The following is a 42,688-nucleotide window of genomic DNA, read 5'->3' as shown; positions in this document are numbered from 1 at the left end:
TCGTTCGGCTTTGGTTCGCCGGCACCTTCGTAGCGATGGAACTTAGTCTGATGCATGCCGCTCTATCGCAACCGCGTTGACTGAGGCCCGCATGTCAGCCGTTTATGGGTTCACGACCTAGAGTTGCCGCTAACCGCTCAGCCGTCCCTGCCCAAAAACTTGACGCTAAAGCTGTCAGCAATGTCCTTGGCCGCTGCAGTCTGCGCAGTTCGATACGCTTCGTCATCTGGTTCTCCCGATACAAACTGAGGCGCTGCGGTGTTGATAATCTCGTAGCTGCCGAGACGCTCCACCTTTAAGAGAGGCGCCTCCCATGCCGCCACGGTGACCGAGCTGTAACCCGTACCATCGTGATCTGCCGTGGTGATGCGATAACGTCGCCCGACTTCAAACATGATGCTCTCCCTTATAAAGGGTGTAGACCCGCAGTTCCTAATAGCACAAGGGCGTACGCGTCGACCCAATCAGCAACCAGCGACGCGGACTCCGGCCCATCGGGACGTCAGCACCTCATCCAACCCCTTGACCTATGTTCCCTTTTCGTTCCAGCTAGGCCGGGTCACGAATCGCTGGAATATGAGCATGATGCAGCACGACCCCCGCCTGCGCGAAGCAGCGCGCGCTATCTACGAGGCCTGCTACCCCTCAGACGAATGGGCGCAGTTCGCGTTCGATGAAGCGGAGCGATACGGGACCGTGCATTACCGTCAGGCGGTCGATGGGGCCTTGGCGGCACGTGCCTGCCTGGCCGCCGCTGGCGAACAACTCGCGCTTCCCGTCACGTGACATCCCAGCCTGCGATGCGCCTGCATGACGTGCCGTTCGACCTCATCGCGCGCGAGGTGCCCTTCTTTCTGTGCCGAACCCCGGCCGGTTTCCCCTCGCCTGCTCAGGACGACATGGAAGAACCGATCGATCTGGGGGCGTGGCTCGTCGAGCATCCGGCCGCCAGTTACATCATGCGGGTCGAAGGCGGATCTATGGCGGGCGCCGGGATTACCGATGGCGACCTGATCGTGGTCAACCGTGCCAAGCGAGCCCGCGCCGGTTCCATCGTCGTCGCGCTGGTCCATGGCGACCGCACGCTGAAGCGCCTCAAGCAGATGGACGGCCGCTATTGGCTCGTCCCAGAGGCTGATGGCTTCTCACACATACTCGTCGACGAGTATGTCGAGATTTGGGGCGTCGTGGTGGGCGTAGCGCGCAAGGTCGTATGACCTCGCCAATCGCCCTGATCGACTGCAACAACTATTACGTGAGCTGCGAGCGCGCATTTGACGCCGGCCTGGTGGGCGTGCCGGTCATCGTGCTGTCCAATAACGACGGTTGCGCCATTGCGCGCTCTGCCGAAGCGAAGGCGTTGGGCATCAAGATGGGTGATCCGGCCCATCACCTGCGTGACCTGATCCGACGCCACGGCATTCAGGTCCGCTCGTCCAACTACACGCTTTATGGCGACATGCAGCGCCGCGTCCTGGCTGCCTGCCAGGCGTTCGTCCGGGACTTCGAAATATACTCGATCGACGAGATATTCCTCGACCTTGCCGGGTTCGATGACCGCGACCTTGTCGACCATGCCCATCGCCTCCGCGCTCAGGTCCTGCGCTGGACGACAATTCCCACCTGTGTCGGCATTGCCGATACCAAGACGCTGGCCAAGCTGGCGAACGCCGCTGCGAAGAAGCAGCCGCGCTTCGGCGGTGTCGCTGACCTTCGCGACGAACGTCTCCGCAAGGACGTGATGCGGGCTTTCCCCGTCGGTGACGTATGGGGTGTCGGCAAGGCCACGGCGCTAAAGCTGGCAGCGCTGGGCGTAACCACCGCCGCCGGGCTTCGGGATATGCCCATGAAGCAGGCTCGGGGCGTAGGTACGGTAGTCCTAGAGCGACTGGTCGCTGAGCTGCGCGGCATCCCCGCTGACGCTGTTGAGGCGGTCGAGCCGCAGCGGAAGGGCATGGCCGTCACGCGGTCCTTCGGGACGCCTGTGACTGACTTCGATGGCCTGATGGGCGCGCTATCCCAATATGCGCTGCAGGCTGGAGAGAAGCTGCGCAACCATGGCCTCGTCGCAGGGCGACTGACGGCGTTCTTCCATACCAACAAGCACAAGCCCGACCGGCCACAGTATGCCGGGTCCCGCGCGGTGACGCTGCATCCGATGACGAGCGATAGCCTGGAATTGATCGCTGCCGCTCGACGTTGTGCCGAGCGAGCCTGGCGGGATGGATACGCCTATACGAAGGCCGGGATCTTGCTCGACGACCTGATGGCGGCGACTGATCGCCCTCGAACGCTATTCGAGGCAGATACGGAAAAGCGCGACCGTCTCATGGCTGCGCTGGACGAGGTGAACGGACGCTTCGGGACATTCACGGCAGTCACGGCCGGACAGGGATTTAAACGGCAATGGCGTCTGCGATCAGAGATGCGGTCGCCTGCGTGGACGACGCGGATTGATGAGGTGCCGACGGTTCGGGCGTGATGCACGGACGCTGTAACAAAACGTGTCGCACGGACCCTGCCCCAGACTGCGCCGTTTCCCCAGCCTCTAACCTACAATTCCTTGTACCGATCTGGGAGTGGTCGCATGAGACGCAGCACAGGTTTCCTCGGTGTGGGTATAATTGGTGCCACGGTACTGGGCGGCTCGATTGCGGGCGGGTACTTGGACCAGCGGTTCAAGCCGCAGACCGCCGCCAAGTCGTCGTTCGGACAGGGCGCGTCGCCCGCACAGGAAATGGAACGCCGGAGAGGCAGGGCTGCAACCGTTGCGATAGCCGAGGCAGCCGTTCGCTAGGTGAACGGGCAATTGGTTGCAGAACGCCATGTTTCGGACAGCGGGCGTCATTCGCGACATGGCTCGACCATTGAGCTGTTGAACGGCTATCCAGCGCCCAGCCGCATAATAGCGAGACGTAAATACGGCCACGCCCCGCGACCCCGTCCCGCTCTTCTGATCAAGATGACAGATGCTGAGCCAGGATTAATCCGCCGATGACGATCAGGACAAAGCCGCCTAGGATGCCAGCGTACCGACCAAGGTAAGGACCAATATGCTTGCCCAGCATGACGCCGATGGTCGCCATCAACGTCGTCGTCCCGCCAATAACCATGCAGGCAGCCCAAATGTTGACGTCCATAAGGGCCAGGGTCACACCGACGGCCGCCGCGTCGACGCTCGTTGCGATCGCCGTTGCAGCGAGCCGGAGCATGCTGGGCTTGGTATCGCTGTCAATTGGGCGCGCATCGCCTTCACTCGTCCAGGCTTCCCGGATCGTATAGGCGCCAACCGCGAACAGTAGCGTGAACGCGACCCAATGGTCGTAATCGGCAATCCAGTCATTCAGCGCAAAGCCAAGCAGCCAGCCGAGTGCAGGCGTCAGAGCCTCGAAAAACCCGAACACAATGCCGACTTTAACCGCATCACGAAGGCGGGATCGTCCTCCGGTCGCCCCTTTGCCCAACGCCGCCGCGAAAGCATCGACAGACAGGCTTGCGCCCAAAGCGCCAAGCGTCAAAATTCCGGGCATCACGTCATTACTCAGGGCCAGCAAACCAAACGATGCATGCACCCGTGGCCACAAAGCGGAGTGCTGCATCATTGGTCTCGCCGGGCAGGACGAACCTGCTGCTACCGCCACGAGCCGATGGCTCAAGGATGTTGACGGCAACCCCGCTACTGCGGGTAGCTACTCCCCAAGGACGCAGGCCCAATATCTGGTAACGCCTATCGTCTCTAGACGATAAATACGATCAATTCTATCCGATTGATCGAGAGCAAATACTGGCCACATGCTCGGCGGCCTGGTCCTAACGTTCCCTCGTTGGAAACACGGGCCCACGCACTTTCATTCGATCCGCACGGTACGGGCGCTGGAGCGTCACCGCTTGTTCTGCCGGTGCGCGCAGCCATGTCGTCACATCCTCAGGACGTAAGACGGTGATCATCGCCTTTGGGTGAATGGGCTCGACCAGTTCGTTCGCGTCGCAGGTAACCATCGCGAACGACCGGCCCTCAGCCGTCTGCTGCCAGAACCCCGCGACAGCGAAAGTCGGCTGATCGGTCACGCTGAACCACATCTCGCCTTTGAGCGGCGGCTTTCCGTCCCCCAAGTCGTGGCGGTCGGGGGTGAACTCGCAAAACTCCGTGAGCGGAATGATGCAGCGGTTCGCGGGATCAGCGGCCAGGCGTCGCCATTGCGGCAGTTCTAGGTTGCGCACGTTAGTCATTGGGTACGGCGCTTTCCCGCCCAGCACATCCCAGGACATGACGTCCCAGGCGCGCTCGCCATCCTGTTCGCGGATCACGTAGCTGCGCGCCTTGGGACGCAATTCCTGCGGGTGGAAGCGGTTATCGCGCGGCCGCTCGTCAAACAGCTTGGCAGCCGACTGAAATATCGTCTGCGGCTCGCCATCAAATCGGGCTCGGTTACACATGTGCTCGACTGCCCCTGGGTTGCCGTAAGCCGCTTCAACGCTCTGCTAAGGGGCTGTTTCCCTTGGGTTTAGGCTAGCTTGAAGCCCGGCGGCATCAGCGCCGCCGGGCTTCAAGCTGTTCAAAATTCCGACCAATCCTCGGAAAATGCTGCGCCGCCTCCGGAGACAAGACGCATTGCAGGTTTCGGAGCCAGCCGAGTCCGTGAGCCAGTAGATTGGGTCGCACGAATCCCCGACGCGTCAACCCGGAAGCGTGCGACATGCCCTGCCAACTCGTCCGCCTTGTCCGTCAGCTCACGAGCCGCAGCGGTCGTTTCTTCAACCATAGCAGCGTTGCGCTGGGTCACGCCGTCCATCTCCTCGACTGCAACATTGACCTGACCCAAGCCACTAGCCTGCTGCTCCGCCGAGTTAGCCAGGCTGTTGATCAGTGTCGTGATCTCTTGGACTCGACCGATGATCTGATCGAGCGAGCGCCCTGTTTCCGCCACTAGCTCAACACCCGTCCCGATCTGCTGATTGCTGGCCACGATTCGCGACTTTACGTCCTTGGCCGCATCCGCCGAACGCTGCGCCAGCGCCCGGACTTCAGAGGCGACGACAGCAAAGCCCTTGCCCGCGTCGCCAGCACGTGCCGCCTCGACCCCGGCGTTCAGCGCCAAAAGATTGGTCTGGAACGCGATGCCATCGATCACGCTGATTATCTCCGAGATCTCATGGCTGGACCGCTCGATACCGCTCATGGCTGCAACTGCATCGCGCACGACCTGCCCACCATTTTGCGCAGCGCTGCTGGCGTCTGCTGCCACCGTATCGGCACGTTTCGCGTCAGATGCCGAACGCCCTACCATGTCCGTGATCTGCTGCATTGAGGCAGCCGTCTCTTCCAAGCTAGCGGCCTGCTGCTCAGTACGCTGGGACAAGTCCTCGGACGCTGAGCGGATCTCTCCCGAGGCTGCACGAAGGCCTTCGGAAACACCGCTCACCGCGATCATCGCCTGCTCGACCTGGGTCATAGCATTGTTGAAGTCGGTAGCCAGCGAAGCAAAGGGCTCGTCGAGTGTGACGCTGATCCGAGCGGTCAAATCACCGGCCGCCAATGACTGCATGCCTGCACCAATCGTGGAGACTATCAGTGCCGCTTGCTCGTCTTTCTGCCTATCGGCCTGAGCGAGTTGATCGCGTAGGGCGATGGCCGCACGCATCATTTCCCCAACCTCATCCCGAGCGTCGTTCGCAGGAATGGAGACGGTGCGCTCTCCTGCCGCCAGTTTGCCGAGCATGCCGCTCATCGCGCCCACAGGACGTGCGACAAGGCGAACCAGAAGAATCAGCATGGCAATGGCCAGCAGCGCAACCGCCAGCACCGTCCCAATCATGATCCTGTGACTGGTGACGTAGTTGGCCTCGGCCTCTTCAACCAGTGCATCAATCGCGCGGGATTGTTTGATACGCAGCGTATCAGCCGCCTTGTTGACGGTTACGAAATAGGGCCGCGCGATCCGGAAAAGCTCGATCGCCTTCGGTGAGCCGACCGCTGCCGCCTGCAATGTTTCCTTGGCGTGGGACTGATACTCAGCCCAGTCGCGGACGAAGGCATCAAGCGCGGATCGTGTCTCATCGTTAGCCAGACGTGGACGAAGCCAGCGCGTCCGCTCCGCTATCTGATCCCGAAGTTCGTTCAGCCGCCGTTGCGCAACCGCACGATCTTCTGGCGTAACAGACAAAAGATGCTGCCCAACCGTCGCACGATACGTCGCGGTACTGGCGTTGATAACGGCGATCGCCTCCAACTGGGAACGCTGCTCGCCGCCCAGATTGACCGCAACGTCCCGCATATCGCCCAAGCGAACGACGGCCAGTGCCGCTAGTCCCATGAGCGCGATCAGCAGGATGGAAAAGCATGCGATAAGCTTTCCCGAAATGCGGAGATTTTGCACGGAGGCAGTCCCTTCGATCCATTGGCGCCCCCCAGCGCAGGGCGGGCCAACTGCCTGCCTTCGAGTTAACTTTATGATATTGACTATAGTTAAGAACGGTTAGGTAGGCTGGTGCATACTGACGCGGGAGCAAATCAGCCTATGCCACGGCAGATGGGTGCACACGTCTTTTCGCCAGCCCGACGCTGATGCGTAAGGTCGGGGCAATCTATCACCCCGACCCATGCAATCATTTCGCGGGCTGCGGCGCAACCGGCACGGTCGCATTGACCGCCAGCGGAGGCGGCGCGGTGGCGGCAATCGAAAGCGGCACGTCTTCGTCGACGAAGCTCTTCACGATCGACCCGGCCGGGACCTTGGCACTGGTGCCGGTCATCAGGAAGCCCGCCACCGGAACCAGGGCGATCGCCCCCACAACGCCAGCCGTCCCGGTCACGCCCTTGTCGTCGAACGCACCCGACATGCGGATCTGGCGACCGTTGACGGTCACGAACAGGACGCGGCCCGCAAGGTGACCCGACTTGCCCCACATGCCCTTGTTACGGACGTCGGTGATCTCACCCATTGCGGGGCTGCCAGCCGGAATGACGGTGACGCCGTTCACGACGACCGGCTCGGCCGTTTCAAGGTGAAAGCGCTGCCCGACGCGTAGCTGCTTGCCCTTGGTGGTCAACTCTTCAGAAAGGCGAAGAGGAACCTCGGTTCCGACGCGCAGGACGGCGGCGCTGGCAACAGGAGCGGCGATAGGCGTTGGCTGAGCAACTTGCGCGTGCGTAGCGACAGAAGCGAGCGCAATGGCGCCCGCCAGGCAATACTTTAACATTAGGCATCCCCCCGTTTCTGATTCGCGGCTCGCGAAGCATTACGGGGATTAGGATTTAGGACCGACGTTTAGTCAACTGTCCAATGCCGCCACTATGACCGGAATGGCACGCCTGACGTAACCGGCAATTGCGATGATCACCGGCAAGCCCATGATCAGCGCAAGGGCGCAGATCTGAATCCAGTCCAGAACGCTGCGCCACTTGCTGATCGGCGGGTTACTTGTTCGGCTTCGCACCAGGCGTTCCGCACTTAGCGAACCGCCCATTCGCGGCCTTGCAGCGCGTGGCCTTCGGTGCGGCCGCCTCAGGGCACTTCACGAATTTCCCCTTCGCGTCACGGCAGGGCGCAGCGATTGATGGGGTGGCGATAGCCACAAGCGAAAAAGCGGATGCGATGACGGCAAGCAAGCGCATTGGTCTTCTCCTGCCCGTGAGTCGGGCGGCCGGATGCTATTACCTACGCCGATCGCGTGCCAGAGGTTGAAGATGCCTACTGGTGCTGTGGCAGGAAACGCCTACTTGCGGAAGTCCGGGAGCGCGATCTGAGTTTGCATCCGGTGAAGGCGCTAATCAGAAAAGTGTTCGAGCCTCGCCTCGCAAAGGAGCGGCTTTATCGCTTCCAGCGTGTTTACGTCTCGGTGCCAGAGAATGTAGGTGTAATCCCACTCTTCCGTGAGCACACAATCCAGTGCGGGGATGACGAACTGGAGGAACTGGCTCGCGTCCTTTTGCATGGCTTTCTGATGGTCGCTTAAGAACGGCTCCAGGCGCGTAGGAAATTTAATCGTTTCATCTGAATGATCGACTACCCCCATCCGGAAGGCTTCGAAGGTGGCCAACAGCATTCGGTTGAACCTCAGCCAGTCCTCTTCTCTGACCTCATCCAACAGGTGAAGCCGCTCTTTACCCAGCCACCCCGGCCACAGCGAAATGAACTCCTTCTTAAAATCTGGTCGTACCTCGCCGTGCTCGAAGAACACCTCGTAAATGGCTTTCCCGGACATCGCCTGTTTTTCAGTCATGACCGACCGCTATTCGCAACGAGGAAAGGCCGCAATGTCCGCTCTCGCCCACAAACGGACGTTCACGCGGCGGGCTGAATGCGCCTTACGCTGATGGTTGCGGCCTCGCCTATGAAGCAAACCTGCGGTTCAAGGCCGGAAAACGATAGGGCGAACATGTCGAGATAACCCCGGTAATTTCGACCCTCCCAGCACCACCCAAGCTCCAATCCAACAACGTCCGACAATTCGGCGACAGCGAGCCAACCGCTATCCAGTTCTGGCGCTGCCTCAAGATGCACCGCGATCTCGTCAGTGTCCGGATCAACCCGCAGGATTAGGGCACGGCTCCCGAGCACCACCGCTATGTCTTGCCAATTAGCCGCTTCCTCGCGCTGGCCGAGCACGGCGGTTACCACATCCCCGTGCACCTCACCATAATCGAATTGTAGCATCGTGCGGTCGGCCATGGCCCACTCTTACCTTGCCGGAGGGATGTCTGCCAACAACCCCAAGCAGACAAGCGGCTGCTGCCCAATTGCCGACATCCGGGCCGCATGGCAGATTGCCCCTCATGTCCCTTGCGTTCGCTCTGCTCGCCTCTGCCGCTCAAGTCGCGACCGGCTCCTCGACAGACACGATGGACTTCTCTCATAGCTATGTCGTGTGGATCGCCACGGATCGTGGACGATGCACGTTTTTCATGACCGATGTCGGAGAGGACGCCGACCAGCTTACCGAGACGTTGCGGCAAAACTACAACGCATCGGCTGGGATTGAGATACTGAAGGATAGTCACACGCCCCACCGATGTGTCGCTAAGGTGCAGAAAGCGGTCAAGCGAGCTGGCTTCTCTATGTTTCGTGTGCGCCGGGGCACGGACGCGGATCGCTCGCCGGGCATCCCGTAAGGTCTGCTATCTACAAAAGCGGACGGTCCGCTAACGCCCGAGAGCAGACATTTCGCTGCGCCCACGAGGAGATAAAGATGAGACGATGCATCCTCACGTTTTTCGCAGTAATAATAGTTTCTTCTATCGCGGCATTTGCTGCGGGTTATAATATAGCGACCGTAACATACGACAGAGCAATTGTCGCTAATACGTGCATGGCTAGATATTCAGAAGAAGATGGGCGGATAGTCTGGATGTACATCGGGGATGAATTATGTTCTCCAAAGCGGAGGGCAGCCGCCAATCTCCTGCGTTGGGACTGACGAATGGCGGCTCACGCCCCACTTGCGGACGCCACGTGCCGGTTTTAGCTTAATCCTGCTGATGATGCCGGGTCAGCAATGCTCCCACCGCTTCGGCCATGAAGCTAACTTTTAACGGCTCCCCTTCGGCTGCGGATGCGAGCACGTCGAGGTATAAGGCCAGTTGGTCACTCGTGACGGCAAGTGCCCCGGTGTGAATGATCTCCGACGGGCCGTCCCTCTCAAGCGCTATGTAGAGCGCCTCCTCGAGCTGTCCCAAATTTTCAAAGCTGCCGAACCCCACGAGTAGCTGGTCGCCGATTGTGGCCATCAGCGCTTCCCACGCGAGACCGCCGGCTATGTTCACCGTCGCCAAGTGAGCCTCCATCATAGCCGATCTCGATAGACGCGGATGGCACTCGCATAAAGTGTCCGTTATCGCCCACTTGCGGCCTTTGATTACGCTTATATGCTCGTCTCGATGAAGCAATCCGCCGTCTCCTATCGTGTGAAGGATAAGCTGATTATCGGCTATCTCGTTCGAACATCGATGGGTCTCGGCCTGGAAGTCGATCCTCGCCCCTTGATGATGACTACGCCAAATGATGATGTGGCGATGGCGATCGGAGAAGCATTAAAGGCGTCGGAGAAAGTGATCGCTCACCCTACCCGAGACCAATGGAAAGGCCTTTTTCAGCCCTTTATCAGGGCGGCGGGCGTCCGCAGCTTCAAGGCGTTCATGACAGATGCAATTCGGGTCGGCATCGACCGTTATGACGCTCAGCTTAAACTTAAACCTCATCGCAACCTTGGACCAAAGATGGGCTTCGAGCCGATACCGAGCGATGTGATCGTTCTACCCGCTGGAGACCTTGTCGGTGCAGTGAGCGAGATCAAAGCGCTGCTCGACGGTAACGGCAGGTAACCACCCATCGCGGACGGTCCGCTCTCGCCCACTTGCGGATCCTATGGGCCACACTTGGCCGCCGCATCGGCTCGGCTGTATACGACCGAGGTTCCATCCGCAGCGATAATCTCAAAGCGACCGCTATAATCGCTGGGGGCTCGCATACGCGAAGCCGTTCCATTAGGGAGTAGTTCCCAGAAATAACCGATGCCGCGATCAGGCAAAAACTCATAGCCGCCCGCGCTGATCGGATGTAATCCCAATGCTGGATTGACCGCCAAATGGTAACCGGCCTTGTATGGCTCTGCGATGTAAGTGAAAGAACCCTGACGATTATTTCCGACATATATGGCATCAAAGCGGATGTGTAGTGTGGGTGCACCCGCCGCTGTATAACAACCGATCACCTGCTGACGAGGTATTGGCTCGGCCTTTAAGAAGAGTGCGCCAAGCAACAACAATGTGGCAATTGGCACTCCGAGGATTCCCCAGCCGATTACCATGTCCCGCGCTTTCGCGCCTTCAAAGAAGCCTTGGCGACGGAGGTCCATAAGGACGCTGCGTAGAGCATCGACCGCGCATCAGTGCAAGCCGCACGTCAGCTATCCACCAATAGCAGACAGGCCGCTCACGCCCAGTTGCGGACATTCAAGATGGCCAAGGGATAACCAAAAAAGAGGGCGAGCCGCCGCTCAGGACGTCCATGCATCCCCATCCAGTTACAAACTGAAAGTGAGTTACCGGCCCGAAGACTTCCTTCCAGGCTTCAGATTGCGAGCGGCTAAAGCGAGCGCCTTCAATCCGGTATGCGAAGTGGTTAGGAATCAAGCCTTCGTTCGGCGTGTCCTCTTCTTCTGTGCTCACCGCCATCTCGTCAGACAGGCGCACGATACAGGGGCGGTCGAACGAAACGCGCAGAGCGCGGGCGTCATCATCCGGCAAGATGAAGACCGCATTTATGCCGTTCGTTTTCCACTCAAACGCGATCAGGTCACTGTCGACTGCCCGAAGAGCAACTCCAATATCAATCGCTTTATAGGTCGGCATGAGTCCATATTGGCTTGCCTCGCGAATGTCCGCAATCCACCCACTTGCGGACATTCGCCTGTTTGGTGAAGATGCAGCTGTGCGCTTTCTTCTTCCTCTAGTGATCGGTGTCGTTACGCTTTCATCGTGTGCGTCGCGCACCGTCCAAATAGCTGCGGACCAGTGCTGGTCGGTGTCGGTCGGCGACAAGGTGGAAGGCACAGCGGTGCTCTTCGCCCACAAGCCGGGCGATGGCTGTATCGAGTGCGGAGCCTCAGTCTCGGGCCGCAATTGTCCCAGCGTTGGTTTCGGCGTTCCGGCGGCGGCTGCCGAGCAGGCCTATAATCGCATAGTGCAAACCGCGCCTGCTGATCAGAACGGAAACGTCCAGCAGGTCGTTTATCTGTCCGGAGAGGTTATTCCAAACGGTGCGACGGGAAAGCCGATGATCCGAGCCGAACAGTTACGCCCCGCAAATTAATGGCGTTCACTCGGCGATTGGACGTCCGCTTTGCTCCAATTGCGGACATACAAGCCGTATGTATGGTCAGGCTATGCGGTTCGCTCACCCACTACTAGCATCGCTCGCGTTTGCGGCGCTTCCAGCCTGCGGCTCGTACCGAACGACTTTATCACCGTGCTGGCACGCTGCCGAATTGCAGAGAGGCGAGCGCTTTAGTGGCATGGTCCTGATCTTCGCTGGTTACGAGCAGCGTCCGATGATGTTTCCAGTCGCATGCGATGGCGGGGTCACGGCCGATCTGCCAGACGGTATGGTTCTCCCCGGCTATAGAGGTGCGGACTCCAACGTTCCTCCCGAGCACCTGTTCTATGAGGCTCACGTCGACGGAGTAGTGTCGGGTTTTGCGTTTGGCAGGCCAAGCGTGGGCCTGAAGCACGTCACTAAAGCGAGACAAGTCGAGCCGGGCTGGATGCGAAAAAATGTCCCCTAACCACCCAAACTCGCCATTCACCACCTCCCAGATGTCGTCAGCTATGGCGACCGGGAGGCTCTGTTAACTTAACCCGAAAGGAGCGCGCTGACCGGACAGTGATCCGACAGATGCTTCTGGCCCGGCGCATAGGTCGTCTCGACAAATCCGCTTGCCTGTCCCGCCGCCCGACGATCAAAGACAATGTGATCGATGAATGAGCGATACCGAGGATCGCAACGGGGCGTCACACCTTCATCGGCCAGCCGCAGATCGGCGTTGGCGGGATTGCCATCGTCCAGTTCGGTCCAAACTGCATCGCCAGCCTCGGCTAGGCGACGGTTCCAGTCCCCCAGGACGATGAACCGATCGGACCCGACAGCCGCTCGGTCGATCCAATCCTCCAACACCGGCACCTGCTGTTGAAGGACGCCGCAAGCCTGAGCGCGATCGCCTTGAAAGCAGCCAGACTTCAGATGGACCGCGAGCAACCGTGTGGGCTTGTGTCCCGGCGCCCGCACTCGAACGTCGACCCCCGAACGCAACTGCGGATTGCCCAGTTGTAGCGCCGTGACGTCCGGATTGCGGTCGAACGCGATGCCCTTCCTGATCGCGAACCCGACGGCCTGACGGATAAATTGCTGCTCAGGGTGCTTGCCCCCGCAACTGCCCGACGCAGCACCCGGGCGCTTCTCCATCACGATCGTGTAGCGCCTCGGATCGATTACCCGCGCCGCCGCCGCCTCATTCTCCGCCTCTTGGAAAGCGATCACGTCGGCATCAAGCGTGTCCACGATCTGACGCATGGCCGCATAATCCGCGTCGGTTCGCGGCTCGCATCCTGCGCCGTCTTTCTCCGCCAAGAACTCCAGATTCCAGGACGCGATCTTGAGTGGGCGGGTTGCGACCGCGCCGTCGGCGCTTTCATGGGGAGCGACCTGCGGGACGGTGCAGGACGCCAGAACGGCAAGCGATGCTGCGATAAGGGCAGAGCGAATGGTCATGCCGAACGTGTGCCAAGGCGTGCGCTAGGGTACAATGCCTTCAGTGCCGAGACGCGGAAAAGTGCCGCCTTCAGAAGAAGTCCTTACAGTAGCGGATCATCTTCGCTACGCCAGCAGGCTCTAGGCAAGGCATACGGAATCGGCCGTCTCGTTCGCCATCGGGCTGGATTGCGGCTTTCGCTTTGATCGTGAAGACGTGCATCAGGGTTTTGTTCTTGCCCGCCTATCGGCGGCAGATCCCTATCGAATAGGCGAATCAAATTCTGCTCACCTAGGCCTGCCGATGCTGCAAAGCTCGTATGCTGGTTCGGAATGCATACACACCGAACGCAAGCTTCACTTGTAGAGAATGGCGCATTTCCGCCACTCTGAGTGCGCCCGCATGCTGATCCCAAGCGACTAGTTTTTGATCCCAACCGATCCCACTGACCAAGTTATTGACAAATATCGCAATATTCGTAGTCGATCGGGATCACGTAGCATGCAGACGCGAGCCTCTAGGTGACTTGTTGTTCGCCGTCGAACCGGCCTATGTTACACGCGTCGAAGAGCCCACCAGCCTCCCTGCTAGGAGACTGGGAAATGAAGGACATTCGGGAGCCAGCTCGCGCCCTTACTCTACGGCAACCTCTTACCGTCACGGTGAAGGTGGCGCTTACTATGATCAGCATCGGACGAACTCGCTTCTATGAGTTGGTCGCGGCCGGTCAGATCACCACCGTCAAGATCGGTCGGCGACGGCTGGTGCACGTGGAGTCGCTGCAGCGCTTGGCAGCTGAGGGCTATGTCGTGGCACCGCCATACATCCACCCGGAGCAGATAGACCTCGACCTTTGACCTAGCGTGAGAGACTATCAGGCAAGGTCGTTTGACCGGCACTGTTCGCCATCGATCGGCTGTAGTCGGAATGAAATGTGGGAACAGCCGGGGGAGCGAGCCGCATACGCAAGCACAAAAACCCAGCCAAAACAGTCACTTAGCCGACTGATAGTGGTGCCCCTCAAAGGCCGAAGATGGGCACTCAGAACATTGGACAATTTCAATATCGCGGCGCTAATGCAACGTCCGATGCTGCATTAATCAATAGCACGCGGTTAGTCGTGAACCGCCGAGGTTCGCATGGTCCCTGTCCATGCCATAATGCTGCGCAAGAATGCCGTTACCACAGCATACGGTAGCTACGAGCGTGCGCCGGTCGGGCGAATAAAAGCCGTTTGCAGGACTAAATATATCCATTATGCTGGATTCATGGAAAGTGATTCGGCTATCGTTGCGCTCGGGGCGCTGGCGCAGGGAACCCGTCTGGATGTGTTCCGCCTGCTGGTCCGCCACGAACCTGCCGGGCTGCCAGCCGGCGAAATTGCCCGTCAGCTCGACGTGCCGCAAAACACCATGTCGGCGCACCTTGGCATTCTCGCCCGCGCCGGTCTGGTCCGCTTCGAACGTCATAGCCGGTCAATCATCTACCGCGCCAATCTCGACGGACTGCGCGCGCTGACGCTGTTCCTCGTCAAGGATTGCTGCGCGGGCAATGCGGAGCTGTGCGCGCCGCTCGTCGCCGAACTCGCCCCCTGTTGCTGAAAGGACGCCTATGAAACCGAATGGCTCGGCCGTCGATATCGTCATCTACCACAATCCCGAATGCGGCACGTCGCGCAACACGCTGGCAATGATCCGCAATGCCGGCATCGAGCCGCACGTGGTCGAGTATCTGAAAACGCCGCCCTCGCGCGCGCTGCTGGTCGCGCTGATCGACCGCGCCGGCATGACGCCGCGTGAGCTGCTGCGCGAGAAAGGCACGCCCTATGCGGAACTGAGCCTGGGCGACACGTCGCTGTCCGACGACGCGCTGGTCGATGCGATGATGGCGCATCCGATCCTCATCAACCGGCCGCTGGTCGTCTCCCCGCTCGGCGTGAAGCTGTGCCGCCCGTCTGAAGCCGTCCTCGATTTGCTGCCAAGCGGCCAGCTCGCCGCGTTTGCCAAGGAAGACGGCGAACAGGTGGTCGATGCATCGGGCCAGCGCGTCGCCTGATGCTTCTTGCCGTGCTGATCTTCGTCGCGACGATCACGCTCGTCATCTGGCAACCCAGGGGCCTCGGCATCGGGTGGAGCGCGATGGGCGGTGCCGTCGTGGCGCTGCTTGCGGGCGTCGTCACCCTGTCCGACGTGCCGGTGGTATGGGGCATCGTCTGGAACGCGACCGCTGCGTTCGTCGCGATCATCGTCATCAGTCTGTTGCTTGATGAAGCCGGGTTCTTCGAATGGGCGGCTTTGCATGTCGCGCGCTGGGGCGGGGGGCATGGTCGCCGGCTGTTCGTCCTGATCGTGCTGCTCGGCGCGGCGGTGTCGGCGCTGTTCGCCAATGACGGCGCGGCGTTGATCCTGACACCGATCGTCATCGCCATGCTGCGCGCGCTGGGGTTCAAGGATAAGGCGACGCTGGCGTTCGTCATGGCAGCGGGGTTCATCGCCGACACCGCAAGTCTGCCGCTGGTCGTCTCGAACCTCGTCAACATCGTGTCGGCCGACTTTTTCAAGATCGGCTTCGGTGACTATGCGGCCGTGATGGTGCCGGTCGATCTGGTATCGATCGCCGCCACGCTGGGCGCGTTGTTGCTCTTCTTCCGCCGCGACATACCGCACGATTACGACGTTGACGCGTTGCGCGCTCCCGCTGCCGCGATCCGTGACGCCGCAACCTTCCGCGCCGGATGGATCGTCCTTGCGCTCCTGCTCGCCGGCTTCTTCCTACTCGAACCGCTCGGCGTGCCAGTCAGCGCCGTCGCCGCTGCCGGTGCGATCCTGCTGTTGGTGATCGCTGGGCGGGGCCATGTGATCGGAACGCGCAAGGTGCTGAGTGGTGCGCCTTGGCAGGTCGTGATTTTTTCGCTGGGCATGTACCTGGTCGTCTACGGCCTGCGGAACGCTGGACTTACCGATCATCTGGCGGCGCTGCTCGATCGCACCTCACAAGGCGGGGTGTGGGGCGCGGCACTGGGAACGGGCGTGATCGCGGCCGTTCTGTCGTCGGTGATGAACAACATGCCGACCGTGCTGGTGGGTGCGCTGTCGATCGACGCCAGCCAGGCGACCGGGGCGGTCAAGGAAGCGATGATCTACGCCAATGTGATTGGCTGCGACCTCGGTCCCAAGCTGACGCCGATCGGCTCGCTCGCGACGCTGCTGTGGCTGCACGTTCTGGGGCAGAAGGGCGTCAGCATCGGATGGGGCTATTATTTCCGGGTCGGGGTCACGCTCACCGTGCCTGTCCTGCTCATCACCTTGGCGGCGCTCGCGCTGCGAATTGGAATTGCCTGATGCCGCTCCGCGACCTCGCCGACGCCGACCATCTGCCTGCGCTCGATCGGCGTTATGCGCTCGATCGCCCCGCGCTTGGTTTAGGCGCTGGCGATCCGCCGCCCCGCATCCTGCTGCTCTACGGGTCGCTGCGCGAGCGATCCTATTCGCGCCTGTGTATTGAGGAGGCGGCGCGACTGCTCCGCTTCTTCGGCTGCGAGACACGCATCTTCGACCCCGCGACGTTGCCGCTGCCCGACCAGCATACCGGCGACGATCATCCGGCCGTCCATGAACTGCGCGAGCTGTCGATGTGGTCGGAAGGGCAGGTGTGGTGCAGCCCCGAGCGCCACGGCCAGATTACCGGGATCATGAAGCTGCAGATCGACCACCTGCCGCTCAGCATGGGCGGGATGCGCCCGACGCAGGGTCGCACGCTGGCGGTCATGCAGGTGTCAGCGGGATCGCAGTCGTTCAACAGCGTCAACACGCTGCGCGTGCTGGGCCGCTGGATGCGAATGGTGACGATCCCTAACCAGTCGTCGGTTGCCAAAGCGTTCACCGAGTTCGATGATGCAGGGCGCATGAAGCCGTCGAGCTATTACGACCGGATCGTAGACGTGATGGAGGAACTGGTGCGCTTCACCGTCCTGCTGCGTCCGCACACCGCGCAATTAGTCGATCGCTATTCGGAGCGAAAGGAAGCCGGCACGGAGATCGACGCCGCCATCGACCTGTCGAGTATCGCCACGAAACCTTGATGCGGGCGGCTGCGACCGGAACGGAACGAACCTTCCCTGCGCTGGACGGAGCGGCGGCTGCGTTGAAGGCGGCTTGAGCAGGTTTTCGCTTTATCGTCAGTTCGTTACAAGGCCGAAAAAGGGAAGCCCTGTTGACGATCCGATTGTTGTTTCGCTGCGCCAGCGCAATTGCTGTCCTGGCGGTTCTGCCCGCCTGCGTTCCTGCCGGTCGACCTGCCGGCCCGCCGCCTCCTGTCCCGGTCGCCAATCGTACTCCCGCATCCGTCATTCCCGAAGCACCGTTGGTCGTCGCCCGGCCGCAGCCATCGGCGGACCTGCTGAACGCCGTGCAAGCACTGGGCGCAGGTTTCGAAGGCCAGGTGGGCATCAGCGTGCGCGATATCGACGAAAACTGGGTCGTCGACTGGCAGGGCGACACCCCGCGTCCGCAGCAGAGTGTCAGCAAGCTATGGGTCGCCATCGGGGTCATGGATGCGGTCGATCAGGGACGATTGTCGCTTGCCGATCCGGTGACCGTCACTCGTGCCGACCTGACCGTGTTCCACCAGCCGATCCGGACGCTGGTCGGAAAAACGGGCTACAGGACGACGGTCGGCGATCTGCTGCGTGGCGCCATGTCGCGCAGCGACAACACCGCCAACGACGTCCTCCTGTGGCGGATCGGCGGTCCCGTGGCGGTCAACCGGATGTTGAAGGACAAGGGTGTTGCCGGCGTCCGCTTCGGTCCCGGCGAACGGCAGTTGCAGGCCCGCACTGCCGGGCTGGCATGGCGTCCTGAATGGGCTGGTGGCTGGGGGTTCCTGCAGGCGCGCGCCGCGATGCCCTATGCAGCGCGGGACAAGGCGCTGCGCCGCTATCTCGACGCGCCGCTGGACGGCGCATCGGCCAATGGCGTGACGCTCGGACTATCGTTGCTGGCGCAGGGCCGGCTGTTGAGCGATCGGTCGACCGCATCGCTGCTGACGCTGATGCGAGCCAGCAAGACCGGTCCGCTACGCCTGAAGTCCGGCCTGCGTCCCGGCTGGACGCTCGCCCACAAGACCGGAACCGGGCAGGATCTCGGCAAATTGTCGACTGGCTATAACGACGTCGGTCTGCTCGTGGCGCCGGACGGGCATCGTTATGCGCTTGCCGTGATGATCGCGAGCACGCGCCAGCCCATTCCGGCGCGGATGCGGCTGATGGGCGATGTCACGCGGGCAGTGATCGCCGCGGCCAGCCGGTAACCCGCGCCGCCCTATCGATCGGGCAGGCTGGCCCGGTCGGCGCTCCAGATGGCCAGCGTCTTGCCGGTTTGCGGGTTGTCGATCGCCACATCGTCGAACGTGACCGCGACGATGCAGATCGGGCGCTGTTCGGGACCGGCAGGCTGTCGGCACGACACGGGCGATCGATCCGCCGTTCCGCCGATCCGGCCGCGCAGGCGAAGCTGCAGGCCCTGAGTGCCGGGCGCCTCTTCCGGGGCCGCGCGCACCACGGTCTCGTAGGGTTTTCCGTCGCGCAGCCCTTGCCCCGCGCCATCGGCAAATTGGGCGACCGCCAATGTCTGCCCTGGCAGGGTGACCGCATCGGCGCCGGTGGGCGCTGCACTGTCCTGCGCGGCCGGACAGGTTTCGCTAGCCGTCCACGGGCGAGGAATCCAAAACCCTTCCGCTGCCGCACCGATCGCTGATCCATCCCCCGACGCGCCCAAGTCCGCGCCGCCCCAGACGACGGGCGCGACATGGACGCGCAGCGCCTTTGCCTCGCCATCGTAGCGCCAGCGCATCGGGCTATTGCTGTCCGAGTCGGACGGGCCGCGACATCCGAAGGGAAGCCGCAATTCGAACCGCTGCCCCGCCAGATCGGCCGCCGCCTTCGGCAGGGACCGGCCCGATGCGAACGCATCCGCTGCCTGCGATGCCAGCGCGATCAGGTCGGCACGGGTTTTGACGATATCGCCCGGGTCGGACAGCGAAGGCGCGGGTTGGACAACCGCAGGCACCGCCGCAACCGGGGCAGCGGCGGGCGGCGCGACCTCGCGCGGGGATGTGCCCCGCCCGATCAGGAACCCGGTTCCGCCGACCGCCAGGGCAATCGCCAGACCGCCTGCCAGCGCAAGCCGGCTGTTCCGCAAGGTTGGCTCGTTCATACGGCACCGATAGCAAAGCCCGCCAAATTGGCATACCCAAGGCCATGACATTCGACGATATAATCCCGGACGTGCTGCCCGATCGCGGCATGTCGTCCGCCCGGGCGATACCGGCGTGACCTTCGACCAGATGCTGACGTTGCTGGTGCTGGTGCTGGTCGTCGCGGCGCTGATCTGGGACAGGGTGCGCTCGGACGTCGTGGCGCTGAGCGGTGCGGCCGTCCTGCTGATTGCCGGCGTCGTGCGGCCGATCGACGTCCAGAGCGCCTTTGCCAGCCCGGCGATCATCGCGCTCGCGTCGCTGTTCGTCATCGCCTACGCCCTCGAACTGTCGGGCCTGCTCGACCGCGCGATCGAAGCGGCAGTCAGGATGTGCAAGCAGCTGGGATCGGCCGGTATCTGGCTGATGCTGGGTGCGATCGGGGTCGCATCCTGTTTCCTCAACAGCACGCCGATCGTCGTGCTGGGTGCGCCGGTCGTGCGCGATGTCGCGACGGCGCTGAAACTGCCGCCCAAACGCTATCTGATGCCGCTATCATACATCACGGTGCTGACCGGCTGCTGCACCCTGATCGGAACCTCGACCAATCTGCTGGTCGACGACATGGCGCGCAATGCAGGGCAACCGCGCTTCGGCATCTTCGAGATTACTCCCGTGGGCCTGCCGATCGCGTTGGCGGGAGCGATCTACCTGTTCCTGTTCAGCGGCAAGCTGATGCGCGCCAGCATCGCTGATGACAGTCCGGTTCCGGAACGCCGTGACGTCGACGTGCCGAACGCGCAGGTCGGCGATCCGACGCTGTTCGCAGAACATCGCGCCTTCCAACCGGCCAAGGCGGCGATCGCGTTTGCCGTCTTCGTCGGCGCAATCGCCGTGGCTGCGGTTGGCATCGCGCCGATTGCCGCATCGGCCTTTGCTGGCGCCGTGCTGCTGATCCTGCTGCGCGTCATCACCGCCGACGAAGCCTATGGTGGGCTGCGGCCGCAGATTCTGATCCTCATCGCCGGCATGGTCGTCATCGGGCTGGCAATGGAGCAAAGCGGCCTGGCCGCGACGGCGACCGGGGCGCTGGTGGGATCGATGCAGGAGTTCGGACCGCTGACTGCGCTGATCGTCCTGTACGGCGTAACGATGGTGCTGACCGAGTTGTTGTCGAACGCGACAGTCGCCGTGCTGGTCACGCCGATCGCGGTCGCGCTGGCAGAAAGTCTCGGCGTCAGTCCGCGGCCGTTCCTGGTCGCGGTGATGATGGCAGGCAGCGCGGCGTTTGCGACGCCGTTCGGGTATCAGACCAACGTCATCGTCTATCAGATGGGCGGGTATCGCTACATGGACTTCGTGAAAGTCGGTTTGCCCTTGAACCTCATCACCTTCGTGGTTGCGATCGTGGTGATACCGATCTTCTTTCCTTTCTGAACGATGCCGCGGTCTGATCGTCGATCGGCCGCACCAGCCCTGGAATCCCGCCATGCGCATTCTCGTCTATCTCGTCCGCGCCTTTGCCGGATTGCTGATCCTGGTCACCGCGCTCAGCATCGTAGAATCGAATGAGTGGTGGATCAGGATCTGGGATTTCCCGCGAGTCCAGATCCTCGTGGCACTGCTGTTCGCCGGAGGGGCGGCACTGTGGCTGGATCGACGGGTCGGGCGTTGGGTCGCGCTGTGCTGCGCGGTCGCTGCGGGGTGGCAGCTATATCGCATCTATCCCTATACACCGTTCGCCCGAACGGAATTGGCGTTCGCGAAGGCCGGTTCCGCCTCAACGGATCGGTGCTTCAGCATACTCTCGCTGAACGTCCTCGAATCCAACCGCGACTATCGCCGGACGGCACAGCTGATCGATCGGATCCGTCCCGACCTCCTGTTGCTGATGGAAACCGACAAGCGCTGGGCGGCGGCGCTGGCACCGCAACTGGCACGCTATCCGAACCGGCTCGAACGCCCTCTCGGCAACACCTATGGCATGATCCTGGCGACCCGGCTGCCGATGCGCGACGCCAACATCGAAACGATCGCTGAGAAGAACACGCCTTCGATGCATGCCGAACTGACGGCGGGGGACCCGTTCCGGTTGATCGCTCTGCATCCCCGGCCGCCCTTGCCAGGACAGGATACCGAAGCACGCGACGCCGAGATAGCGATTGCGGCACGGCGCGCTGCCCGGACAAGACTGCCGGTTCTGGCGATCGGCGATTTCAACGATGTGGCGTGGTCGCACACGTCCCAGCTGTTCAAGCGTGTCGGCGGCTATCTCGATCCGCGCATCGGGCGCAGCACATTCGCCACCTTCCCGGCACGAACGCCGCTGCTCGGCTGGCCGCTCGATCACCTGTTCGTGACGCCGGAATTCGCCGTGCGTGACCTTGCGGTGCTGGAGGATGTCGGCTCCGACCATCTGCCGGTTCATGCCCGCCTGTGCCTGACCGGACGGCCTGCGGACAGCAAGCGCCCCGAACCCGTATCGCGCGAGGACCGCCGCGACGTGAGAGAGGTGTTGCAGGAATATCGTGAGGAGCAACGTCGCCCCTGACATGCGCCGTGCGGGGGATCGATCGGTTGGGTCGATATTTCAAATAGTACGGCGGGACGGGACGTCCAGGAAGCGCCGCGTTGAACAGGACCGACGACGGGAACAGACGTGCGCAAATCGGGCAACACCACGACTTTTGGATTGCTGGCGCTACTGGCGGTAGCCCTGCCATCCGCAGCGGCGGCGCAGATCACCGAGGACGGTCTGCTGCACGAAGCGGTCGGCGCGCCCGATAACTGGCACCTGTCGGGCAGCGTCCGTGCCCGGTTCGAGGCGATCGACGGCCAGTTTCGCGAGGACGCGGTCAACCGCGATCAGGTGCTGGCGCTGCGCACGACGCTGTTCGCCGAATATGATGCCGGGCCGGTGCGGTTTGGTGCGGAATTCCACGACGCCCGCGCCTATTTCCAGCGGCGCGGATCGTCGGTCGGAACCGATGTCGTGAATGCGCTCGAATTCTCGCAATATTATGCGCAAGGCGATCTTGGCGAGGCACTGGGTAGCAGTAGTGCCAGCTATTTTAAGGTCGGGCGGATGACGATGCAGCTGGGATCCGAACGGCTCGTCGCACGGCAGGGATTCCGCACCTCCGTCACATCCTTCACCGGAATACGCCTGACGCGCGAAGGCGGGGACGGTCGCGAATTCGTCGCCTTCTGGACCATGCCTACCGTCCGGTTGCCGACCGGCACCACCGCGATCCGGCACAACCGGCCGCAATGGGATCGCGAGAGTTCCGACCTGCAACTGTTCGGCGCCTTCAACCGCCTGCCTCTCGGCGGCGAAATCCGTTTCGAAACCTACGCTTATGGCCTGATTGAGCGCGGCGAAAGCCAGGCGGATCGCAGCGACCGGCGGCTGTTCACGCCGGGGGCGCGACTGTTCGCCCGGCCCGACCAAGGCATGACGTTCGAAGTCGAGGCGATGGCGCAATATGGACGCGGGCGCGACGGCAGCCCGGACAGCGGCAAACCGGTCGTGCCGGTCGCGGCCTATGGTTTCCATGGCGATGTCGGCTATCGCTTCGCGGGCGGATGTAAACCCGAACTTACCGCATTCCTCGACTATTATACCGGCAACAGGCGGGAGGATCGGATCGGACGGTTCGACACGCTGTACGGTGCCCGGCGGTTCGAATTCGGGCCTACCGAATTGTTCGGCGCGGCGGACCGGTCGAACATGCTCTCCCCCGGTTTCCGCCTGAAGGCGTCGCCGGCGGGCGGCTTGTCGATAATGAGCGACTATCGCCTGCTCCGCCTCGCCAGCGCGGTAGATCGTTTCAGCAACAGCGACCTGCGTGACGCCACCGGCCGTGCCGGGCGCAACGCCGGACAGCAGGTGCAGCTGCAGGTCGAATATGATCTGATCGTGGATATCCTCGCGCTCGATCTCGGCTATGCGCGGCTGTTCAAGGGGCGGTTTCTGCGCGAGGCGCCTAACGCACCCGACCCGCGCGATGTCAGTTACGGCTACGCCTCGATCATGTTCTCCTTCTAGCCGCCGGCACATGGCTGTACGGGCAGGTAGCGTCTTTCCCCTCAGCGCCGATCCGCCGATTGAACTTCGGATCACGGAACCTCAGCCATCGCGCCACTTCACCGGGATGCGCAGGTAGGTGACGCCGTTCGCCTCGGCCGGTTCGAAATGGCCCGCGCGGATGTTGACCTGGATTGATGGCAGCAGCAGCTTGGGCACGGACAGCCCGGCGTCGCGTTGTTCGCGCAGGGCGACGAACGCGTCCTCGCTCACCCCGTCATGGACGTGGACGCTCGTGCGGCGCTGTTCGCCCACCATCGTCTCCCAGCGATACTCGTCGCGGCCCGGTGCCTTATAGTCGTGGCACAGGAACAGCCGCGTCGCGTCGGGCAACGCCAGCAGCCGCCGGATCGAGCGGTAGAGCGTGCGCGCATCGCCACCGGGAAAGTCGGCACGGGCGGTGCCATAGTCGGGCATGAACAGCGTATCGCCGACGAACGCCGCATCGCCGATCCGATAGGCGACATCTGCGGGCGTGTGGCCGGGGACGTGCAGCACCTCGACCTGCAACGCGCCGATCGCGAAACGCTCCCCATCCTCGAACAATCGGTCGAAGTCCGATCCATCCGTCTTCAGGTTGTCCATCGCAAATACGGGGCGGAAAATCTTCTGCACGTCGCGGATATGCGCGCCGATCCCGATCCAGGCACCGGTCTGCGCCTTGATGAAGGGGGCGGCCGACAGGTGATCGGCATGGGCGTGCGTCTCCAGCACCATCGCGATCCGCCAGTCCTGCGCGCGGGCGAAGGCTACGATGCGTTCGGCCGAGCGCGTATCGGCGACGCCGCTCGCCATGTCGAAGTCGAGCACCGGGTCGATCACCGCCGCGGTCCGCGTCGCAGGGTCGCCGACAAGATAGCTGATCGTGTTGGTCGGCTCGTCAAAGAACGCCTCGATGAAGGGCTGGGTCATGATTTCCTCCGTTAGCGCTTGCTAACATATTAGAGGATTCTACATAAGCAATATCTAATGGAGTTATGACGATGCTCAAACCGCCGATGGACCTGGCGACCTTCGAGGCGAAGGCCGGACAGGTGGCCGACACGCTGAAGGCGATCGGCAACGCGCGGCGGCTGATGCTGCTGTGCAAGCTGGTCGAGCATGGCGAGGTGACGGTCGGCGATCTGGCCCGCGATGTCGGGCTGTCGCAATCGGCCTGCTCGCAGCACCTCGCCAAGATGCGCGACGAAGGCCTCGTCACCTATCGGCGGGAAAGCCAGACGCTCTGGTACGCCATTGCGGACCCCCGCGTCGAAACGCTGCTCGCCACCCTCTACCAGCTCTATTGCAAGGATTGATGCGATGACGCTTGCGACCCTTTCCCCCGCCGACACCCGCGCTGCGATCGATGCCGGTGCGCGCCTGATCGACATTCGCGGTGCTGACGAACATGCGCGGGAGCGCATCCCCGGTGCATTGAACGTACCGCTCGACCGGATCGGCAATCTGCCGCGCGACGACCGTCCGGTCGTCTTCCACTGCAAGTCGGGGATGCGCACCGCCGCCAATGCCACGCAGCTCGGCGCGGCAGCCGGCGGCGCACTGGCCTATATCCTCGAAGGCGGCATCGATGCGTGGCGGCAGGCGGGACAGCCGACTGTCGCCGATCGATCGCAGCCGCTGGAAATCATGCGGCAGGTGCAGATCACCGCCGGGGCGCTGGTGCTGACCGGCGTGCTGCTCGGCACGTTCGTCGCGCCCGGCTTCTTCAGCCTGTCGGCGTTCGTGGGGGCGGGGCTGATATTCGCGGGTGCGACGGGATGGTGCGGCATGGCAAACCTACTGCGCGTGATGCCGTGGAACCGGCGCGCGGCCGCCTGAGGCGATCATGGACACCGCCGCCATCGTTGCCGCGCTCGCATCGGGCGGCGTGATCGGCCTGATCCTCGGCCTTGTCGGCGGGGGCGGGTCGATCCTCGCCGTACCGCTCCTGATCTATGTCGTCGGGGTCGGATCGCCGCATGCCGCGATCGGGACGGCCGCTGTCGCCGTCACGGTGAATGCGCTTGCCAGCCTGATCGGCCATGCGCAGGCGGGCCGGGTGAAGTGGCGGTGCGCCGGTGTCTTCGCGGTGTCGGGGATGATCGGTGCGGCGCTGGGGGCGGAGTTGGGCAAGGCGTTCGACGGCAAGCGCCTGCTCGTCCTGTTCGGGCTGCTGATGATCGGCGTCGGAGCGTCGATGCTGCGCCAGCGCCGCACGGCGGAAGCGCCCGACGTGCGCCTGACCCGCGACAGCGCGGCGACGCTGCTGCCGCGTCTGGTGCCGATCGGGCTGGGCGTCGGGCTTGCCGCCGGCTTCTTCGGGATCGGAGGAGGGTTCCTGATCGTGCCAGGGCTGATCCTGGCGACCGCGATGCCGCTGCCCTTTGCCATCGGCACGTCGCTGGTTGTCGTCAGCGCGCTGGGGCTGACCACCGCCACCTCCTACGCCGTGTCGGGGCTGGTCGATTGGAGCGTGACCGCGTTGCTAGTCATGGGTGGCGTCATTGGAACGATCAGCGGTATTGCGCTGGGCAAGGTTCTTGGCACGCGCAAGGGGCTGCTCGAACGCGGCTTTGCCGCCGTGGTGATCGCGATTGGTGCCTACATCTCTGCATCGTCAATTTAAGGTGCCTATTTCCTACAATCGATAGTGAAACGGGAAAGACCCGATAAGACTACACCGCGTTCTTGAGCGGCTCAGGCTTCTTGCCGTCAGGAAGCCGTTCACGCAGGTGATCGTGCACCATTCGGGTAATGAACGGTTTGTCGATGAACGTCGCGTGGTCGGGCAGTTCACCCGGTTCTGGCGTGATCCTGCCGCTGGCAATCGCGATCTCGATTTAGGGATAGGTTGCCGCCACATAATAAGCGAGCTCGAACCCGTTCGTGCCGCCCGACGTTTCCACGTCGGAAAAGAGCAGCGTAATGCTCTCGGCATGATCCGGAAGCATGTCCTTCGCGGCATCGCCATGATCGGCTTCCACGCACCGAAAATCCGCGTCTGTCAGGATGCTGGCAAGGTCAATGAGGATGATCGGATCGTCGTCGACGACAAGGGCATAACGATTTGTGGAGAGAGCCAATATTTCATAACAGCTTGTAACACCCATAGTTCGCCCGCGATGTCGAAATGATTTCCGTTCAGTCAGGCCAAAAAAGCTTCGCCAAAACATCCTGATCCCGAAATCGACGCCACTCGGGTTCAAACGCCGGTCTTCCATCCCTCGGTTAACCAGAGGCCTACATCCGACGATCGCGACGGAGTTTGTACGATCGCGGAAGCTTTAAGCCCGACTGCCTTTTGTTCCAATCTCCGGAAAATGCGGCTAGGAATAATCCGACCTGCCGGGGGGCGGGCATGTTCAACGCTTGGGTTGAGGAAGCGACGGCAGGAATGGTGAGCTACGTTGAGGGTGTCGCCGGGGGCGACACGCATGACGCACCGCGTATGATCGATCTGATTGACGCACTCGATTGGCGGGCAAGCCCATTGGGTGCGCGCGTCACATGGCCGGCAGCGCTTAGTGTCACGGTCGATACAATGCTTGCGTCGCTGCATCCGATGTGCGTCATCTGGGGGCCGGAACGCATCCTACTCTATAACGACGGCTACGCGCCCATCCTCGGCGGCCGCCATCCCGACGCGCTGGGACGCCCAACCGAGGAAGTGTGGCCCGAGCTATGGCCGGAGATCGCCCCTCTGATCGATCGCGTCTTCGCCGGCGAAAGCGTGGCTTTTCGCGACCAACCGCTGACCATGACGCGTCACGGCTACCCGGAACTGACGTGGTACGACTTCGCTTACTCGCCGGTGCGCGGTGACGCCGGCGAGGTCGTCGGTTTGCTCAATATCACCTCCGAAAGCACGGTGCGCGTTCGCGCCCAGCAGGAGCGCGATCGCGCCGAGGCCGATCTCTCCTCCACCGATGCCAAATGGCGCGGGCTGTTCGAGACGCTTGAAGAGGGTTTCGTTCTAGGTGAGGTCGTTCGCGACCAGGCGGGTCGGATTGTCGATTTGCGCTACATCGAGGTGAACAACGCTTGGTACGATCTTGTCGGTATCGAGCGTGGGAGTGTTGTCGGCCGGACGGTCAGCGAGGTGATCCCCGGTATTGAGGACGAATGGGTGATGGAGTCCGCCCGTGTCGTCGAGACGGGTGAGGCGATCCGCTTTACCCGTCAGGTCGGCGATCTGGACCGCTGGTATGACGGTATTTGCCAACCTGCCGGCGGTGATCGCTTTACGTTGCTGTTCCTCGAAGTCACCGATCGCGTCCGCGCCGACCAGCGTCGCGATGCACTGGCCGAGCTTGGCCGGGCGCTGACGGCAATCAACGATCCCGAAGACGTGGTGCGCGCGGCCACCGCCATCATCGGCCGCACGCTCGGCGTCGGCCGTGTCGGCTATGGCGCGGTCGGGGAAGATGGAGAGACCTTCACCGTCCCGAATGACTGGACGGCACAGGGCTATCCCAGCCTCTCCGGCACCTACCGCATGGACGACTATGGTGGCTATGCGGAGGACCTGCGTCAGGGCCGCACCGTCGTCATTCCCGACATCCGGCTTGATCCCCGCACCTCGGGCAACACTGCCCCGCTGGAATCCGTTGCAGTGCGCAGCCTCGTCAACCGACCGATCGTGGAGAAGGGCCGCACGGTTGCCATCCTCTACGTCAACGACGGTGCACCGCGGGACTGGACGCCCGAAGAACTGCAATTCATCGCGGACGCAGGCAATCGGACTTGGACCGCAATCGAGCGGCGTCGCGCCGAGAAGGAAGCCAAGGAAACCGCCAGCTTCCTGCGCAGCGTGCTTGCCGCTTCGACCGACTGCATCAAGGTGGTCGAGCTGGATGGTCGCCTCTCGTTCATGAGCGAGGGCGGTATGAAGGTCATGGAGATTAGCGATTTCAATTCGGTGAGCGGCTGTCCGTGGCCCGATTTGCTGCAGGAGGGCGGCTCCACCGCCGCGAAGGAAGCGATTGAAGCCGCCAAGCGTGGCGAGACGACGCACTTCGAGGCACCAGCGAACACCTACCTTGGAACGCCGAAGCACTGGTCGGTCTCGGTATCGCCGATCGCCGGTCCCGATGGTGAAGTAGCCCGCATCCTGTCTGTCTCGCGAGATCACACCGAACTACAGAAGGCGCGTGAGCAGCAGGAGCTTCTGAACGGCGAACTGGCCCACCGTATCAAGAACACAATGAGCGTGGTGCAAGCGATCGCCAACCAGACGCTGGGCAAGGCAGAAGACCAGGAGGCGGTCACGGCGTTTGGTCAGCGACTGGCCGCGCTCGCTTCGGCACATGACGTTCTCACGCGTGACAATTGGTCAAGCGCCAGCATCGGTGATGTGGTGCGCAGTGCGTTGACGACGTTCGGCACCGACCGGTTCGAAATCTCCGGGCCTGACGTGACGATCGGGCCACGCGCAACGCTGGCGCTCACGCTCATGCTGCACGAGCTGGCGACCAACGCCGCCAAATACGGCGCGCTGAGCGCGTCTGCCGGCACCGTGTCGGTGACATGGTCAGTGCGCCGTGACGGCGAGAAGGATGTCCTCGATCTGGCCTGGGTGGAACGCGGCGGTCCGCCGGCGGTGGAGCCGACGCGACGTGGCTTCGGCTCTCGGATCATTCGCATGGGACTAAGTGGCTCTGGCGGCGTTGAGCTTCGCTACGAAACGGAAGGTCTGACGATGCGGGCGACGGCACCGCTGTATCAGATCCAAGAGGCGTAAGGCGTAAGCGTAAGAGCATGGGACAGTCTCAACCCCTCAAGCGATGGCCGGTGCTGGTGGTCGAAGACGAGCCGATCTTGCGGCTCGACGCGATCAGTATGGTCGAAAAGGCCGGGTTCGAAGCAGTCGAAGCGCTGAGCAGTGCCGACGCCATCCAAATCCTGGAAGATCGTCTGGATATTCGCCTCGTTTATATGGACCTCGACATGCCGCGCAGTCGTAGCGGCATCGAGATCGCAGCGGCGATCCGCAAACGCTGGCCGCCGATCGAGATCATCCTGACCGCCGCCTATTTCACGCGCGAGAGCGTAGAGCTTCCCGAGCGGGCCGAATTCTACTCGAAGCCGATCAATCACGCTGAGGTAGTTGACGCGATGCACCGCCTGATCGGCAACCGGGAAGGCCAAACAGCCTGAGGAGCGTCGCGCATCCCGGATTTCATGAGTGGCGAAGGCCACCTCGGTCCGAACCGTCGCAGCGCGCCGTTCGGCCGCCCACCTAGCCAGGTCTTCCGCCGTCAAGCCCTAGCATGTTTGATGTGAGCAACCTTGCGCAGCACACGTGACAGATCGTCCAAGGAATAGGGTTTGTGCAGCAGGGCAAATCGATTGTCAGCATTTCGGGCCAGCACCTCGCTGTACCCGCTGGTCAGCAGGACCGGGAGGTTGGGGTATAATTCTGCCAGCTTCTCGCCCAATTCGATGCCGGACATACCCGGCATCATCACGTCCGAAAAAACCGCATCGAAATGTTCGTCGGCCAGGATGGCAAGCGCCTTCATGCCATCGGTGACCCATTCGGTACGGTACCCGAGTTCTGCCAGCGCCTGCGTGGCGAACGCGCCAACTTCGGCGTTGTCCTCGACGATCAGCACCCGGGCACCTTCTCCCAGCGGGACCCGATTATCGCCCGCTTCCGCCGGACCGACCTCGTCCGCCTGCACACGTGGCAGGTACATGGTAAAGGTCGCACCCTCACCGGGCCGGCTATGGACCATGACGTCACCACCGGACTGTTTGGTGAAGCCGAATACCTGGCTGAGTCCGAGACCGGTTCCCTCGCCAATCCCCTTCGTGGTGTAGAAGGGCTCGAAGATCACCTCCATCTTGTCAGCGGCAATACCCGGCCCCGTATCGGTCAGCGAGACAGTGACGAACTCGCCTTTGACGGCCGGATGCGTTCGGATCGCCGGCATCTCCGACGCTTCCGCAACGGTGATGGTCAGCGAACCTTCGCCCTTCATGGCATCGCGGGCGTTGACGGCCATGTTGACGATCGCGGTGTCGAACTGGCTGCGATCCGCATCGACGTAACAGGGCTCCGACGGCAGTCGCAACGCGACCTCGATACGCCCACCCGCGAGCGTACGAACCATGTCGACGACGGCACTGATGTTGGTGCGGGCGTCGAAGACCTCGGGCTTGAGCGACTGTCGCCGCGCGAAAGCGAGGAGTTGGTGGGTCAGCTTGGTCGCTCGATCCGCTGTGTCGGCAATCGCATCGATGTACCGCGCGCGGCGCTCGTCCGAGAGGCCGGGTCGGCGCAGCAGATCCACTGAACCCCGGATCACCGTCAGCAGGTTATTGAAGTCGTGCGCCACCCCGCCGGTGAGTTGGCCGATGGCTTCGACCTTCTGCGACTGACGCAAGGCATCTTCCGCCAACCCAAGATCGGCCGTGCGTTCGGCAACACGCTGTTCCAGCGTCTCGTTGAGGGCGCGCAGATCGGCGACCGCGCGGTCGCGTTCTGCCTCGATTGCACGGCGTTCCTCGACATCGATCAGTACTCCCGGAAAATTCAGTGGCGTGCCATCGGGAGCATGGTCGACACGACCGTTCGCCTCGATCCAGTAATAGCGGCCATTAGCGCGGCGAACGCGATACTGGTGCGCATAGGAACCGCCACGCGCGATCACCGCATCAATCGCCTCGGTCAGGCCTGCTTGGTCATCCGGGTGAACCGTTGCCGTGATCTGGGCGAGCGGAATGCCTTCACGCCCCAGCGCCGGGTCGAGTCCGAACGCCCGGGCAAAAGCCTCGTCGACGGTGAACCGGTCCTTGGGCAGGTTCCAATGCCATGTGCCGATGATTGCGCCGGCTTCCAGGGCAAGCTGCACGCGCTCGATGTTCTCGCGCGCTAAAGCTTCACTGGCACGCAGCCGATCCTCCGCCTCCCGGCGTGCGGTGACGTCGTTGAAGATGATCGCAATTTGTCGATCGGCAGGATCTCCGACCCGCACGGCGCGCACGTCGAACCATCGCTGGAAGGCCTCGGCATAGTTCTCGAAGTTCGTCGCTTCGCCGGTTTTGGCCACATGACCATAGGTGTCGAACCAGAATTGCTCCAGATCGGGGGCGAACTCGGTGACCCACTTTCCACGCAGGTTGACGCCGGACTGGCGTTCAAATGCCGGGTTGGCTTCGACAAACCGATAGTCGACGGGGTTGTCATTCTCGTCGAACTTTACTTGCACGATGGCGAAGGCGGCCTCGACCGTATCGAAGATGGTCGTGAAGCGCTCCTGCGCCTTACGCAGTTCGACGCCCGCAAGATGCTCTTCGGTGCGATCGCGAAGAATCTTGACGTAGCCGATGTGCTCGTTGTTTTGGTCGAGGAGCGGTGACATTTCGCCGCTCGCCCAGAACCGTTTGCCACTTTGGCGAACATGCCAGCGCTCATCCGCTGCACGCCCTTTCTCTCGTGCAGCCTTCATCTCGGCTTCGGGCACGCCGGCGCGGCGATCCTCGTCGGTGAAGAGTAGCGTACCGCTTTGCCCGATGGCCTCTTCCTCCGGCCAGCCAAGGACGCGTTCCGCCCCGTAGCTCCACTCGACGATCATGCCCGCAAGATCGGTGGCGACGATGGCGAAATCCTGCGCGCTGTCGACGATCGCACGCTGCCTGGCTTCAGACGCAGCGATCTGCTTCGTTACACGCCGCTGTTCGAGCTGGACCATCACCTGTCGGGCGAGAACGCGGATGGCCTGCAACTGCACCTCTGTCAGGGTCCGCGGCCGATAGTCGAGGACGCACAGGGTGCCGATCGGCAGGCCGTCATTCGTCTTGAGAAGCGCGCCTGCGTAAAAGCGCAAATGCGGCTCTTCCGTAACTAGGGGGCTACAGGCGAAACGAGGATCGGCAGTTGCATCGGGGACGAGGAGAAACTCCTCTTCAAGGATCGCCTTCGCGCAAAACGAGGTGTCGAGCGGCGTTTCACGAACCCCGAGACCCACCTCGGCCTTGAAGAATTGACGGCCGTCGCCGATCAGATTGACGACCCCGATCGGTGCCTGGCAGATTGCGGCGACCAGTTCGGCGATCTCGTCAAAGGCCGCTTCGCGCGGCGTGTCCATCACATCGAATTTTGCGAGCGCGGCTAGCCGCTGCTGCTCATGCACAGAGAGATCGGTCATTGTCTTCCAGGAAGGCTCCAAGCGACCAACATACCTCAATCCCCCCTTGGGCACACTAACCAACGGCAACATCGATCAGGAGCGCGGGGCGGCCTTTATCGTAGGTACCGGAAACTCTGCTCACATTCCCGAAAGGGAACCTGAAGTGGGATAAGCGGATGAGCTGGGGAGTACCGCAAGCGGCGCAGATATCGCTTTTTTCGAAATATGTTCCCAAATGCTCTTTCCCAAAACTGATGATCGATCACGGAGAAATGGGAACGGTTGGGGTGCCAGACACCCAACCAATTGGACAGGTGCGGCGGTTACAAAGTGGGGTATACCAGCTGATTTGAAGATATTTTTGCCCACACCGCAGAAGAATATTTATGATTAACGACACCGTCAGCCAATGGAGAAGCGATGTTCAGGGATCACGTCAAGCAAATAGAACGGCCGTCGTAGGCCCTTCGCAGCACCATGATGATCTTTCAGCGCGCAATCCCCTCGCTCATTTAGGAAATCACGTGACGCCTTAGTGGCTTTCCAAGGTCGGCTGGCGGCATCCAGGTCACCCCCTTCATAACCGAACAGAGTTTGTCGATAGAATACCAGCAATTCTTCGAATCGGCTCACGGACCCGCGAACCTGTCGTTCACCGTCATACGGGCCCAACGGCGCCGCGAGTACGTTGCCGGCAATCAGGGCGTCGACCATTGCCGGCAGTTGCTGCTCTGCCTGAATGAGGCGGCGGATGGCCACGGCCAAGGCCGCGAGCGGCGGCAACCCGTACCACTCGGTTGCGAACACCCTGGCCCCAACGCCGCGCGTCTGCGGCGTCGCGGTTCGCGCCATCAGCGCATCGTCTTCGCGAAGGCGTCCTGCGACGTGCTGCATCAGGCGGGGCAGATCGAGGTGTTTGCCGCCATGTTCCAGCATATCGGGATGCTTGCGAATCCGCTTTGCGATCATGCGGATGAGTGGATCGGCATGCTTCGTCAGCGGCAGGTTCACGCCGCTCGGCACGCATGCGCTTTCGCCAAAGCGCCAGTCGCCCGAGCCGAAGTACAAGTCGAGCGCGGTCTCTAGCGCGGTACGACGCGCCCGCATCTGGTTGAGCGCCCGTTCTGGTGCAATCGGTTGGCTGGACCCGGGTACCAAGTAACCGAACGACGGGGTCTTCGTCAGCCTCGCTCCAACCATTTGCACGTCATGCGCGCACCAGATCAATGCCTGTGCGACGAGCAGATTGCGCAGCTTCGACATGGAGGTAGGATCGTTGCTTGCCAAGTTCCGCAAGCGACGGATTACCAGCCCGAACCTTCCGCCGACCAAGGCTGTATAAAGTTCCTGGTCGCAGTCGCGCAGCGTTACCAAGGCGTGAATATGGAAGTCGAACGCCGTTTTCGGTGCAAGCTTTCCTGCCCAGCCACCGACGATGACGTCGATATTGTTGTCCGCACCATTGCGCATCATCAGCCCGCGCAGGAATGTCTCAAGCGCCCCGCGATCGGTCGGGATCAGATCGAGCGGGGGCAGTTCTTCCTTGGCGTCAAGGATCGCTGCGGGCAATGACCGGATGTCGCCGAGGGTGGGCGAGAAGAGACGTCGGCCGTAATCTGCCTCAGCGATGCCTTCGGCATAGATACGGCCATGCATGTCGCTGACCAGCGTGGTGAAGTCCCCACCACTGGCGATCGCACCTGCGAGCAGTGTATCGATGTCGGTCTTGCGCCCGGAGGTGTCGAGAAATTGATGATAGCTGCCTTCGTAACGCTGCTGGCCGAAGGCCGCCTGCTGCTTGCGCCGCTCCTTGCGGCTGACCCGGACCTGCGTCACAGCTTGCCGACTATGTCGTCGATCCGCGCCTGCAGCGCCCCGGCGCTTTCCGCCAGTCGCCTGCACAGTCCCTCGGCGTGACGATAGGCGTCATGGCCGGTCCGCTTTGCGGCGATCTCCGCATCGAACGCGGCCATCGCGTCCTTGAATCGTCGTTCGAGGCGCAGGTGGGCAGCATATGCCTCATCTATCGATGGGTGGTCATCATTCATCGTCTTCCTCCAGATGGGGCGGGAGCGAAGGCTCACGCCAGAAAGCGGGATTGCCGCCGCGCGCGCGGAGCCATTCGAAGGCAGCGCCACGGGTTGCGAGATCGGGGGCGGGTTCGCCGAGCAGGCCGACCAGCGCATCGATGAGCGCGGCCTGCCCGATGGTGATCGGCTTGCGCCGCCACGACGCGCGCGGGTCGAGTGGCCCGGTCTCGATAAAGCGCCGCACTTCCTGTTCGTATAGCGCGGCGCGCCTGCGCCATTGCAGGATCACGCCCCACTGTTGGCACCAGGTCAGGCGTGCGGGATCGCTGAAGATCCAGCGGACGATATCGCCGAACGTTGGCCCGGCGCTGGCCGCCGTGGCGGACTGCATCCAGCGCGCCATCCGTTCCGGATGCGCCATCAGCCCGAGCAAGGCGGTGTCGTCGCTGCCGTCGATCCCGACCAGCACGAGGGCCGAGCCGAGGGCGTACTTCCGGGCATCGGTCGATCCCGGCCCGCCGCGCCGCTTGTCCGCTGCGCGATATTGCCGCCGCAGTTCGGCGGCGCTGGTGGCCGCGATCGCGACCTCGCCCGCAATGCGATCTTCGCTCGCGGCAAGATTGGTAGCCAGATCGCGGAGGCGATCAGCAGTGGTTTGGGCGGTGGTCATGCCCGTCGCGGTACTCACGACCGTCGCCTCCAAGCGTCAACCTAGTGGCACAAAGTTGATCGACGCCGCGCGCATCTTTCCGGGGCTGAGTTGACGAGACACCAGCAGGAGTAAGGCAGAAGGTGACAGGTTAGAGGGGGTGGTGCGCGATAAAGTGTTGTTCTGCCAAAGCCGAACAACGATCCGCCCACCCCCTCCTGATTGAACGATGGAAGTTTGGCAGTGGCGATCGACTATGCGGAGCTGAAGGCAGGTAACAGGGAAGCCGCCCAAGCGCTTGCCGATGCCCGCAGTGCTCGGCATCTGACCAGTCGCCGCAAGCGTGAAGAAGCGAGCGCCGAGCGTGCAGACGAAGGTGCCAGGCGGCGGCGCAAGGCGATGAGCGACCGCGAGGCTGAGGCGTTTCTCAGCCGCCGCCTGCACATAAAAATGCCCGAAGGTGACCGTCCGCGTACGAGATCACGCACGCCGCGCAAACTGTTCACCCGCATGGTGGCGCAGATGCTGAAGGGGACGGTCGGTGTGACCAATGCGCGCGGGCCCGATGGCCGTCACTCGATCCACTTTGCCTTCACCGCGCGGGGTTTCGGCTCGAAGAATGGTCGTCGCTGGCGTGCTGGCGAAGCCGAGCGCGCCGCGCTGTATAGCGTGCGCGAAGAAGCGCTGGAGGGTGGCGAACTCGGCTGGTGGTCGAATGTCGCTGACGATCGCAACGAACTCGTCGCCCATTACCGCGCGTCGGAGGCGCTGGAGGCGAAAGACCGGGCCAATGCCAATATCTACTTGGTCGAGGTCATTGCGCTTCCCGCCGAACTGACCGCCGAGCAACGGCGGCAGGCGGTCAAGCGCATCTGCCGCCAGTTGGAGAGGCTGGGGCTGGCCTATACCGTCGGCATTCACCTGCCCGACGCAGCAGGCGATCAACGCAATTTCCACCTGCACCTGGTCTATTCGATGCGGCCCTGTCAGCGGGTGGCACCCTATGAATGGCAGTTCGCCGTCACCAAGCGGACCGAGATCAACACCCCGGCCGGGATCATGCAGCGTCGTTGTGCCGTGGTGGTCGCGATCAACGAGACGCTGCGGGAAGCCGGCATCGACAAGCGCTACACGCCGCTGTCCAATCGCGACCGCGGTATGGCGCAGCCGATCCGGGGCAAGGTCGGACAGCAAGCAACCTGGGCGGCGCGGCGTTTGGCGGCCGCTGACGACCGTCATGCCTCGCTTCTGATCCTGCAGGATCAGCTCCGGCAGGTCAGCACCGGCTTGGTCGACGCCGCCAAATGGCTGGGCAGCGCCGGGGCGATCGTGCGGCGCCGTTGCTTAGGCATGGCCATCAAGCTGTCGGATGCTGAGGCGATCATGCCATCGCCCGCCGCGTTGAAGGCGAAGATGCGGGATCATCTCGAACGACAAATGTCCGTCGCCGATCAGGCGACCCGCGCTGCTCGAGCCAAACTCACGCCTGCGCGATCGGCAGTCAGCCAGAGATTGACGTCGATGCGCCATGATCTCGGCGCAACCGCGGGCGCATCCGAGTTGGCAAATCGCCGTGAGGTCCTGGGAACTCATCTTGCGGGTATGCGGTCGCACACCGTGCAGACGGTCGCCGACATCGCCACATGGGTTGCAGCGATCCCGCAGCACCCCATCGCTATCGGGCACGATACCGGGCGAACGGTCGGCGGCGACCGGACTTCGAGCACGGATGGCGAAACCTTCGTGACCCCGACGCCCCCGCCAAGTCCAACCGTCGGCGAGATGCAGGCGGCGCGACATCAAGCCGCTCTGCGCCGTCAGCGCGAAATCTACGATGAGGCGCTGGCGATGCTGCGGAGAAAACGCGGTCGCGTGTGGCTGGACGCCGACGGTCGGTACGACATCGACGATGCTGACCTGCCGACCCGCGAACGGGGCGTGTGGCAGCGCCTCAAATCCACTGTGAAAGCGCAAAGCGATCTGGCGGACCTTCATACGGCGCAGCAGCAGTCGGTCCGGATGCGGGTAGTCGATATGGATGCGGTTGAACAAGCAACTGGCGTATCTGCGCTGCCGTCAGCGACCGTCCCGCTCGATCCCACCATTCCGGAAGCCGAACCAGCTTCGCGGCCTGATGACCTGTTCCCAGTCGCCACGGCGACCAAGCAGCGTGGGGTGTTCGCGCAGGCGGAGAGCGTCGACTCCGAGCAGGCACGCGCTCGACCGAAGGGACGCGATAAGGACCAAACACCGGCGATCCCCCAGAAGTCCGAACACGAACGGTGACCTCGGCAGACTATTTCGTGCGCGATCAGGCGAGGCGGTACGATCATCGCTTGAGATTGTTAACCTGCCCAGGGTAGAGTCGAAGCGTTCGCCAGCAGGCGGACCGAGGCGTGGAAACCTCGTCGGAAAGTCGCCGTATGCCCGGCCCGAATTTCATTCGGCCGGGGAGCGGGCGTGTATGTCCAAGGCTCTTCGGGGCCTAAAGACGCTCGCGCCTGTCTTTCCGCAGGTTTCCAATCTCCGGCTCACGGGCCGGCACCGCCTCGTATTTACAAGGCGGTGCCGCCGGCTGGGGAAGCCGATCGGCACCACGCGGACGGGGGCGGGCGTGGGTGCACTTATCGGAAGCCGCAATAGACGGCTTGCCATCTTCAGGAATTCAACGGCCGCGTCGGTGACGCTTGTACTCGCCGCATGCGGTGGAGGCGGTGGCATCAATTCTTCCGGGTCGATCCCGACACCCAGTCCGGCGCCGTCACCGACTCCCACGCCGTCGCCGACACCAACATCATCCGCCAGCAGCGCCGAGTATCAGGCGTCGGGTTCGGTTGTGTCCGCCAAAGCCGCCTATGCCTATGATCGAGGGATCACCGGCAAGGGCGTGACGATCGCGATCCTCGACACCGGCATCAATACCTCCGGCCGCGAATTCGCCGGGCGCATTTCGCCGGACAGTACGGCCTTCGACCAGAAGATTGCCCGCTGCGGCACCTGCGCCGCTGAGACGATCCGCTTCGAAGTGAAGGATGTGATTGGTCACGGCACAAGGGTCGCCGGCGTCGCCGCCGGTGCCCGCGACGGCAATGGCATTCAGGGTGTGGCGCCTGATGCGACGATCCTGGCGCTCAAGATCAGCGGGCCGGACATGTCGAACGTGACGCCCTCATCCGGCGCCGTGCCGGAAGGAAGTGGGCCGAACCCCGCGCTGCTTGCGCCCGCCATCCGCTACGCTCTCGACAAGGGGGCGTTCGTCATCAACCTGAGCGCTAACGGAAGCGTTGCCGGACAGCAGGCGATCGACCAGCGTGCGGCGATGGACGCCGTGCGACAGGCCGACCGGCTATTCGTACAGTCCATCTCAAATTTCACCGACGAAGACAGCTTCACCGGTCAATTCGCCGAAAACCTCATCGGCACAGATCGTGCCAACAAGGACTGGTTCCTGTTTGCGATCGGCGTCGACCGCAACGGCAATCCGCGTAGCGCCAACGGAAGCCCAGGCCCGCTCGCCGATCGTATGATCGCGGCGGGCGGCAACGCTGTGCAGACCATGGATGAAAGCGGCGCGATTGTGACGGTGACCGGCAACAGCTTCGCTGCTCCCGCAGTCGCCGGTGCGGCGGCGCTACTCAAGCAATATTGGCCGCAGCTTGGCGGCAAGGCGATCAGCCGCATCTTGCTCGACACCGCCACCGACGCCGGTGCGCCGGGCGTCGATCCGATCTTTGGCGCGGGCATTCTCAACATCGAAAAGGCGATGCAGGCGCAGGCGCCTGCTGCTGCCTTCGCGGCCGCGCAGACCGTATTGGCCCGCTACTCCTCGCTTACCGTCTCGGGTCCGTTCGGTGGTGGCGCCGGTGCGGCGGCGTTGGGCGACAAGGTTGCCGGCATGACAGTGCTCGACCGTTATGGCCGGGACTTCCACATGACGGGTGCATCCGGCATCCGCGCGCAGAGCTCTGGGCTCTTGGCCGGTGCGATGCTGACGCCGGTCGATCCGCCTTGGCTGACGCCTAACCCGACCGATGCAAGGTTCGGCTTCGTATCGCCGGCGACGACCACGGGTTATTGGCAGGGCGCGCGATTCAACCGCCCGGCTTTTGCCTCCTTTTCTCCGGCACGGGGGCAGACGGTCACGCTGGGCGCGAACGTCGCGATTGACGGAGGTGCCAGCCTTACCGGAACGCCGTTGCGCGGGATCGGCGCGACACCGGTCGGAATGACGTCGAGCTGGAGCGGCTCGGGCTGGTCGGCATCGTTCGCCTCCGGCATCTCGCGCGATCGTCGTACCGGGCAGCGCACTATCGCAGTGACGACGCCGCTTGGGATCGGCGTGGAGCTGACCAACCTTGCCGAGCATGGCCGGGCGCTGGGGATGAGCGGCGGCCTGGACCTCGGACTGGAGGGTGCCACGACGACGATGGCGACGCTGACGATGCGGCATACCATCGCGGGGGTGGCGCTTTCGGTGCGGTCAACGGCTGCCACCACCCACGTTTCGGGCGGATCGTCCATGATGCGCTTTGACCAGCCACTGTTGAGCACTGCCTTCGCAGTCGAAGGCTCGCGCGGCCTGCTCGGTGGTATGGCAACGCTCGGTCTGTCCTCACCCCTTCATGTTGAACGCGCGCGGGCCACTATGCTGGTGCCGGTGACCTACGACCTGATGTCGGGGGCGCTGGCGACGCGGACGGCGGTGGTCGATCTGGCCCCATCTGCGCGCGAACTGGATGTGGAGCTCAGCTGGTCGGCGGCACTGTCGCCGATGTCGTCGCTGCGCTTCGGCATCGCCCGCGCTTTCGATGCCGGCCATGTCGCAGGTGCGACCGACACGGCGGGATACTTGACGCTGGTGCTGCGATGACCTGCCACCTAGCCGCACGCGCACCGCCTGTGGGCTGAGGCTGCCAGTCGGCGACCAAGTCTAACACCACCAAAACTCGCGACGTCGGGATGGCTTTCCGGCGAACGATGTCGCGCGTCCTACGAACGAGAAAGATGACGATGATCAGAACGATGGCGATCCCGACCATGATGCTGCTGGCGATAGGCGGTATGGTCAGCGTACCGAGCGCAGCACAGCCGATTAAGACGGCACCCAGGCCGGCCAAGACGCTCGACATTGCCGGCATCCGCCCCGGTATGGAGGCGGCCGACGCAGTGGCGCTGCTGCAGCGGACGGGGTGGACAGTGCGTGCCAATCCCGGCGATAGCTGGGCAGAGGTCGTGGCGGATGCGGTTGCCCGACGTCGCGATCAGATGCCGCCAAACTCCGCACGGTCGGGCGTGTACAGCTATAGCGCCGCCAAGGGCGAAGAGAGCGTCTCGCTCAATGTCACCCCGACGCCGGACGGTGGCCGGGTTGGTCTGGTCCAGTATCGGGCGCCGCAAGCTGGCCGCAGTCACGAGCAGATCCGTGCCGAGGTGATCGCTCGCTACGGCCCATCGATCTATGGCCCGCGCCAACGGCTACTGATCGCACCGCAGGGCAAGCTCGGCGAGACGATGTCGCTCGAGGTGGACTCGACCGGCATGCACCTGACGCTGTCGCCAAGCAGCGCGGCGGACCGTGAAGCCCGCGCGCTGGTCGACCGGGCGGTGACTGCCCGGCTCGGCACAGTCGGCACCTCTTTTTAAGCGGAGCGGCAGATGCCCTACCTCATCGGCATGATCCTGGGCGATGTGCTCGGCAGGATCGGTTTTTTCCGCGCCGCCGGTGCTACGCTGCTGCTGGGCGGGGTCGCGTTCCTCGCCTATCGTCTGGCGGCGGCGAACCTCGACCCGGCGATGGCCTATGGCGCCGCGGCGGCTGCGCCGCTGGCGCTGTTCGGTTGGGCGATCTGGCATCCGGCGGCATCCCGACTGCGGTTGTGGATCGTGGACGGCGTCTATCTCGCCGCGCGGCTGGCGATGTGGTGGGCTGCCGCGGCATTCGCCATCGGCCTTGTTGCAGCCCAGTTCCGTATCGACCGCTGGCTGGCGGGGGAATGGCCGCAGGCGGCAACCGCCGGGTTCTTCTGGCTGGTGCAGCGGGCGCTGGGCGCGCAGGTCGCCCGCTCGCACCGGATCATGGGCGAGCGCAGCGTCATTGAGGTGGACGCATGAGGTATCGGCTGACGCTGCGCATAGTCGCGGCATTGATACCCACCGTCACAGTGGCTGCTGCACCTCGACCGGTCGTGCTGGAGGCAACGACGATGGCCGACTGGCGGGCGGCCAAACTCGACGGGACCGGTTGCTACTGGTCGCCGCGTCGAGGCGGACCGATCCACTTCGTCGCTGCCGGTAACACGGCGATGACCAAAGTCCGCGGTCGCATCGTCATCCTGAAACCGCGACGCGATGCAAAGCCCCTTTTCCCGTTCACCCATGACGCCTGGCGGGCCGATGTCCTGACCATCCGGGTCGTGGACACCGCCCGGATCCGGGCGATGGGTTACGAAACGGTCACTACCGACGCGGTGCTGATCGTCACCCGTCGCAACGTGACGATCCGGCTGCGCGGATCGATGATCTGCGGCTCGTAATCCTGATGATCACGAAGGTTTGACCAACCTTTTCCTGCATTCGGTCGAATGACGATGCGCCTTCATCGCAAAGGCGAAGGTAGACCGGCCGGCCCGGCCGGGATGATGGTTTGGAAGGTGCCTGCGGCTGTGCCGTAGAGGCGAAATGATGGTGCGGGGCCGGCGAGCAGCCCGCCGCTCCCGCACAATGTCAAGGACTTCCATGTACATCGTAAATCGAGAGCGCGAGCTCGCAAAGGCGCGCGCCCTGTCCGGAGCGCTGGCCATCGCCGAGCGCGCCGGTTGGCGGATCGACCGGTCGGTGCCGATCATCCCGCCGCCCTTTCGGAATTACCTGCACATCGCCGCCGCCGAACTTCTGCTGGTGCCGTCGATCGAGCCGTCACGCGGGGATCTCGACACCGTCGAGCGAGGAACCCGCGTCGCCAGGTGCGATGCACTGGTGGTGAAAGCGTCGAGCGCCGGACATCGAACCATCTACTGTGCGGTCGGCGAGTGGCAGCGCCATGGCACCGTCTGGCATCATGCCCGCCGGCTCTGGCTTTCACGCAGCAACGAGGCGTGGCTGGTGCCCGATCCTGCAGAACCGGACGAGAGCGACGCGATTTTCCGCCTTTCCCCTGGTCGTTTGCGCCCGATGAGGCCGGCCCGGCTGTCCGCCGCTGATGGCGGCTGCGATCTAAAACCTGGGCTGGCGCGAGCGGATGCTTTCCTTGGCGCTGTCTGGGGGGATCGCTGATGAGCAAGCCTCTGCCCTGGATCAGCCCGTCGGACGCCGACGACATGGTGTACGACGATCCGCTCGGCTCGACGCCGGATTTCGGCTACGCCCTGCT

Annotated in this window: 43 protein-coding genes and 1 riboswitch; of the genes, 26 read left to right on the top strand and 17 right to left on the bottom strand. The window is 62.8% G+C overall.

Features of this window, described 5'->3' with window-relative positions:
- Window positions 1–137 precede the first annotated feature (137 nt).
- Window positions 138–395, bottom strand: a complete 258-nt coding sequence (locus NS355_RS05795) for a hypothetical protein (RefSeq protein ID WP_058744837.1) — start codon at window positions 393–395, stop codon at window positions 138–140.
- Window positions 396–582: 187 nt separating this feature from the next.
- On the opposite strand from NS355_RS05795, the gene NS355_RS05790 reads away from it, so the two are divergent.
- Genes NS355_RS05790 through NS355_RS05780 form a run of 3 tightly spaced genes read left to right on the top strand, consistent with a single transcriptional unit; the run spans window position 583 to window position 2,482 of the window.
- Window positions 583–786, top strand: a complete 204-nt coding sequence (locus NS355_RS05790; RefSeq protein ID WP_373461803.1) for a hypothetical protein — start codon at window positions 583–585, stop codon at window positions 784–786.
- A 14-nt stretch (window positions 787–800) separates the two neighbouring features.
- On the top strand, window positions 801–1,217 hold the full coding sequence (locus NS355_RS05785; protein ID WP_058744836.1) for a LexA family protein: 417 nt from the start codon (window positions 801–803) through the stop codon (window positions 1,215–1,217).
- The gene (locus tag NS355_RS05780; protein ID WP_058744835.1) at window positions 1,214–2,482 is read left to right on the top strand and encodes a Y-family DNA polymerase; all 1,269 of its coding nucleotides are present in this window, start codon (window positions 1,214–1,216) and stop codon (window positions 2,480–2,482) included. Before NS355_RS05785 ends, NS355_RS05780 begins: the two co-directional genes overlap by 4 nt.
- A gap of 475 nt (window positions 2,483–2,957) precedes the next feature.
- On the opposite strand, the gene NS355_RS05770 is transcribed toward NS355_RS05780, so the two are convergent.
- The 7 genes from NS355_RS05770 to NS355_RS05735 form a co-directional block, all read right to left on the bottom strand.
- Window positions 2,958–3,572, bottom strand: a complete 615-nt coding sequence (locus NS355_RS05770; protein ID WP_430726997.1) for a manganese efflux pump MntP family protein — start codon at window positions 3,570–3,572, stop codon at window positions 2,958–2,960.
- Window positions 3,537–3,710, bottom strand: a riboswitch (yybP-ykoY riboswitch). Its footprint overlaps the gene before it by 36 nt.
- A gap of 100 nt (window positions 3,711–3,810) precedes the next feature.
- Window positions 3,811–4,437: an SOS response-associated peptidase family protein gene (locus tag NS355_RS05765; RefSeq protein ID WP_058744833.1), complete on the bottom strand. Its 627-nt coding sequence runs from the start codon at window positions 4,435–4,437 to the stop codon at window positions 3,811–3,813.
- 119 nt (window positions 4,438–4,556) lie between these two features.
- The gene (locus tag NS355_RS05760; RefSeq protein WP_058744832.1) at window positions 4,557–6,377 is read right to left on the bottom strand and encodes a methyl-accepting chemotaxis protein; all 1,821 of its coding nucleotides are present in this window, start codon (window positions 6,375–6,377) and stop codon (window positions 4,557–4,559) included.
- 229 nt (window positions 6,378–6,606) lie between these two features.
- Window positions 6,607–7,050 (bottom strand): hypothetical protein, encoded by a 444-nt coding sequence (locus NS355_RS05755; RefSeq protein WP_430726996.1) that lies wholly within the window; start codon window positions 7,048–7,050, stop codon window positions 6,607–6,609.
- Window positions 7,051–7,767: 717 nt separating this feature from the next.
- Window positions 7,768–8,223, bottom strand: coding sequence for a hypothetical protein (locus tag NS355_RS05750; protein WP_058744830.1), 456 nt, complete (start codon window positions 8,221–8,223; stop codon window positions 7,768–7,770).
- A 62-nt stretch (window positions 8,224–8,285) separates the two neighbouring features.
- Window positions 8,286–8,672, bottom strand: a complete 387-nt coding sequence (locus NS355_RS05745) for a DUF6334 family protein (protein ID WP_058744829.1) — start codon at window positions 8,670–8,672, stop codon at window positions 8,286–8,288.
- Window positions 8,673–9,466: 794 nt separating this feature from the next.
- On the bottom strand, window positions 9,467–9,772 hold the full coding sequence (locus NS355_RS05735; RefSeq protein ID WP_153008077.1) for a hypothetical protein: 306 nt from the start codon (window positions 9,770–9,772) through the stop codon (window positions 9,467–9,469).
- A gap of 105 nt (window positions 9,773–9,877) precedes the next feature.
- On the opposite strand from NS355_RS05735, the gene NS355_RS05730 reads away from it, so the two are divergent.
- Window positions 9,878–10,321, top strand: a complete 444-nt coding sequence (locus NS355_RS05730; protein ID WP_153008076.1) for a hypothetical protein — start codon at window positions 9,878–9,880, stop codon at window positions 10,319–10,321.
- Window positions 10,322–10,362: 41 nt separating this feature from the next.
- Here the strand turns inward: NS355_RS05730 and NS355_RS18615 are convergent, their stop codons facing one another.
- Window positions 10,363–10,854 carry a hypothetical protein gene (locus NS355_RS18615; protein ID WP_153008075.1) on the bottom strand — a complete coding sequence of 164 codons (492 nt, stop codon included), beginning with the start codon at window positions 10,852–10,854 and terminating at the stop codon, window positions 10,363–10,365.
- Between the two features lie 97 nt (window positions 10,855–10,951).
- Window positions 10,952–11,350, bottom strand: a complete 399-nt coding sequence (locus tag NS355_RS19200; protein WP_058744840.1) for a hypothetical protein — start codon at window positions 11,348–11,350, stop codon at window positions 10,952–10,954.
- Between the two features lie 25 nt (window positions 11,351–11,375).
- Between NS355_RS19200 and NS355_RS18610 the strand changes: the two genes are divergently transcribed.
- A complete protein-coding gene (locus NS355_RS18610; RefSeq protein WP_153008074.1) occupies window positions 11,376–11,810 on the top strand; it encodes a hypothetical protein in 435 nt (144 codons plus the stop codon).
- A 540-nt stretch (window positions 11,811–12,350) separates the two neighbouring features.
- On the opposite strand, the gene NS355_RS05715 is transcribed toward NS355_RS18610, so the two are convergent.
- Entirely contained in the window at window positions 12,351–13,265 is a 915-nt protein-coding gene (locus tag NS355_RS05715) for an endonuclease/exonuclease/phosphatase family protein (protein ID WP_058744824.1), read from the bottom strand.
- A 582-nt stretch (window positions 13,266–13,847) separates the two neighbouring features.
- Between NS355_RS05715 and NS355_RS18145 the strand changes: the two genes are divergently transcribed.
- The 6 genes from NS355_RS18145 (at window position 13,848) to NS355_RS05685 (ending at window position 18,552) form a co-directional block, all read left to right on the top strand.
- Complete coding sequence (locus NS355_RS18145) at window positions 13,848–14,102, top strand: helix-turn-helix domain-containing protein (RefSeq protein WP_209445026.1); 255 nt, start codon at window positions 13,848–13,850, stop codon at window positions 14,100–14,102.
- A 411-nt stretch (window positions 14,103–14,513) separates the two neighbouring features.
- Window positions 14,514–14,846 (top strand): ArsR/SmtB family transcription factor, encoded by a 333-nt coding sequence (locus tag NS355_RS05705; RefSeq protein WP_058744822.1) that lies wholly within the window; start codon window positions 14,514–14,516, stop codon window positions 14,844–14,846.
- Window positions 14,847–14,856: 10 nt separating this feature from the next.
- Window positions 14,857–15,300: an arsenate reductase (glutaredoxin) gene (gene arsC / locus NS355_RS05700; RefSeq protein WP_058744821.1), complete on the top strand. Its 444-nt coding sequence runs from the start codon at window positions 14,857–14,859 to the stop codon at window positions 15,298–15,300.
- A complete protein-coding gene (locus NS355_RS05695) occupies window positions 15,300–16,586 on the top strand; it encodes an arsenic transporter (RefSeq protein WP_058744820.1) in 1,287 nt (428 codons plus the stop codon). Before arsC ends, NS355_RS05695 begins: the two co-directional genes overlap by 1 nt.
- A complete protein-coding gene (gene arsH / locus NS355_RS05690) occupies window positions 16,586–17,326 on the top strand; it encodes an arsenical resistance protein ArsH (protein WP_058744819.1) in 741 nt (246 codons plus the stop codon). The genes NS355_RS05695 and arsH overlap by 1 nt, the downstream gene beginning before the upstream one ends.
- Before the next feature lie 266 nt (window positions 17,327–17,592).
- The gene (locus NS355_RS05685) at window positions 17,593–18,552 is read left to right on the top strand and encodes a serine hydrolase (protein ID WP_058744839.1); all 960 of its coding nucleotides are present in this window, start codon (window positions 17,593–17,595) and stop codon (window positions 18,550–18,552) included.
- Window positions 18,553–18,563: 11 nt separating this feature from the next.
- On the opposite strand, the gene NS355_RS05680 is transcribed toward NS355_RS05685, so the two are convergent.
- On the bottom strand, window positions 18,564–19,457 hold the full coding sequence (locus NS355_RS05680) for a hypothetical protein (protein ID WP_058744818.1): 894 nt from the start codon (window positions 19,455–19,457) through the stop codon (window positions 18,564–18,566).
- Between the two features lie 115 nt (window positions 19,458–19,572).
- Here NS355_RS05680 and NS355_RS05675 point away from each other — a divergent pair, with 115 nt between their 5' ends.
- From NS355_RS05675 to NS355_RS05665, 3 genes are all read left to right on the top strand, one after another.
- Complete coding sequence (locus tag NS355_RS05675) at window positions 19,573–20,874, top strand: SLC13 family permease (RefSeq protein ID WP_058744817.1); 1,302 nt, start codon at window positions 19,573–19,575, stop codon at window positions 20,872–20,874.
- Between the two features lie 52 nt (window positions 20,875–20,926).
- A complete protein-coding gene (locus tag NS355_RS05670) occupies window positions 20,927–21,988 on the top strand; it encodes an endonuclease/exonuclease/phosphatase family protein (protein ID WP_058744816.1) in 1,062 nt (353 codons plus the stop codon).
- Between the two features lie 108 nt (window positions 21,989–22,096).
- Window positions 22,097–23,485: an alginate export family protein gene (locus NS355_RS05665; RefSeq protein ID WP_058744815.1), complete on the top strand. Its 1,389-nt coding sequence runs from the start codon at window positions 22,097–22,099 to the stop codon at window positions 23,483–23,485.
- Between the two features lie 81 nt (window positions 23,486–23,566).
- Here NS355_RS05665 and NS355_RS05660 read toward each other — a convergent pair whose 3' ends face one another.
- Entirely contained in the window at window positions 23,567–24,436 is an 870-nt protein-coding gene (locus NS355_RS05660) for an MBL fold metallo-hydrolase (RefSeq protein WP_058744814.1), read from the bottom strand.
- Between the two features lie 71 nt (window positions 24,437–24,507).
- Here NS355_RS05660 and NS355_RS05655 point away from each other — a divergent pair, with 71 nt between their 5' ends.
- The 6 genes from NS355_RS05655 (at window position 24,508) to NS355_RS05630 (ending at window position 29,662) form a co-directional block, all read left to right on the top strand.
- Complete coding sequence (locus NS355_RS05655) at window positions 24,508–24,822, top strand: ArsR/SmtB family transcription factor (RefSeq protein WP_066689549.1); 315 nt, start codon at window positions 24,508–24,510, stop codon at window positions 24,820–24,822.
- A gap of 4 nt (window positions 24,823–24,826) precedes the next feature.
- A complete protein-coding gene (locus tag NS355_RS05650) occupies window positions 24,827–25,345 on the top strand; it encodes a rhodanese family protein (protein WP_058744812.1) in 519 nt (172 codons plus the stop codon).
- A gap of 7 nt (window positions 25,346–25,352) precedes the next feature.
- On the top strand, window positions 25,353–26,132 hold the full coding sequence (locus tag NS355_RS05645) for a sulfite exporter TauE/SafE family protein (RefSeq protein ID WP_058744811.1): 780 nt from the start codon (window positions 25,353–25,355) through the stop codon (window positions 26,130–26,132).
- A 106-nt stretch (window positions 26,133–26,238) separates the two neighbouring features.
- Window positions 26,239–26,640, top strand: coding sequence for a hypothetical protein (locus NS355_RS19195; protein WP_209445025.1), 402 nt, complete (start codon window positions 26,239–26,241; stop codon window positions 26,638–26,640).
- A 314-nt stretch (window positions 26,641–26,954) separates the two neighbouring features.
- Window positions 26,955–29,246 carry a PAS domain-containing sensor histidine kinase gene (locus NS355_RS05635; RefSeq protein WP_244489572.1) on the top strand — a complete coding sequence of 764 codons (2,292 nt, stop codon included), beginning with the start codon at window positions 26,955–26,957 and terminating at the stop codon, window positions 29,244–29,246.
- A gap of 50 nt (window positions 29,247–29,296) precedes the next feature.
- Window positions 29,297–29,662 carry a response regulator gene (locus NS355_RS05630; RefSeq protein ID WP_244489571.1) on the top strand — a complete coding sequence of 122 codons (366 nt, stop codon included), beginning with the start codon at window positions 29,297–29,299 and terminating at the stop codon, window positions 29,660–29,662.
- Between the two features lie 101 nt (window positions 29,663–29,763).
- Here NS355_RS05630 and NS355_RS05625 read toward each other — a convergent pair whose 3' ends face one another.
- From NS355_RS05625 to NS355_RS05610, 4 genes are all read right to left on the bottom strand, one after another.
- The gene (locus tag NS355_RS05625; RefSeq protein WP_167345405.1) at window positions 29,764–32,658 is read right to left on the bottom strand and encodes a PAS domain S-box protein; all 2,895 of its coding nucleotides are present in this window, start codon (window positions 32,656–32,658) and stop codon (window positions 29,764–29,766) included.
- Window positions 32,659–33,042: 384 nt separating this feature from the next.
- Window positions 33,043–34,476, bottom strand: coding sequence for a hypothetical protein (locus tag NS355_RS05620; RefSeq protein ID WP_058744808.1), 1,434 nt, complete (start codon window positions 34,474–34,476; stop codon window positions 33,043–33,045).
- Window positions 34,473–34,613: a hypothetical protein gene (locus tag NS355_RS18920; RefSeq protein WP_157092706.1), complete on the bottom strand. Its 141-nt coding sequence runs from the start codon at window positions 34,611–34,613 to the stop codon at window positions 34,473–34,475. The genes NS355_RS05620 and NS355_RS18920 overlap by 4 nt, the downstream gene beginning before the upstream one ends.
- Window positions 34,614–34,680: 67 nt before the next feature.
- On the bottom strand, window positions 34,681–35,358 hold the full coding sequence (locus NS355_RS05610; RefSeq protein ID WP_153008072.1) for a hypothetical protein: 678 nt from the start codon (window positions 35,356–35,358) through the stop codon (window positions 34,681–34,683).
- 204 nt (window positions 35,359–35,562) lie between these two features.
- On the opposite strand from NS355_RS05610, the gene NS355_RS05605 reads away from it, so the two are divergent.
- The 6 genes from NS355_RS05605 to NS355_RS05580 all read left to right on the top strand — a co-directional run bounded on the left by NS355_RS05605 (window position 35,563) and on the right by NS355_RS05580 (window position 42,591).
- Window positions 35,563–37,605: a MobA/MobL family protein gene (locus tag NS355_RS05605; RefSeq protein ID WP_153008071.1), complete on the top strand. Its 2,043-nt coding sequence runs from the start codon at window positions 35,563–35,565 to the stop codon at window positions 37,603–37,605.
- A gap of 178 nt (window positions 37,606–37,783) precedes the next feature.
- Window positions 37,784–40,189 carry a S8 family serine peptidase gene (locus tag NS355_RS05600; protein ID WP_084787568.1) on the top strand — a complete coding sequence of 802 codons (2,406 nt, stop codon included), beginning with the start codon at window positions 37,784–37,786 and terminating at the stop codon, window positions 40,187–40,189.
- 134 nt (window positions 40,190–40,323) lie between these two features.
- The gene (locus NS355_RS05595; protein WP_058744803.1) at window positions 40,324–40,962 is read left to right on the top strand and encodes a hypothetical protein; all 639 of its coding nucleotides are present in this window, start codon (window positions 40,324–40,326) and stop codon (window positions 40,960–40,962) included.
- A gap of 12 nt (window positions 40,963–40,974) precedes the next feature.
- A complete protein-coding gene (locus tag NS355_RS05590) occupies window positions 40,975–41,430 on the top strand; it encodes a hypothetical protein (RefSeq protein WP_058744802.1) in 456 nt (151 codons plus the stop codon).
- Window positions 41,427–41,852, top strand: coding sequence for a hypothetical protein (locus NS355_RS18600; RefSeq protein ID WP_153008069.1), 426 nt, complete (start codon window positions 41,427–41,429; stop codon window positions 41,850–41,852). Before NS355_RS05590 ends, NS355_RS18600 begins: the two co-directional genes overlap by 4 nt.
- A 202-nt stretch (window positions 41,853–42,054) precedes the next feature.
- Complete coding sequence (locus tag NS355_RS05580; RefSeq protein WP_058744800.1) at window positions 42,055–42,591, top strand: hypothetical protein; 537 nt, start codon at window positions 42,055–42,057, stop codon at window positions 42,589–42,591.
- Window positions 42,592–42,688: the final 97 nt, after the last annotated feature.

Origin of the sequence: Sphingomonas yabuuchiae (assembly GCF_001477495.1) — a bacterium.
GTDB lineage: Bacteria > Pseudomonadota > Alphaproteobacteria > Sphingomonadales > Sphingomonadaceae > Sphingomonas > Sphingomonas yabuuchiae_A.
This window is presented reverse-complemented; position numbering and strand designations above follow the sequence as displayed.

What these genes read in the sequence shown, in the direction of transcription:
- NS355_RS05795 (WP_058744837.1), bottom strand. Translation starts at nt 395, where the DNA reads ATGTTTGAAGTCGGGCGACGTTATCGCATCACCACGGCAGATCACGAT.
- NS355_RS05790 (WP_373461803.1), top strand. Translation starts at nt 583, where the DNA reads ATGATGCAGCACGACCCCCGCCTGCGCGAAGCAGCGCGCGCTATCTAC.
- NS355_RS05785 (WP_058744836.1), top strand. Translation starts at nt 801, where the DNA reads ATGCGCCTGCATGACGTGCCGTTCGACCTCATCGCGCGCGAGGTGCCC.
- NS355_RS05780 (WP_058744835.1), top strand. Translation starts at nt 1,214, where the DNA reads ATGACCTCGCCAATCGCCCTGATCGACTGCAACAACTATTACGTGAGC.
- NS355_RS05765 (WP_058744833.1), bottom strand. Translation starts at nt 4,437, where the DNA reads ATGTGTAACCGAGCCCGATTTGATGGCGAGCCGCAGACGATATTTCAG.
- NS355_RS05750 (WP_058744830.1), bottom strand. Translation starts at nt 8,223, where the DNA reads ATGACTGAAAAACAGGCGATGTCCGGGAAAGCCATTTACGAGGTGTTC.
- NS355_RS05745 (WP_058744829.1), bottom strand. Translation starts at nt 8,672, where the DNA reads ATGGCCGACCGCACGATGCTACAATTCGATTATGGTGAGGTGCACGGG.
- NS355_RS05730 (WP_153008076.1), top strand. Translation starts at nt 9,878, where the DNA reads ATGAAGCAATCCGCCGTCTCCTATCGTGTGAAGGATAAGCTGATTATC.
- NS355_RS18615 (WP_153008075.1), bottom strand. Translation starts at nt 10,854, where the DNA reads ATGGACCTCCGTCGCCAAGGCTTCTTTGAAGGCGCGAAAGCGCGGGAC.
- NS355_RS19200 (WP_058744840.1), bottom strand. Translation starts at nt 11,350, where the DNA reads ATGCCGACCTATAAAGCGATTGATATTGGAGTTGCTCTTCGGGCAGTC.
- NS355_RS18610 (WP_153008074.1), top strand. Translation starts at nt 11,376, where the DNA reads ATGTCCGCAATCCACCCACTTGCGGACATTCGCCTGTTTGGTGAAGAT.
- NS355_RS05715 (WP_058744824.1), bottom strand. Translation starts at nt 13,265, where the DNA reads ATGACCATTCGCTCTGCCCTTATCGCAGCATCGCTTGCCGTTCTGGCG.
- NS355_RS18145 (WP_209445026.1), top strand. Translation starts at nt 13,848, where the DNA reads ATGAAGGACATTCGGGAGCCAGCTCGCGCCCTTACTCTACGGCAACCT.
- NS355_RS05705 (WP_058744822.1), top strand. Translation starts at nt 14,514, where the DNA reads ATGGAAAGTGATTCGGCTATCGTTGCGCTCGGGGCGCTGGCGCAGGGA.
- arsC (WP_058744821.1), top strand. Translation starts at nt 14,857, where the DNA reads ATGAAACCGAATGGCTCGGCCGTCGATATCGTCATCTACCACAATCCC.
- NS355_RS05695 (WP_058744820.1), top strand. Translation starts at nt 15,300, where the DNA reads ATGCTTCTTGCCGTGCTGATCTTCGTCGCGACGATCACGCTCGTCATC.
- arsH (WP_058744819.1), top strand. Translation starts at nt 16,586, where the DNA reads ATGCCGCTCCGCGACCTCGCCGACGCCGACCATCTGCCTGCGCTCGAT.
- NS355_RS05680 (WP_058744818.1), bottom strand. Translation starts at nt 19,457, where the DNA reads ATGAACGAGCCAACCTTGCGGAACAGCCGGCTTGCGCTGGCAGGCGGT.
- NS355_RS05670 (WP_058744816.1), top strand. Translation starts at nt 20,927, where the DNA reads ATGCGCATTCTCGTCTATCTCGTCCGCGCCTTTGCCGGATTGCTGATC.
- NS355_RS05660 (WP_058744814.1), bottom strand. Translation starts at nt 24,436, where the DNA reads ATGACCCAGCCCTTCATCGAGGCGTTCTTTGACGAGCCGACCAACACG.
- NS355_RS05655 (WP_066689549.1), top strand. Translation starts at nt 24,508, where the DNA reads ATGCTCAAACCGCCGATGGACCTGGCGACCTTCGAGGCGAAGGCCGGA.
- NS355_RS05650 (WP_058744812.1), top strand. Translation starts at nt 24,827, where the DNA reads ATGACGCTTGCGACCCTTTCCCCCGCCGACACCCGCGCTGCGATCGAT.
- NS355_RS05645 (WP_058744811.1), top strand. Translation starts at nt 25,353, where the DNA reads ATGGACACCGCCGCCATCGTTGCCGCGCTCGCATCGGGCGGCGTGATC.
- NS355_RS05635 (WP_244489572.1), top strand. Translation starts at nt 26,955, where the DNA reads ATGATCGATCTGATTGACGCACTCGATTGGCGGGCAAGCCCATTGGGT.
- NS355_RS05625 (WP_167345405.1), bottom strand. Translation starts at nt 32,658, where the DNA reads ATGACCGATCTCTCTGTGCATGAGCAGCAGCGGCTAGCCGCGCTCGCA.
- NS355_RS18920 (WP_157092706.1), bottom strand. Translation starts at nt 34,613, where the DNA reads ATGGCCGCGTTCGATGCGGAGATCGCCGCAAAGCGGACCGGCCATGAC.
- NS355_RS05600 (WP_084787568.1), top strand. Translation starts at nt 37,784, where the DNA reads ATGTCCAAGGCTCTTCGGGGCCTAAAGACGCTCGCGCCTGTCTTTCCG.
- NS355_RS05595 (WP_058744803.1), top strand. Translation starts at nt 40,324, where the DNA reads ATGACGATGATCAGAACGATGGCGATCCCGACCATGATGCTGCTGGCG.
- NS355_RS05590 (WP_058744802.1), top strand. Translation starts at nt 40,975, where the DNA reads ATGCCCTACCTCATCGGCATGATCCTGGGCGATGTGCTCGGCAGGATC.
- NS355_RS18600 (WP_153008069.1), top strand. Translation starts at nt 41,427, where the DNA reads ATGAGGTATCGGCTGACGCTGCGCATAGTCGCGGCATTGATACCCACC.
- NS355_RS05580 (WP_058744800.1), top strand. Translation starts at nt 42,055, where the DNA reads ATGTACATCGTAAATCGAGAGCGCGAGCTCGCAAAGGCGCGCGCCCTG.